Raw genomic sequence first — 53,698 nt, 5'->3', positions numbered from 1 at the left:
GGATGCGCGCCGGGGCTGCCGGGCGCACGTGTCCCATCGCCTGCCACAGATGGCGCGCGCGTCCTTCGACAGGCTCAGGACGAGCGGATTCAGATTATGCCGATCCATGAAAACAGACGCACTTGCGATGGGAAATCGAGTGGCCCCGCGCGGGGAGGGGCTTTTGGATGGCGCGTCATGCGCGGTCCTGGCGCCGTTTTTCCCACCATTCGAGGCGGCGGATGACTTCGCGTTCGAATCCGCGCTCGACCGGGCGGTAAAAGGTCTGGCGCGCCATGCCTTCGGGCCAATAGTCGGCACCGGAAAAGCCGTCGGGCGCGTCGTGATCGTAGGCGTAGTTCGCGCCATAGCCGATGTCCTTCATCAGCTTGGTCGGCGCGTTGAGGATGTTGGCCGGGGGGCTGAGTGATCCGGTTTCGCGCGCGCTGGCAAAGGCGGCCTTTTGCGCGAGATAGGCGGCATTCGATTTGGGCGCGGTCGCGCAATAGAGGCAGGCCTGCACGATCGCCAGTTCGCCTTCGGGGCTGCCGAGGAAATCATAGGCATCCTTGGCGGCAAGGCACTGGATCAGCGCTTGCGGATCGGCAAGGCCGATGTCTTCGCTGGCAAAGCGGACCAGGCGGCGCAGCACGAACATCGGGTCTTCGCCCGCCACCAGCATCCGCGCGAGATAATAGAGCGCGGCCTGGGCGTCCGATCCGCGCAAGGATTTGTGCAGCGCCGAGATCAGGTTGTAATGCCCGTCGCGGTCCTTGTCGTAGACCGCCATGCGCCGCATCAGGAATTTCGACAGGCCCGCCGGATCGAGCGGCGCGGGCAGCGACACGTCGAGCAGCGTTTCGGCCTGATTGATCAAAAAGCGCCCGTCGCCATCGGCTGATGCGACCAATGCCTCGCGCGCCGCCGGGGTCAGCGGCAGGGGGACGCCGGTTTCGTCCTCGACGCGGGCGAGCAGCCGGGGCAGCGCGGCGGCATCGAGCCGATGGAGGATCAGCACTTGCGCGCGGCTGAGCAGCGCGGCGTTGAGCGCGAAGCTGGGATTTTCGGTCGTCGCGCCGATCAGTGTCACCGTGCCGCGCTCCACATAGGGCAGGAATCCGTCCTGCTGCGCGCGGTTGAAACGATGAATTTCGTCGACGAACAACAGCGTGCGGCGGCCGAGCGAGGCCATGCTTTCGGCCTCGGCAAAGGCCTTGCGCAGATCGGCGACGCCCGAAAATACCGCGCTGATCGAGACATAGCGCATGCCCACGGCATCGGCGAGCAGGCGCGCGATACTGGTCTTGCCCGTGCCCGGCGGCCCCCACAGGATCATCGATGACAGCTTGCCCGCCGCAACCATGCGCCCGATCGCGCCATCGGGGCCGGTCAGATGATCCTGTCCGATGATATCGGCCAGCCGTTTTGGGCGCAGACGTTCGGCCAGCGGCTCCTGCTCGGGGCTGAGGGCGGCGCGGGCGCTGGGCTCGTCGGACGGGGATGGGGCAAACAGGTCGGACATGGTCTGAGGCCCGATATAGACTGCGAACGCAAATTTACCATCGGGGGCTTGTGGTATCGCCATAAAGATATATCTTAGACCCATCGAATCGAAAGGAGATTTATGCGTTTCGAAAAATGGCGGTCGCACGACGATCGCAAGACTTGCGCCGATGCGGCGCGGATGATGGTCCGGTCCGGACGGATGTTCGGCATGGGATTCATGCGTGGCGAAGGCCGTGGCGGTCCGTTTGGGCGGCACGGCGGCCCCGGCGATGACTTTGGCGGCGAAGGCCGGCATCGCGGGCATGGCGGCTTTGGCGGCGGTCGCGGCAGGAGGATGTTTGCCCAGGGCGAATTGCGCCTGCTGCTGCTCAGCCTGCTGACCCGCGAAAGCCGCCATGGCTATGACCTGATCAAGGCGGTCGAAGAGCTGACCGGCGGGGCCTATGCGCCCAGTCCGGGGGTGGTCTATCCGACGCTGTCGTTGCTCGTTGATGAAGGGCTGATTGCCGAGGCCCCGGGCGAGGGCGCGCGCAAGGCGTTTGTCGCGACCGACGCCGGTCGCGCCGAGGTCGAAGCGCGCGCCGGAGACATCGCCGCGATCATCGCCCGGTTGCAGGCGCTGGCCGATGCCACCAGCCGCGAGGCAAGCCCGCCGGTCATGCGCGCCATGGCCAATCTGAAACTGGCGCTCAGGGGCCGGGTCTTTGCCGCCGGGTTTGACGACAGCGTGGCGCACGCCATCGCCGACATCCTCGACGAAGCCGCGCGCCGCATCGAGCGCCTGTAGTCATGCTCCTCCCCCCGCAAATGGGGGAGGAGTCAGCGCGGCGCCTGTTTTTGGCGGATAAGCCGCAAATAGGTTTCGGCAACGGCCTGGTTGATGCGGTCCCAGCTGAAATCGAGGCTGCGCGCTTCGCCGGCGGCGCCGTGGCGCGCGCGCAAAGCGGGGTCGACGACATAGGCGCGCAGCGCTTCGGCAAAGGAATGGATCGCGCCGGGGCGGATCAGCCGTCCGTTGACGTGATTTTCAACCAGGCTTTCGCTGCCGGTGGCTTCGGCGGCGACAACGGGCAGGGCGCAAGCCATCGCCTCGAGCGTCACATTGCCAAAGGTTTCCGTGATCGACGGGTTGAACAGCACGTCCATCGAGGCGACCGCGCGGCCCAGATCGGCCCCGCCCTGAAACCCGACGAATACCGCGCCCGGCAGGCGCGCCTCAAACCAGGCGCGCGCCGGGCCTTCGCCGATGACCATGACTTTGTGCGCAAAGCCGCGCCGTGTCAGGTCATCGATCGCGTCGGCAAAGACATCGAGGCCTTTTTCCATCACCAGCCGGCCGAGAAAGCCGACCACGACGTCATCATCGCCGATGCCGAGGCTCCGGCGCCAGGCCATGTCGCGGCGGCCGGGGTGAAAGATGTCGCGATCGACCCCGCGCGACCATAGCGAGATGTCATAGTTCATCCGCTGATCGCGCAGGACTTGCGCCATCGATTCCGACGGCGCGACGAGCGCGTCGCAGCGGCGGTAAAACCGGCGCAGGATCGCGGTCAGTATCGGCTCGATCCAGGCGAGGTTGTAATAGCGCGGATACGTGTCGAAACGGGTGTGGACGCTCGCCAGCACCGACAGATGCCGCCGCCGCGCCCACGATACTGCGCGGTGGCCGGCGACATCGGGCGACGAGACATGCACGACATTGGGCGCAAAGGCGGCCAGATCGCGCCGCGCGCGCCGCCCCAGCGCAAAGGGGATGCGGTATTCGCTGCGGCCGGGCAAGGGCAGCGCGGGAATATCGATCAGATCGCCGGTCGGCTCGAACGCGGGGTTTTCCACCACCGGCGCATAGACACGCACCGCCGCGCCCTGACGCAGGAGATAGCCGACCAGCCGGTTGAGCGCCTGGTTCGCGCCATCGCGCACATAGTTGTAATTGCCGCTGAACAGCGCGACGCGCAGTGAAGACAGGTCAGGCCCTGTGGGCAACGGGGTTGTGCCGCTTGCCTGCGGCTGATCCGGAGTGGATGGTGTCAATTGCATGGCGCGCCCATAACCGGGTTGGTGCGGCTTGTCGCGCCCTGTCGACATTTTGGCCGCGCGGTCCGTCGTCTGCGGGGCTCGATACGCCGAAACCGGGCCGCTGTGGGGCGACCCGGTTCCGTTATACTGCGCGTATCGCGATCAGGTTTTGATCAGAAGCGCGCCTTGAAGGACGCCTGGAACGACCGTCGGGTCTGGAAGATATACAGCGGCAGCGCCGTTGATCCCCCGATCGAAGTCACTGGTTGATTGTTGAACACGTTGGTTACCGAAAGGCCGAGCGTGTAGTTTTTCCACTTCGCGCTGGCCGACAGGATGCCGTAATCATAGGCGGCAACCGGCACCTGGTTGGCCGAATCCGCATATTGCCGACCGGTGAATTTTTCGATGAAGCTGAAGTTGAAGATGCCGTTGTTATAGAGCAGGCCCAGCGTTTCCGTGTTGGTCGGCGAACTTGGCAGCCACAGATGGGTCGTTTCGTCCTTGGATGACATGATCGTGGCGTTGGCCAGCGCAGTCAGGTGCGGCAGAATGACATAGCTGATCTGGCCTTCGAGGCCTTCGTACCGCGCCGGGTTGGCGTTGAGCACCTGCACGTTCGGGTTTGTCGGGTCGACGGCGGTCGAGTTGCTGGCAAGGATGTAGTAGCCGTCGACGTCAACATTAATCCGGTTGCCGGCATAGACCATCCCCGTCTGCCAGTTCGTCGTCTTGGTCGGCACCGGAACGACGGGAACCAATGCGTTGTTCGCGCCCGAGGATTCCAGGCTGTTTGAAAGCGACGGGATGACGAAGCCCTTGGCGAACTGGCCATAGATCGACAGGTTTGGCTGGATCAGATAGTTGATCGTCGCATAGGGCAGTGTCGGCTTGTAGTTCTGATGGTCGTAGAGGCTGTGACGCGACGATTGTGCGGCAATCGGGGTGTCGATGAAGCGGGTAAACACCATGCTCTTTACGCCCGGCGTCAGCGTCAGCTTGTCATCAAGCAGCTTGAATGCCATTTCGCCAAAGAACTGGATCTGGTTCCAACCGCTATGCTCGTCGAAGTTGAGATAGGCGGGCAGCGGCGTGCCATTCGCTTCGACGAAGCCGGTGCTGGTCTTTTGGTCCCACGACCAGTTCGAACCGTTGTTCATGATCGAGGCGTTGAAATATTCGTCACCAAGCCCACCGGCAGCCGAGGCGCTGGTGAAGTCGTAGAAATAGCGGTAGCGCTTGGTTTCGGCGTGTTCGTACCACGCCCCCACCTTCAGGATGCCAAGCGAATTGGTCCAGGTGGTTTGCAGGATGTCGCCAAGCACGCGGTACTGGTTGAGCTTGCTGTAACCCGGGATGTCCCCCTTCAGCGTCGCGCCGCCTGATCCTTCAAGGCCGGTGCCTTGGGCCTTGGCGTTCTTGTACGCGCTGCCGCTGCACTGCGTGGCGGTTGACAGGATGTTGCACGGGTCAGTCGAATCCGTGGTCGAAATCGTGAAGTTCTTGTAGAAATACGTGTAGGCTTTGTTGTCGATCGCGATGTTGCTGGCCACATTCCATTGCAACCGGGCGATTTCAAAGTCGGTGGTCTTGATTTCCCAGTTCCAGTCGGTGCGGGCATTGGTATAGCCCGATCCTGCCGCCTGGCTCGGATCGACCCCGCCGAAATTCTGCCCGAACATGTTGATTTGCGCTTGTGTCGCACCGCCACCTGCGTCGGACTGATGGAACGGGCTGTGGTTGTACGCGGCGACGAAGGTGAATTTGGCGTTGTTCCCGATCGGCAGTTCGGCTTTGCCGAACAAGTTGGTCCAGTCGGCGCTTTCATGGGTAAGGGCGCCATTGGTGGTCTTGTATTCACCAACGCCCATCAGTTTCAGCCCGCCGAGCGCCTTGATTTCGCCGCTGTTGACGGTCAGGCGTTCCATCCAGGTGTCAAAGCTGCCGTAAACCGACTGGTTTTCGACGAAGAACTTGTTTTCCACTTCGCGGCTGATGAGGTGGACCTGGCCGCCATAGCTTGCCTGGCCCAGATCGGTCGCGCCGCCGGGGCCGCGATCGACGATGATGCGGTCATACGTGCCGTTGGGGAAATACGAGGTCGAATGGTGCGTCGGGTCGTTGGTGTCGCCAAACGGGACACCGTCGATGGTCATGTTGTACTGGCCGTCCTTGAACCCGCGCAGCACAATCTTGGCATCGCCAAGGCCGACGCCGTTGCCGCTGCTCGGCAGGAGCGAGGCGCTGGGCGTCAGCAAAATGACCTGGCTGTAGTCGGCGGTCGGGGCGATCGAGTTTTCGATGATCGAGCGCGACACGATCGCTTGCGGTTCAAAGGTATGGACCGACGCGGTGATCGGCGTGGCCTGGTTTACCTTGGTGCCGGTGACGATGATGTCGTCGGTGTTGCGGATGGTGTTGTCGGCGGCGTCGGCGGCCGGAGCGGGTGCATCTGCGGCAAAGGCGGGCGCTGCACCGAGGCACAGCGCGATCGCGGTTCCGTAAAGCGCCGCGCGGCGGATCATGTGGCTAGGCATGTCATTCCCCTGTTGTCTCGAAACTCTTCGAGAGGGGCCCTGACAAATGCCTGTGACAGTTATGTTGCCAAATGATTCAACTTGGCAATCTTGGTGCCTGGGCATGTCGAAAATACACGGAAAACGGGCTGATTTCGGACATCGGGAGGAATGTTGCGGCGCACCTTTGGCATCGCGTGTGGCGCGTTTGTGCAACAGGTCCATGCGCGCGGGTTAAACGCGGCGGACCGATACCGTTCTGATCCTTGCGGACCTGCCGGCGCAAAGGGACCGGGCACGGGCAGCCCGAAACCCAATGGAGCACGCCATGACTATCCAGAGCAGCACATCATCGGCATTCGGCACGACCAACTGGTCGACCATGCTGAGCACTGCGGTCCAAAAGGTCGAAACGGCCAATGCCGACAGCACCACGACCGCATCGAATGCGACGGCGGCCACCACCGCCACGTCCCCCGCCGCCGCCGCGAGCGGCACGAGCGCTACGCCATCGACGCATCACCATCACCACCACGGCGGATCGTCATCCAGCACCAATACGGCGCCGAGCGACAGCAGCCAGACCAGCGGCACCAGTGCCTCCGCCACGACGGGCGGCACGACGGGCGGCACGACGTTTGCGAGCCTGGCGAGCAGTTTTCTGTCTTCGCTCGGCCTGTCGAACGCGACGCAGGATGCGAGCAGCCTGGCAACCGATACCACCAGCCAGACGCAACAGGCGCCCGCCGGTTCGACAACCACGTTTTACGCATAGCCTGAAAGAGAAAGCCCGCCGTCCCGTAGGGGGCGGCGGGCTTGGAAAAGGTTCAGGCCACTTCCTTCTTGCGGCTGGCCTTTTTGCGTTCGTTGGGATCGAGGATCGCCTTGCGCAGACGGATCGACTGCGGCGTGACTTCGACCATTTCGTCGTCGTCGATATAGGCGATCGCCTGTTCGAGCGTCATGACCTTGGGCGGGGTCAGGCGGATCGCGTCGTCCTTGCCGGTCGAGCGGAAGTTGGTCAGTTGCTTCGACTTGAGCGGATTGACTTCCAGATCGTCGGGCTTGGCATTTTCGCCGATGATCATGCCTTCATAGACCTTTTCCTGCGGGCTGACGAACAGGATGCCGCGTTCTTCAAGGCTGTTGAGCGCATAGCCGACCGCTTCGCCGGTCGAATTGGAGATCAGCACGCCGTTCTGGCGCCCTTCGATCGCGCCCTTGTGGGGGCCGTACTTTTCGAACAGGCGGTTCATGATCCCGGTGCCGCGCGTGTCGGACAGGAATTCGCCGTGATAGCCGATCAGCCCGCGCGAGGGCGCCGAAAAGGTGATGCGCGTCTTGCCGGCGCCCGACGGACGCATGTCGGTCAGCTCGGCCTTGCGGCGCTGCATCTTTTCAACGACCGTGCCCGAATATTCGTCGTCGACATCGATCAGCACGGTTTCATACGGCTCGGTGCGGTTGCCCGCTTCGTCGGTGCCGAACAGCACGCGCGGGCGGCTGATGCCCAGTTCAAAGCCTTCGCGGCGCATCGTTTCGATCACCACGCCCAGCTGCAGTTCGCCACGACCGGCGACTTCGAAGCTGTCCTTGTCGGCGCTTTCGGTGACGCGGATGGCGACATTGGTTTCCGCTTCGCGCAGCAGGCGGTCGCGGATCATGCGGCTGGTGACCTTGTCGCCTTCGCGGCCCGCAAAGGGGCTGTCGTTGACGGCAAAACGCATCGCCAGAGTCGGCGGATCGATCGGCTGCGAGGCGATCGGCACCGACACGCTCGTATCGGCGATGGTGTTCGACACAGTCGCCTTTTCGAGGCCGGCAAGCGCGATGATGTCGCCCGCGCGCGCTTCGTCGACGGGCACGCGTTCGAGGCCCTGGAACGACATGAGCTTTGAAGCGCGGCCCACTTCGATCACTTTGCCGTCGCGGTCGAGCGCGTGGATCGGCTGGTTGACGCGGATCGTGCCCGACTGGACGCGACCGGTCAGCACGCGGCCCATGAAGTTGTCACGGTCGAGCAGCGTGGCAAGGAAGCTGAACGGCGCTTCGGCGTCGAGATTCGGCGCGGAGACGTGGCTGACGATCTTTTCGAACAGCGGGATCAGATCGCCTTCACGCGCTTCCTGGTCTTCGCTGGCATAGCCGTTGCGGCCCGAAGCATAGAGCACCGGGAATTCGAGCTGTTCGTCGTTGGCATCGAGCGCGACGAACAAGTCGAACACTTCGTCGAGCACTTCCTGCGGGCGACCATCGGCGCGGTCGATCTTGTTGACCACGACGATCGGCTTGAGCCCGAGCGCGAGCGCCTTGCCGGTGACGAACTTGGTCTGCGGCATCGCGCCTTCCGAGCTGTCGACCAGCAGGATGACGCCATCGACCATGCTCAGGATGCGTTCGACTTCGGCGCCGAAGTCGGCGTGGCCGGGGGTGTCGACGATGTTGATTCGCGTCAGGTCGCCGGTCGTCGGGTGTTCCCATTCGACCGAGGTGCACTTGGCGAGAATCGTGATCCCGCGCTCCTTTTCGAGATCGTTCGAATCCATCGCGCGTTCTTCGATCCGCTGGTTTTCGCGGAACGTACCCGACTGGCGGAACAACTGGTCGACGAGCGTGGTCTTGCCGTGGTCGACGTGGGCGATGATCGCGATATTGCGCAGGGCGCTGGACATCAAAAAGGCTTTCGCTGTTAGGGCGGCTGTTGGGGGCCGATAATTGAAAGGGCGTGGTCTGGCGCAAGCCCTGCTGGCAATGCTGTAGCCCGGCCTTCCATCACGGCGGGGCCATCGCGCATCACCGGCACGTACGCCCGGTTGGGCGGGCCCATACCGTTTTGTGTGCGCTGCGGCAAGTGGGCGTTTTGGGGCGCGCGATTCGATGGCGCGGCGGAAACGCTTGCGGCGGTTATGCGATCGTGGCCTAATTGCGTGCGGGTTTGCGATCACGACAGCCCAATCGGGGGAACAGTCATGGAATGGATGTTTTTGCCCTATCGCCGGTATGCCGAGTTTCAAGGGCGTTCCGGGCGGCAGGAATACTGGATGTTTTTCCTGTTCAACGTGATTGTCTATACCATTCTTGGCGGGTTCAGCTTCGCCAGTTTCGTGCAAAGCCGTGTTGCGGGCGGTTTGGGGACACCCGGCAACCCGTTGCCTGTCGGCGGTTCCATTGGTCTGGGTCTGCTCGGCCTGTTTGCGCTGGCTACATTCATTCCCTCGATCGCGGTTCAGGTTCGCCGGTTTCACGATCAGGACAAGTCCGGCTGGTTTATTCTTCTGGGCTTGATTCCCTATGTCGGGGGAATCGTCCTGCTGATCTTCATGTGCCTCGAAGGCACGCGCGGGCCCAACCGGTTTGGCCCAGATCCGCGCGATCCCTATAGTGCCAACGTATTTCGCTGATTGGAGGCGACGCTCATGCTGACCTGGATGCTTTTGCCCTATCGTCGCTATGCCGAATTTTCGGGGCGGTCGCGGCGGCGGGAATATTGGTCGTTCATGCTGTTCATCTGGCTGGTCTACGTGGCGCTGAATGTCCTGTTTGGCCGCCACGAAATGGTCAGCGGGCCGGGCGGCATGTTTGTGTCGAGCGGGCTGTTCGGCGGGGTCGGGATCGTCGGCGGGCTGTTCAGCCTGTTCAGTCTGATCCCGCATCTGGCCGTGACTGTGCGCCGTCTGCACGATCAGGACCGCAGCGGCTGGTTGCTGTTGCTGGGCCTGATCCCGTTTCTGGGCTGGTTTGCGTTGCTCGTGCTGATGTGTCTGGAAGGCACGCACGGGGCCAACAGCTATGGCCCCGACCCCAAGCAGATCCACGATGCGGACGTATTTTCGTGATTGCCCGCTATTCTTCCGGCAAAAGGAGCTTTCCGTAATCACGAGCGCCGTGGGCGATCAGCAGGATCAGCACGCGGTCGGGCTCAACGCGGTAAAAGATCAAATAAGCGTCATGAACGCGGCGGCGAATTCCGCTTCGCTCATAGCGGGGAACCAACGGGTAAGCATTGGGCAAGTCGCCAAGCCCCAGTGCTGCTTCGCGCAATTCGGCGATGAATGAAACTGCGCGCGCGGGGTTGTCCTGAGCGATATGGTCGCCGATCCGTTCAAGGCTTTGCACGGCTGCTTCGGTCAAAACGACCTTCACGGTTGCGCGCGCATCGCGGCATATTTCGTGGAGAGTCGATCAAAAACCGTCTCCGCCTCGGTAACTCGCCCCGCCTCTCCATCGGCCAGGCCACGCGCGATGGTCGCGTCCAGCGCTGCCAGCCACTGGCCCGGGTCGGTCGTTGTCTGGTCCTTGCGGATCAGATCGCGGACGTAGTCGCTGACGCTGGCATAACGCCCGCTGTCGATACGCGACTGAACCCAGGCGCGCATGGTGTCGGGCACGGAAACATTCATGGTAGCCATCGCGAACTCCTCCGTACCTTTATGGCATAAATTGCCATTCGAATCGACTTAAAGCTCGCGCAGGACTTTGGCCGGGCGGGTGCGCAGGATCGACAGCGATCCGCCAAGGGCCAGCGCCATGACGAGCGTCAGGCCGAGCGCGAGTACGCCGAGGATGCGGGTCCAGTCGGGCAGCCAGGCAAAGCCGAACAGCCAGACCACCACGCCCCACGCCGTCGCACTGCCGAGCGCCAGCGCGACAGCGCCGAGGATAGCGCAGAGCAGGCCATATTCGGCGAGCACCAGCGTCAGCAATTGTCGGCTGCTGGCGCCCAGTACGCGCAGGATGACCGTGTCGTATTGACGGCTGGCACGTTGCGCGGCGATCGCGCCCGCCAAAACGGCCAGCCCGGCGAGCACCGCGACCGAGCCCGCCGCGAGAACCGCCGTGCCGACTTCGGTCAGGATCGCGCGCGCTTGCCCAAGCACCGGGCCGACTTCGATGACAGAGCTTGACGGCAGCGCGCGGACCAGCCCCGACAGGATCGCGCGGCGGACCGGCGCGGTCTTGCTTGCCCCCGGCAGCTCGATCGTGCCGGCAAGGCTGTGCGGCGCATCGGCAATCGCGTTGGGGCTGAACACCAGCACATAGTTGAAGCCAAAGCTGTCCCAGTCGATGCGCCGGAACGAGGCGATCGTCGCGCTGCGTTCGACGCCGAGCAGGGAAATCGTCAGGCGGTCGCCCAGATGCAGCCCAAGGGTCTTTGCGAGGCCTTCATCGACCGAAACCAGCGGCGGGCCGGTATAACCGCGCGGCCACCACAGCCCGCCGGTCAGCACATTGCCCTGCGGCAGCGCATCGGCATAAGTCAGCCCGCGATCGCCGCGCAGCGCCCAGGCATCGTCGGGGATCGCCTTCAGATCGGCGACGCGGGTCATGCGCGCGGCCGGGCCATAGGCGAGGATCGCCCCGCGCATGGCGGGCACCGTGCGCACCGTGGCGCCGGGCGCAATCCCGCCGACGATCGTGCGGAACTGCGCCTCGGCGTCGCGCGGGATGTCGAGCACGAAATAATCGGGCGCGCGCGCGGGCACGCGGCGGGCGATATTGCCGTCGAGACTGGTTTCGACACCCGCCAGCACGACAAATGCGGCGAGCGCGAACCCCAGCGCGACGACCAGCGCCGGGGTCTGTGCGCCGGGGCGATGAAGATTGGCCAGCGCCATGCGCGCGATCGTCCCGCGCGGACGCGGCAGGCGCGCGGCGAGGCGGGTCAGGCCCCAGCCCAAGGCGCCGAGCAGCGCAAACAGCGCCGCCGCCCCGCCCAGAAAGCCCAGCGCCAGCACAGGCTGCGGCGCGGGGATCACCGCCAGCGCGACAATCCCGGCGAGGCCGCCGCCCACCGGCAGCAAGGCGCGCCGCCACGGCAGCGTCAGCGGCGACACCCGCGCCCGCAGCAGCGCCATCGCCGGGAAGGCCCGCGCGCGCAGCAAAGGCGGGGCAGCGAAGGTCAGCGCGATCAACAGGCCCTGCGCCGCCGCAGTGCCGAGCGCCCTGGCATCGAACACCAGCCCCGTCGCCACCGGCAGCACTCCGCGCAAGGCGAGCCCGATCAGCGGCGTCGCCACCAGTCCGAGCGCCAGCCCAATGGCAATTGCCAAGACGCTGGCGGCGGCAATCTGAAGCGCGAAAATGCGCGTGATGTCGCCGCTTGTGGCGCCAAGGATCTTGAGCGTGGCGATCGTGCCGCGTCGCGCTTCGAGAAACCCGGCGACGCCGTTGCCGATCCCGATTCCGGCAATCGCCAGCGCGGCCAGTGCGACGAGCAACAGGAATTGCCCCAGCCGCGAAACAAAGCGGTCGAGCCCCGGCGAGGCGCGGTCGCGCGTGCGGAATTCAAAGCCGGACGAGGGGAATGCCGCCTTGAACGCATCGATCGCCGCCTGAGGCGCAGCGCCGGTCTGCACGCGGTATTTCCATCGCGCCATCGCCCCTGTCGAAATCAGCCCGGTCTGTGTCAGCGCGGCGGTGCCGATGATCACGGTCGGGCCGAGCGCAAAACCTTCGCCCAGCCGGTCGGGCTCATCGCCGATCACCCCCCCGATCACGAGGTCCGCCGCGCCGATCAGCAGATGATCGCCGGGCCCGACGCCCAGCCGGTCGGCGACGCCGGGGGCGATCCACACGACAGCGCCCTGCGGCGCGCCCGCGCCGCGATCGGGTGCGGCCAGTGTGAACGTGCCATAGAGCGGCCAATGCGCATCGACGGCTTTCAATTCGATCGGCACGGCGGCGTCGCTGCCCGGCTTGCGCGCCATGGCCTGCATGCGCACCCCGGCGGACACCCGCCCGAAGCGCGCTATCGCGGCCTGTTCGCGCGCGCTCGCGGGGCGCGCGGCAACGGTGAATTCGACATCGCCGCCCAGCATGGTGCGCCCGCGTGTGGTCAGTTCATGATCGATCGCCCCGGTCAGCGTGCCGATCGCCGAAAGCGCCGCCGCGCCCAGCACGAGACACGCGACCAGCAGGCGCAGCCCGCGAAAGCGCCAGTCGAGCCCGCGCCGCGCCAGGCGCCAGGCCATCCGCCACGACATCGTCATGCCGTGACTTCGTCGCTGATCACGCGCCCGTCTTCCAGTCGCACGATGCGGCGGCAGCGATGCGCCAGCGCTTCGTCGTGCGTGACCATGATCAGCGTCGCGCCTGCCGCCGCCGCGCGCGCAAACAGCAAGTCGGCGACTGCCGTGCCGGTGGTGTGATCGAGATTGCCGGTCGGCTCGTCCGCAAACAGCAGCGCGGGCGCCGGGGCGAGCGCGCGGGCGATGGCGACGCGCTGTTGCTCGCCGCCCGACAATTGCGCCGGGTAATGGTTCACCCGATGGCCGAGCCCGACGGCGACGAGTTCCTCGTGCGCCCGCGCCATCGCGTTTTCGCGCCCGGCGAGTTCGAGCGGCGTCGCGACGTTTTCGAGCGCGGTCATCGTCGGCAGCAAGTGAAACGCCTGGAGGATGATGCCGATCCGCCCGCGCCGTGCCGTGGCAAGACCGTCTTCGTCGAGCGCCGAAAAATCCTGCCCGGCGACGTGCAGGCTGCCGCTGTCGGCGCGTTCAAGCCCCGAGAGGACCGACAGCAGCGACGATTTGCCCGAACCGGAGGGGCCCAGCAGCGCGACCATCTCGCCCGCTGCGACAGTCAGGTCGATCCCGTCGAGCACGATGACGCGGCCATCGCCTTCGCCCAGTGTCAGAGTGAGGGAATGGGCGCAAATGATGGGGGGGGTGCTTGTCACGCGCCCTGCGTGACATAGATAGGCGTTACCCTCAAGCTTCCCGAAAAGGGCGCCCATGCGATTTCCGGTTTCGTGCATCGCTGTCCTCGCTCTGGCCGGATGCGGCCCCGCGCCTGGCGCACAGGGGAATGATGCGCCCGATCCCGCGCTGATCGCCCCGACGGATATGGCGCCGATGCATGCGGCAGTGCCCGCCGGTGCGCCGGTGATCCTTGCCTTTGGCGACAGCCTCTATGCCGGATACCGGCTCGATCCCAACGACAGCTATCCCGTGCAGCTCGAAGCCGCGCTCAATGCGGCGGGCGTGCCCGCGCGGGTGATCAATGGCGCGGTTTCGGGCGATACCACGGCGGCGGCGCTGCAAAGGCTGGCCTTCACGCTCGACAATCAGCCGAAAAAGCCGGCGCTGGTGATGGTCGGGCTGGGCGGCAACGACATGCTGCGCGGCCTGCCGCCCGCCCAGACGCGCGCCAATATGGAAGCGATCGTCACCGGGATCGAGGCGCGGCATATTCCGGTCCTGCTGACCGGCATGCTGGCGGGGCACAATCTCGGCCCCGACTATGCCCAGGCGTTCAATCCGATCTGGCCGCAATTGGCGCGCGGCCATCATACCGCGCTGGTGCCGTTCTTCCTCCAGCCGGTGATCGGCAACAATGCCTTGCTGCTCGACGATCATATCCATCCCAATCGCGAGGGCGTTGCCGCGATCGTCAAGGCGACCGAGCCGGCGGTGGCAGCCGCATTGAAGCGCTAACGCCGCTCCACCCGTCCGTCGGCAACGTGCCAGAACGCTGCGGGCGCAGGCAGGTCGGCAAAAGGAGCGGGCTCGGTGCCTGTCATCCACACTTGCGCGCCCGATGCGGCGAGCCGGGCATAAAGCGCGGCGCGGCGCAGCGGATCGAGATGGGCGGCGATTTCGTCGAGCAGCAGGAGGCGCGGGCGCGATCCGTCCTCGGCGCCAAGCTCGGCATGGGCAAGCACGATGCTGATCAGCATGGCCTTTTGTTCGCCGGTCGAACACACCGCAGCGGGCGCATTCTTGGCGGCCATCGTCACCGCCAGATCGTCGCGGTGCGGGCCGGTCAGAGTCCGCCCGGCGGCGCGGTCGCGGCGGCGCGCGTCGCGCAAAAGCGCGGCAAGTGCGCTGGCGTCGTCCGGCGTTTCACCGGCATAGCCGAGCACGGGCCGGGCAAACGGGCCTGCGGGCTCGGCCGCAATGGCGGCATCGAGCTTTTGCACCAATGCGCGGCGCGCCGCCGCGATCGCCGCGCCGGTCTCGGCCAGTTGCGCCTCCAGCGCGTCGAGCCAGATCGGATCGGGCTCGGTCGGTTCGGACAGCAGTCGGTTGCGTTCGCGCAGCGCGGTTTCATAGCGTGTGGCAAGCCGGGCATGGCCGGGATCGACTGTCAGCACCAGCCGATCGAGAAACCGCCGTCGCGCGCCCGCGCCTTCGGCAAACAGGCGGTCCATCGCCGGGGTCAGCCAGGTGATCGCCAGCCATTCGGCCAGCCGCGTCGCAGGGCCCTCGGCGCCGTTGATCCGCACGCTGCGCCGGTTGGGCGTGGACGGGGCGGTCGCCGTGCCCAGCGCGAGCGCGCCATCTTCCAATTCCGCCGCAACGGCAAACCCGCCCGCGCCCTGACCTGAGCCTTGCGCCGCCGCCATGTCCGAGGGTTGCGCGCGGCGCAAACCCCGCCCGGGGGCAAACAGGCTGATCGCTTCGAGCACGTTGGTCTTGCCCGCGCCGTTTTCCCCGGTCAGCACGTTGAACGTGGCCATACCGTCCAGCCGGGTCGCGGCATGGTTGCGAAAATCGCGCAAAGTCAGCCGGGTGAGCGCCAAAGTTCAGGCCCGGTCGATCAGGCCATGGCGCCGCAGCGCATGGCGCAACTGATCATAGCTGAGGCCGAGCGCCTTGGCGGTCTGGCGCTGGTTGAAGCGGTTTTTGGTCAGATGATGGTCGATGATCGCGCGTTCGTGGGTATCGACCGCCGCGCGCAAGTCGGTCACGCCGTCGAGATCGCCGCGAACGGGCGGTGCCGGCTGCGCGATGGACGCGGGCTCGGGCGCCATGCCTTGCGGTTTCCACGGCGAATCGAACGGGTCGAACTGCACGTCGGCGATGGCGCGCGCCGGGCTGTCCCAGCGATAGACCGCGCGTTCGACGACATTGCGCAATTCGCGGACATTGCCCGGCCAGCGATGCGTTTCGAGCGCGGTGGAGACTTCGGGCGCAAATCCCGGCCAGGTATCCCAGGCCAGCTCGGCGGCCATGCGCCGTCCGAAATGCTCGGCGAGCACGGCAATGTCACCCTCGCGGACGCGCAAGGGGGGCAGGGTGATCACTTCAAAGCTCAGCCGGTCGAGCAAGTCGGGGCGAAACCGCCCGGTTGCAGCCATGCGCGGCAGATCTTCGTTGGTCGCCGCGACAATGCGCACGTCGACATGATTCGCCCGCGAGGCGCCGATCCGCGTGACTTCGCCATATTCGATGACGCGCAGCAGCCGCTCCTGCGCGGCCATCGACAATGTGCCCAGTTCGTCGAGGAACAGCGTGCCCCGGTCGGCCTCTTCGAAGCGGCCCGCGCGGGCGCGCGATGCGCCGGTAAAGGCGCCCGCTTCATGCCCGAACAATTCCGCCTCGATCAGCGTTTCGGGCAGCGCGGCGCAATTCATCGTCACCAGCGGCTCCTGCCAGCGCGAAGACAAGTGGTGCAGCCGTTCGGCAATCAGCTCCTTGCCGGTGCCGCGCTCGCCGACGACCAGCACCGGGCGGCGCAGCGGCGCGGCGCGGCTGGCCCGCTCGACCGCGTCGAGAAAGGGGCCCGCCTGGCCGATCAGGTGCGTCGCGCGTTCCATTCCCAACCAATAGCAAATTCCACCATGATTGGGCAAGAAATCCCATGTTCGGGAACGGCGCCTCTTGGGGAAAGTGGCGCGATTTCGACCGTTTTCGCGTTTGGCACGGCTCATGCAGATAGGGGGATGTGGCCCATCCGGGGCATTGAAGCCTTCAAGGAGACTGGTCGTGATCGATACTGCCCGCTTCATCACGTCGCCGTTCGGTCGTGCTGCCCTGGCCAGCGTTCTTGCGCTGGTGGCGCTGACGAGCCTGACGCTTTCGCATCATGGCCCGTTCGCTTTTCCCGGTGCGGCTCCGTTGATTGTTGCCAGCCCGGCGGCAATTACCGGCGAACTTGCATGAACCCGCTTCCCGCCCCGCTTTCGCGGCTTGATCGCGCCATCGCTGCAAGGCAGCGTGGCACGGACGATCAGGACACGCGCGCCGGGGACGGGGCTCAATCCCGCCCGACCCGCAACGGAGGTATGCCGATGGGTATCTTTTCCCGAACCCGCGATATTATTGCTGCCAATTTCAGCGACCTGCTCGAACGGGCCGAAGACCCTTCGAAGATGATCCGCATGATCATTCTCGAAATGGAGGAAACGCTGGTCGAAACGCGTGCATCGGCGGCGCGGAGCATTGCCGATCAGAAGGAGATGCAGCGCCATGTCGACCGGCTTTACCGGCTTCAGGCCGACTGGGCGGACAAGGCGCAGCTTGCGCTGTCGAAATCGCGCGAGGATCTCGCCCGGGCGGCGTTGATCGAAAAGAAAAAGGCCGCCGACATGGCCGATCAGCTGCGCAAGGAAATCGGCATTCTGGCCGAATCGCTCCATGCCTATGAAGTCGACATCGACAAGCTGCAGACTCGCCTGCGCGAAGCGCGCAGCCGCCAGAGCGCGATCGCCGCGCGGCTGGAAAGCGCGGAAAACCGCGTGCGGCTCAAACAACTGATGACCAGCGAACGCGTCGACGAGGCGCTTGCCCGGTTCGATCAGCTCGAACGCCGGGTCGACGATGCCGAAGGTCGCGCCGATGCGCTCGATCTTGCCGGGCCCAAGCCGACGCTGGCCGACGAGATCGCCGCGCTCGCCGCCGAAGATCGCATCGATGAAGAGCTGGCGGCGATGAAGCGCGCGCTGGGCCAAGTCGATACAGGGCCCGATGCCGGAAAGGAGGGCTGAGCCATGGAAACCGGAGACGTGATCGGGCTGGTTGCCGTCGTATCGCTGTTTATCTTTCTGCCCTGGATCATCATGCACTATGTCACGCGGTGGAAAACCGCCTCGACGCTGACATCGGGGGACGAGGCCTTGCTCGACGAGCTCTATCGTCTGGCGCGACGTCTCGAAGACCGCATGACCACGGTCGAACGGTTGGTCGCCGCCGATCATCCCGAATTTCGCCCGTTGGGACGCAGCGCCGCCGACGATGAACCGATGGGCGAGCTGGAACGCATGCTCGCCGAAAAGAAAGGGCCTCGCGCATGAGAACCGCCCACACAAAATTCTATCGCGACAAGATCAACGGCAAATGGATGGGGGTCTGCGCAGGGATCGCCGACTATACCGGGCTCGATGTCCTGTGGATCCGGCTCGCTTTCGTGGTGCTGACGGTGTGCGGCGTCGGGTTCATGCCGGTGATCTATTTCGCGCTCGGCTTTCTGTCGCAGCCCAAGCCCGGCGGCCTCTATGTCGATGCCGACGAGCAGAAATTCTGGCAGGGCGTGCGTCAGTCACCGGCGCGCACGGCACGCGAAGTGCGCGCGCAGTTTCGCGACATCGATCGCCGCCTCGCCGAAGTCGAAGCGTTCTATGTCTCGTCAAATCCGCGTCTTGCGGCGGAAATCGAACAATTGCGCTGAATTCGGCGCCTGCACAGTCGGGGGAATTTGATGACCATGGATTTCTGGATCGCCATTGTGGCCATCGTTGCGATCACGTCGTTCGCAAAAGTCATGCGCAGCCGCCACATCGCCATGGCGCGGATCGAGGCTGCGCGCGGCGACAACGCGGACCATGCCGCGCTAGCCCGCGAGGGGGCCGCGCTAGCCCGCGAGGTGGCCGCGCTCAATGCCCGCGTTGCGGTGCTCGAACGGATCATCACCGATAATCGCAGCAGTCTCACGCTCGCGCACGAGATCGACGCGCTGCGGGATCATTGAGGGGGTCAGCATTGAGAGGGGAGGCCTGCTCTGCTAGGGGCGGCCCCATGCGCACACTCGACGACATCTACGACGAATATGAATTCCTCGATGGCGACGATCGCTATCGTCTGCTGATCGAACTGGGGCGAGAGCTGGAGCCGATGCCCGACGCGCTCAAGACCGATGCGACGCTGGTGCGCGGCTGCTCGGCCAGCGTCTGGGTCTATCCGCTGGAAGGCGAAGGCGATCGCCTGCATTTTCTCGCCGACAGCAATGCCGCGATCACCAAGGGGATCGTCGCGCTGGTGCTCGCCGCCGTGCAGGATCGCCCCGCTGCCGAAGTCGCCGCGACCGATATTGCCGCGACGCTTGCGCGGTTTGATCTGAAGAACCAGCTTTCGTCAAACCGTACCCAGGGCGTGCCCAACATGATTGCCCTGGTGCGCGATCATGCCGCGCGGATCGCTGCAAGTTAGATCGAATCGCGCACTTTGGCGATGCCGGCTTCGCGTTGCGCTTTCAGTTCGCGTTTCAACACTTGGGGATCGCGGGCAAAAACGAAGCCGAAGCTGACCCCGCCTTCCTTGCCGGCCGTCGCATGGTGCAGCTTGTGCGCCTGAACCAGCCGCTTCGCATAGCCATCGCGCGGGACATAGTGAAACCAGCGCTGATGGATAAGCCCGTCGTGGATCAACGAATAGACGATCCCGTAGATCAGCACGCCGATCCCGATCCACGTCCCCGGCCACCATGCCGCCGCGCCCATGATCAGCGGGCTGCCCAGCGCAAAGAAGCTGATCGAGATCGCCGCGCCGACCAGCGCGTAGAGGTCGTTCTTTTCCAGCAGCCTGTCATGCCGTTCGTGATGATCGCGGTGCCAGCCCCAGCCGAAACCGTGCATCACATATTTGTGGCTGGACCAGGCGACGCATTCCATCGCGATGAAAGTCGCAAGAATGATGAGAGCAGGTATCATGATGCGCCCGGCTATACCCCCCGATCGACGCCTTGACCATGCGCTGGCGCAAATGCTTTTCTTGAAATATCGGCTGGGCGGGCTTAACCGGCTTGGCATGGCCACGACGAACCCACGCACGCTCTACCAGAAAATCTGGGACGCCCACGTTGTTGAACGCCGCGACGACGGCACTTGTCTGATCTATATCGACCGCCATCTGGTCCATGAAGTGACCAGCCCGCAGGCGTTCGAGGCGCTGCGGCTTGCCGGGCGCAAGGTCCGTCGGCCCGACCTGACGCTCGCGGTGCCCGATCACAACCTGCCGACGACGGCGCGCCGCGATGCACAGGGCGCGCGCATTCCCATCGCCGACCGCGAAAGCGCGCAGCAGCTCGCCGCGCTGGAACACAATGCGCCCGAATTCGGCATCCGCTACATCGGCGACGCCGACCGCGAACAGGGCATTGTCCATGTTGTCGGGCCGGAGCAGGGATTCTCGCTGCCCGGCGCGACGATTGTCTGCGGCGACAGCCATACCGCCTGTCACGGCGGGCTGGGCGCGCTGGCCTTTGGCATCGGCACGAGCGAAGTCGAACACGTGCTGGCGACCCAGACGCTGCTGCTCAAGCAGTCGAAGACGATGGAAGTGCGCGTCGAGGGTGAATTGACTCCGGGCGTTACCGCCAAGGACGTCGTCCTGCATATCACCGGCGTGCTCGGCGCGTCGGGCGGCACGGGCTATGTCATCGAATATACCGGCTCGGTGATCCGTGGGCTTTCGGTCGAAGGGCGCCTGACCGTGTCCAACATGGCGATCGAACATGGCGCGCGCGCCGGGCTGATCGCGCCCGATGACAAGACCATCGCCTATGTCAAGGGTCGCCCCTATGCGCCCAAAGGCGATGACTGGGACAAGGCTGTCGCCTGGTGGAAGAGCCTCGCCACCGATCCGGGCGCGACGTATGACAAAGTCGTGGTGATCGATGCGGCGGACATCGCGCCGAGCGTGACCTGGGGCACCAGCCCCGAAGATGTCGTGCCGATCACCGGCACGGTGCCCGCGCCCGACAGCTTTGCCGATGCGTCAAAGCGCGATGCGGCGGCCAAGTCGCTGGCCTATATGGGCCTCGAACCGGGCCAGCCGATGGCTTCGGTCGAAATCCAGAACGTCTTCATCGGCAGCTGCACCAACAGCCGCATCGAGGATTTGCGCGCCGCTGCCGCCGTGCTGAAAGGGCGGCGCAAGGCGGATACCGTCAAATGGGCGATCGTCGTGCCCGGCTCGGGGCTGGTCAAGGCCATGGCCGAGGCCGAAGGGCTTGATCGTGTCTTTGTCGACGCCGGTTTTGAATGGCGCGAACCGGGATGTTCGGCGTGCCTTGGCATGAACCCCGACAAAGTCCCGGCGGGCGAACGCTGCGCTTCGACCAGCAACCGCAATTTCGTCGGGCGGCAGGGGCCGGGCGCGCGCACGCACCTTGTCAGCCCGGCCATGGCCGCCGCCGCCGCCGTGGCGGGGCATCTGACCGATGTGCGCGACCTGATCTGAACCTGTTCAAGTGCGGGCAAGCTGCCGGCGCTAGGATGGGGCCATTGGCAAGACAGCAAGGAGTACCGTTCGTGAGCAAAAAGGACGAGACACCCGAATCGACCGCTTCGGGAACCGGTTCGTGGACCAGCAAGGCGGCGCTGGCCGGGGCGGCGATCGGCTCGGCGGCGGTGGCGGCCGGACTGCTCTATGCCTCGCGGCGCAAGGAGCGCGCGGAAAAGGCCAAGACGGCGGCGCTTCCGGCGACGCCCCCAGAGACCGATTGAGCGACAGGATTTGCGCTGATGGAACCCGTGAAAGAGATTACTGGCCGCGCCTATCCGTTTGGGCAGAAAAACGTCGATACCGACGTGATCATCCCCTCGCATTGGCTCAAGACGATTACGCGCGACGGGTTGGGGCGGGGTGCCTTTGAAACGCTGCGCGCCGATCCCGACAATCTGTTCGACAGCGCGGAATTCAAGGGCTCGCCGATTCTCGTCGCGGGGGACAATTTCGGCTGTGGGTCGAGCCGCGAACATGCCGCCTGGGCGCTGTTCGACCTTGGCGTGCGTGCGGTGATCGCGCCGTCGTTTTCAGACATCTTTTCGGGCAATGCGTTCAAGAACGGCATCCTGACCGTGGTTCTGCCGCAAGAGGCGGTCGATCGGCTGGTCGAAGTGGCAAAGACCGATCCGATCCACATCGATCTCGAAAGCCAGACGGTGACCACACCGTTTCAGGACCGCTTTACGTTCGAGATCGATCCGTTCCGCAAGCATTGCTTGCTTCACGGACTCGATGAAGTGGGCCTGACTTTGGCGCGCGGCGATGCGATCGGTGCGTTCGAAGGCACGGTCCGCACCGACCGTCCGTTTCTGGCCAAGGGTACGGATGTCGGTGTGGCGGCTTAAACGATCGCTTAAAAGGCTTTTCAAGTCTGAAAATTCTTGGCACGTGAAGGGCGCCTGCATGCGGGCGCCCTTTTTCGTGGCGCCCGCATGCCACACAAGCTCTTGAGCGGGAGAATGCCATGAAAGCCTTGCGCAGCCACGCCACCGGCGGTCCGGAAACGCTGGTCCTGGACGAATTGCCCGATCCGGTGCCCGGCCCGGGCCAGGTGGTCGTTGCGGTCAAGGCCTGCTCGATCAACTTTCCCGACACGCTGATCATCCGCGATCTCTATCAGTTCAAGCCCGCGCGGCCGTTTGCGCCGGGCGGCGAAATCGCCGGGGTGATTGCCGTGATCGGCGAAGGCGTGGCTGGTTGGCAGGTCGGCGACCGGGTGATCGGCATGGTCGGCAATGGCGGGCTGGCAACGCATGCGGTGGTCGATCAGGGGCGGCTGTTCGCCTTGCCCGATGGCGTCGATTACGCCACCGGGGCCTCGCTGCTGATGACTTATGGCACCAATTACCACGGTCTGGTCGATCGCGGGCATATCAAGCCGGGTGATGTCGTGCTGGTCCTGGGTGCGGCGGGCGGCGTCGGGCTGTCGGCGATCGAATTGGCCAAGGCCTTTGGCGCGCGCGTCGTTGCCGGGGTCTCGTCGGAGGAAAAGGCCGCGCTCGCCCGCGAAGCCGGGGCCGATGACGTGGTGATCTATGGCCGGGCGCCGTTCGACAAGGCGCAATCGAAGGAACTGGCCGAAGCGTTCAAGGCGGCTTGCGGCCCGGACGGGGCCAATATCGTCTATGACATCGTCGGCGGCGATTATTCCGAGCCGGCGTTGCGCGCGATCGCCTGGGAAGGGCGCTTTCTGGTGGTCGGCTTCCCCGCCGGGATTGCCCGCCTGCCGCTCAATCTCACCTTGCTCAAATCCTGCGATGTCTGCGGCGTGTTCTGGGGCGCATTTACCGCGCGCGACCCTGCGCGGTTCAAGGCCGAAGTCGCGGACTTGTTCGTCATGTTGAACGACGGGCGGATCGCGCCGCGCATCTCGGCGCGCTATCCGCTCGAACGCGGCGGTGACGCCATCGCCAGCCTCGAAAACCGGCAGGCCGTGGGCAAAGTCGTGGTCGAGATCGGCTGACCGACGAAGGGCCACCCGGTTGCCCCGGGTGGCCCGATCCCTGCCGTGGATGGGGGGAGGGAAAATCGATCAACGTCGTCCGATGATGCCCCGGCTCGGCGCGTCACCGGTTTTCGTGTCCCATTATAGGACGTGTTATGCGATTGTCACGTAACCCAAAACCGGACACTCGTCGCGGCAAAAATCGCGAAAATCAGTCAAAACGAACTGAAATGATGCAAGAATGGGGGCGAAACTTGCGTTTCGCCCCCATTCATTTGAAAGTATCAATCTGCTGAAAGCGTTTGCAATCAGATGTGGATCGGCTTTCCGGTCACTGCCATCGCCGCTTCCTTGATCGCCTCGGAATGAGTCGGGTGCGCGTGGCAGGTATAGGCGATGTCTTCGCTGGTTGCGCCAAATTCCATCGCGAGTGCGGCTTCGGCGATCATCGTGCCGGCAACGCTGGCAATCGCCCAGACGCCCAGCACGCGGTCGGTCTTGGCATCGGCGATGACTTTGACGAAGCCTTCGGGCTCGCGATTGGTCTTGGCGCGGCTGTTGGCGAGCATCGGGAACTTGCCGACCTTGATGTCACCAAGCGCTTTGGCGGCTTCTTCGGTCAGGCCGACACCGGCGATTTCGGGGTTGGTGTAGACCACGCCGGGGATCACCGCATGGTTGACGATGCCGGTCAGCCCGGCAATGTTTTCAGCAACCGCAATGCCTTCGTCTTCGGCCTTGTGCGCCAGCATCGGGCCGGGGATCACGTCGCCGATTGCCCAGACGCCGTCGACCGCGGTGCGGAAATCATGATCGGTTTCGATCTGGCCGCGTGCGTTGACCGCCAGGCCGATTGTGTCGAGTCCGAGCCCGTCGGTATGCGGGCGGCGACCGATCGCGACAAGCACGACATCGGCTTCGAGCGTTTCGGCGGCACCACCGGCAGCCGGTTCGAGCGTCAGCGTTGCCTTGCCGTCCTTGACGCTCGCGCCGGTGACCTTGGTCGACAGCTTGAGGTCAAAGCCCTGCTTCTTGAAGATCCGCGCGGCTTCCTTGCGGACATCGCCGTCCATGCCGGGCAGCAATTGGTCGAGATATTCGATCACGGTGACTTTGGCGCCGAGGCGGCCCCAGACCGAGCCGAGCTCCAGCCCGATCACCCCGCCGCCGATCACGGCGAGATGTCCGGGAACCTTGCCCAGGGCAAGCGCGCCGGTCGAATCGACGATCACGCCGGCATCGTTGTCGACCGCAACACCGGGCAGCGGCGTGACCGACGAGCCGGTGGCGATGACGATGTGCTTGGCCGAGACTTTGGCGCCGGCGACTTCGACAGTGTGGGCATCGGCAAATGTGGCGAGGCCCTTGAGCCAGGTGACCTTGTTCTTCTTGAACAGGAATTCGATCCCGCCGGTCAGTTCCTTGACCGTCGTCGCCTTTTCAGCCTGAAGCACGTCGAGGTCGAGCTCGACCCCGCTGGTCTTGACGCCGAACTTGGCCATCGTGCCGCCGGCGGCTTCGTGAAAGAGTTCCGAGCCATGGAGGAGAGCCTTTGACGGGATGCAGCCGACATTGAGACAGGTGCCGCCGAGTGTGGCGCGCCCTTCGGCGCAAGCGGTCTTCAAGCCAAGCTGCGCAGCGCGGATTGCCGCCACATAGCCGCCGGGGCCGGCGCCGATCACCAGCACGTCGTAGTCGTATTCTGCCATTGCCTTGGTCCTTTGCGATGCCGCCCGTTCGGGGGGACGGGGGAGGGCCCGAAGCGCTGCTCGGGCCCTTCGCCAGATTTTACAGGTCGATCAACAGACGCGTGGGTTCTTCGATCGCTTCCTTGATGGTCTTGAGTGCGGTTACCGCCTCGCGTCCGTCAATCAGGCGATGGTCGTAGCTGAGCGCGATATACATCATCGGGCGGATGACGATCTGGCCATTGCGCACGACCGGACGGTCCTCGATGCGGTGCAGCCCGAGCACGGCGGACTGCGGCGGGTTGATGATCGGGGTCGACATCAGGCCGCCGAAGACACCGCCGTTCGAGATGGTGAACGTGCCGCCCTTCATGTCGTCCATGGTCAGCGTGCCTTCGCGCGCCTTTTTCCCGAAACCGGCAATCGCCTTTTCGATCCCGGCAAACGACAGCTTGTCGCAATCGCGGACCACCGGCACGACCAGCCCGTTGGGCGCCGAAACCGCGACCGAGATGTCGACATAGTCATGATAGACGATTTCATCGCCTTCGATGCGGGCGTTGACCGACGGGATGTCCTTGAGCGCGAGGCACGAAGCCTTGGCAAAGAACGACATGAAGCCAAGCTTGATGCCGTGCTTCTTTTCAAAGCTGTCCTTGAACTTGTCGCGCGCGGCCATCACCGCCGACATGTCGACGTCGTTGAACGTGGTCAGCAGCGCGGCATTTTCCTGCGCGCTTTTCAGCCGCTTGGCGATGGTCTGGCGAAGCCGCGTCATCTTGACGCGTTCTTCGTTGCGACCCGGCGCGGCAACCGTGGCGGGCACGGCCGCAACCGCTGCCGGGGCGGGGGAAGCGGCCTTGGCTTGCGCTGCGGCCAGCACGTCTTCCTTGGTCAGACGACCGCCGGCGCCGGTGCCTTTCACCGTCGCGGGATCGATGCCGTATTCGAGCACGGCGCGACGCACCGCCGGAGACAGCGCAGCGGCATCCGCATCGGATTCCGCCTTCGCCAGGGCGGGGGCGGCAACTGCGATCGGAGCCGCCGGAGCCGGTGCAGCAGCCGGGGCGGGGGCCGCCGCAGCGCTGCCGGCGGCTTCGATCAGCGCGATCAGCGCGCCGACCGAGACGGTGTCGCCTTCCTTGACGAGCAGTTCGCCAAGAATGCCGGCCGCAGGCGCGGGCACATCGACCGCGACTTTGTCGGTTTCAAGGCTGACGATCGGTTCGTCGAGCGCGACGGCTTCACCCGGCTTCTTCAGCCACTGGCCGACGGTCGCCTCGCTGACGCTTTCGCCGAGCGTCGGCACTTTGACTTCGATGGACATAACCTGGGTTCCTTGGGCCGGAAATCACATGAAGATAAGGACGTTAAAACGGAAATGGCAGAAAATCGGAAATTCGGGCGATCGGAAATTCGGCCTGATCAGAGCTTTTTCTTGCGGCGGATCTCGTCACGCACCGACAGCGCCAGGGCATTGGCCACAAGAGCCGCCTGTTCGCTGGCATGGCGCTTGGCGATCCCCGTTGCCGGCGAGGCCCCGCCGGCACGGCCGGCATAGCGGGCGCGCGTGACTTTGGCTCCGGCAGACTTGAGCGAGTCTTCGATCAGCGGCTCGACAAAGAACCACGAACCGTTGTTCTTGGGTTCTTCCTGGCACCAGACCACTTCTTCGAGGTTGGGCATGTTCGAAAGACGCAGAGCCAGCGGTTCGCCCGGGAAGGGGTAGAGCTGTTCGAGGCGGATGATCTGCGTATCGGTGATGCCCTGCTGTTCGCGTGCCTCGAACAAGTCGTAGGCGACTTTGCCGCTGCACAGGATGACCTTGCGGGTATCCTTGTCCGCAGGCGCCGCGATGTCGGACAGGATGCGCTGGAAATGCCCTTCGCCGATGAAGTCCGAAGCTTCCGACTTGGCCATCGGATGGCGCAGCAGGCTCTTGGGCGTCATGATGATCAGCGGCTTGCGGAACGGACGGTGCATCTGGCGACGCAGGACGTGGAAGTAATTCGCCGGCGTGGTGATGTTGCACACCTGCAGGTTGTCTTCCGCGCAAAGCTGCAGATAGCGTTCGAGGCGCGCCGAGGAATGTTCCGGGCCCTGACCTTCATAGCCGTGGGGCAGCAGCATGACGAGACCATTGGCACGCAGCCACTTCGCTTCCGAGGCGGCGATATACTGGTCGATCACGATCTGCGCGCCGTTGGCAAAGTCGCCAAACTGCGCTTCCCACAGCACCAGCGTCTTCGGATCGGCGCTGGCATAGCCATATTCGAAGCCGAGCACGCCATATTCCGACAGCGGGCTGTCATGCACTTCAAAGCGGCCGTGGGGCAGCGTCGCGAGGGGCACATATTTGTGCTCGTCGTTCTGATCGACCCACACCGCATGACGCTGGCTGAACGTACCGCGGCCCGAATCCTGCCCCGACAGGCGGATGTTGAAGCCTTCGGTGGCCAGGCTGCCATAAGCCAGCGCTTCGCCGGTTGCCCAGTCGAAGCCCTTGCCGGTCTTGAACATCTCGCGCTTGGCATCGATCACGCGGCTCAGCGTCTTGTGGACGGTCAGCCCTTCGGGAACGGTGGTCAACACGCGGCCAAGGCTGTCGAACAGTTTGGCATCGATGCCGGTCGGCACGTTGCGGCGCGCGGTGACGGGGTCGGCCGGCTTGTTGAGCCCGCTCCAGCGCCCGCCGAACCAGTCGGCTTCGTTGGCCTTGTAGCTCTTGGCCGCTTCGAATTCGTTTTCGAGCGTGGCGACAAAGCTTTCCTCGGTCTGGGCCTTCCAGCCCGCGTCGATCACGCCCTGTGCCACCAGACGATCGGCATAGACTGCGCTGATCGCCGGGTGCTGGCGGATTTTCGCATACATCAGCGGCTGGGTGAAGCTGGGTTCGTCGCCTTCGTTGTGGCCGAAGCGACGATAGCACCACATGTCGACGACGACATCGCGACCGAACTTCTGGCGATAGTCGATCGCGAGCTTGCACGCGAACGTCACCGCTTCGGGATCATCGCCGTTGACATGGATGATCGGCGCCTGGACACCCTTGGCAACGTCCGAGGGATACGGCGATCCGCGCGAAAACTGCGGGCTGGTGGTAAAGCCGATCTGGTTGTTGATCACGAAATGGATGCAACCGCCGGTGTTGTAGCCGCGCACCCCGGAAAAGCCGAAGCATTCCCAGACAATGCCCTGGCCGGCAAAGGCGGCGTCACCGTGAATCAGGATCGGCAGCACCTGCTTGTGCTTGCCCGGGCCGATGTCATCGCGGAACACTTGCTGCGCGCGGGCCTTGCCCAATACCACCGGATCGACCGTTTCGAGGTGCGACGGGTTGGGCTGCAGGCTCATGTGAACCTTGATGCCGTCGAATTCGCGGTCGGTCGACGTGCCGAGGTGATACTTCACGTCGCCCGAGCCGCCGACGTCTTCGGGATTGGCGGTGCCGCCCGAAAATTCGTGGAAGATCACGCGATAGGGCTTGGCCATGACATTGGCGAGCACGTTCAAACGGCCGCGATGCGCCATGCCGGTGATGATTTCGCGCACGCCGAGCTGGCCGCCGTACTTGATCACCGCTTCGAGCGCTGGGATCATCGATTCGCCGCCGTCGAGGCCAAAGCGCTTGGTGCCGACGTATTTGCGTCCGAGGAACTTTTCGTACTGTTCGCCGCGAATGACCGCCGCCAGGATCGCCTTCTTCCCGTTGGGGGTGAAGTCGATCGCCTTGTCGCCGCCTTCGATCCGGTCCTGGATGAACCGGCGTTCTTCCACATCGGCGATGTGCATGTATTCAAAGCCGATCTTGCCGCAATAATTGCGACGCAAGATCGCCACGATCTCGCGCGGCGTGGCCCAATCGATTCCGAGAATGCCGCCAAGATAGGTCTTGCGGTCAAGCGCGGCGCCGACGATGCCGTGATATTCGGGCGAAAGATCGGCGGGCAGGTTCTGTCGCGCGAGACCCAGCGGATCGAGATCGGCGGTCAGATGGCCGCGCACGCGATAGGTGCGGATCAAAAGCATGGCGCGGATCGAATCCGCCGCAGCCTGTTCCAGCGCCGCATCGTCGAGCTTGGGCGCGTCCTTTTTCTGCGCCTTGGCGATTTCGAGCTTCAGCGCCATCGGATCGAGCGCGCGGGTCAGCTCATCGCCTGCCGCAGCATCGGTGACGGGCCAGCGCTTCGAGGCCCAGCTTGGCCCCGGTTGCGGCCCTTCCTGGGCGGGATCCAGATCGAACTCGTGCAACTCCTGACCCATCGTCAAACTCCTTTGCCCCGGGGAGGCGGGGGCTTCGGAAACCCTCTGCGCATCGCGCCGGGGGTCACTTTCCTTCCCGTGAGGATCACGGGCCAAATTCCGGTCCCGCGCAGATCGCGGGAATACTGGGCGGCATCAGGTGTCACAAAATCAGGAACGATTGCCTTTGCCGTGGGCTCAGGGCGAATACCCGCTCTGTGATCAAGGTTTTGCCGCCTCGCAGTCTTGTCATCGCGCATGCCTGTCGGCGGGCCCCGATGCGAGGCCCGCCGGGTTTGCATGTCAGGCCAGTTCGGGCGCGATGCCCTTGCAGGCAACCAGCAGTTCGTTGACAGCGTCGATCGAGACCTGAAGGTTGGCCTTGGCGCTGTCGTCGAGTGCGATCTCGATGACCTTTTCCACGCCGCCCGCGCCGATCACCACCGGCACGCCGACATAGAAACCGTCGACGCCATATTCACCCGCGACATAAGCCGCACAGGGCAGAACGCGCTTCTGGTCCTTGAGATAGGCTTCGGCCATGGCGATGCCCGAGGCGGCCGGGGCATAGAATGCCGAGCCGGTCTTGAGCAGGCCGACGATTTCGCCGCCGCCGCCGCGCGTGCGCTTGACGATGTCGTCGATGCGTTCCTGCGTCGACAGACCCATCTTGATCAGGTCGGTCACCGGGATACCGGCAACGGTCGAATATTCGACCACCGGAACCATGGTGTCGCCATGACCGCCGAGCACGAACGAATTCACGTCGCGCACCGACACGCCGAATTCCCAGGCGAGGAACGTCGTGAAGCGCGCCGAGTCGAGCACGCCCGCCATGCCGACCACCTTGTTGTGCGGCAGGCCGGAGAATTCGCGCAGCGCCCAGACCATTGCGTCGAGCGGGTTGGTGATGCAGATCACGAACGCATCGGGGGCGTTGTCCCGGATGCCTTCGCCGACGGCCTTCATCACCTTGAGGTTGATGCCGAGCAGGTCGTCGCGGCTCATGCCGGGCTTGCGCGGCACGCCTGCGGTGACGATGATCACGTCTGCGCCGGCGATGTCCTTGTAATCGTTGGTGCCGGTGATCGAGGCGTCAAAACCTTCGACCGGACCGCACTGCGACAGGTCGAGCGCCTTGCCCTGGGGCACGCCTTCTGCGACGTCGAACAGGACGATGTCGCCCAATTCCTTTTGTGCAGCGAGATGGGCGAGGGTGCCGCCGATGTTGCCGGCGCCGATCAGCGCAATTTTCTTGCGAGCCATGCTTTTACGGTCCTTTCCCGTAGCTGCGGGACTGAACAAAGATCAGATTTGCCACCGTCTAGGAGCCGGCCCATGTCCCGCGTGACAGGAAGGCGCCTGGTGGGGTGGAGAGGTCCGTAGGCCCGTGGAAAACGGATTGCAAGGCAGTAAAACGTCGAATTTCCGGGTTTTTATGATAACGGTTCGCAATATCAAGCGGCCTCGGTCGAAGTCGCCGACGTTACGTCGGAGCCGCAGTCACGCAGGCCCGGCGCCGGGTGTGGATACCCGATCTTCTTCGAGAACCGTTCATGCCATCGGGACATGAACGCACCATGACCGTCGCCCTGAGACGACGGATCGGGGTTGTTCCTTATCGGATCATGTCAAAACGGAAAGCCGGGGCATAACCGGGGTGCGCGCGATCCTGGCGCCACCGGTCGGAGCGTTGCGAATTCAGCGGCGCTGACCGAGCATGCGGCTGATTTCATTCCACCACTGCGCATCGCTTTCATCGCCGCGCGCGTTGGCGTTGGCTGCGGCGAGGCGCGCACGCTCCGCCGCCGACAGGCCATGCGCGGCAAACAGGCGCAGCGCGGCCTGAACCCTGGCATCGACAATCGCGGCGGGTTTGCGGGGCGGCGTGGTCCCGGCGGCAATCGCATTGTCATTGACTGCAAAGCGCTGACGAAGGCGCGAAGGACGGATCAGCGCCGGCGATACGATACCATATCGAGGGACAAATCGCAGCATCCGGGTCTCTCCTCGCACAAACCGCACAATGCGTGCCGTTCGCCAGCGATTTAGCCCCGGACGCGTGAACAGCTCATGAGGCGACACAGTAAAGGAGACGCAAACCTTTTTCCCGGATCGCGCGCACAGTGAGATTTGAAACCGGGAGATTTGAAACCGGGAGATTTGAAACCGGGAGATTTGAAACCGGGAGATTTGAAACCGGGAGATTTGAAACCGGGAGATTTGAATCCGCGCGCCTTGAATCCGGGTGGTTCAGATCCGGCAAAGTGCGTCTGGCAGGGGCTGTTCCGGCCGGGCGCGAATTCTGGAGCCGCCTCAGGCTCCCGGTTGATGGATCCAGTGCGCGGCGCTGTCGTATTGCTGTTCCGCTTCGGGGCGAACGGCGCCCGATCCCGGCAGGAGGCGGCTGCGCGTATCGCCGACCGGGGCGCCGACCGGCGCGCTGGCGGCGGGCTGGGGCGGCTGATCAAAGGCGACCGGCGTCTGGCCGCGGCCGGATCCGGGCTCTGCCATCGGCGCGACTGCGCTGCGCAAGGCCGCAAGCCGGCCTGCCTCGAACGCTTTTTCGAGCACGAGCGGATCGGCCAGGTCGGCGCCGGTCGAGGCCCATGTATGCGGGTGCGGCGCGGCGACCGGCTCGCCGCCGGCATAGACGGCGTCAAACGCGCGCGGCTGACCCGCGCTGCTGCTCCAGCGATAGAAGCGGTGTGCGCCGATCGTGCCGAGAAAGGCCATGCTGTCGGCCCAGGCGGGATGGACCGCGCTGGTATGGTAATGCGTGGCAAGCCCGACAGGCGCAAAGACAGCGCCCGCCAGGGCGGCCTCGGCCACGCGCCGCGCCCGTTCCCAATAGATGGCCATCGGCCGCCGCGCCAGAGACCCGTCGCAGGCAAAGCTGAACTGGCAGCCCGGGCGTTCCGACCCCTGGTAAACGACGCCGCAGACGGTCTTGGGAAAAGCGGGATGCGCCACGCGGTTGAGCACGACCTGGGCCACCGCGCGTTGCCCCGCGTCGGGTTCGCGCGCGGCTTCGTAATAGATCGCCGCGGTCAGGCATTGTTGCGCCCGCCAATGATCGAGCCCGGTGCCGACCGAGAGCAAAGGGCGCGCCGTTGCGCCGTCGGCGTCTGAGTGGTCGCCGGCCAATGTCCGGTCCCATGCGGCAGAGGCGACCGCCGGGGTCAGCAGGCCGTCGCTTGCAGAGACCGCGTTCCTGCCGTGCCAGGGGGAAAGCCGTTCCTGCGCAAGGGCGCCGCCGATTCCATGCGGATTGCCCCAGCCCACTGCGGCAAGCAGCGCCGGCACCAATCCGACCAACGCCACGCCCGCGATCCGTTGGCGCAGCCGCGCGGGCCGGTGCAGCGCACGCCGCAGCGAAACCATGTCGCAGCGACGGATGCGCGCCGCAAAATCGCGCGGGCGCAGTTCCGGCGAACAGCGAACCGCCGCGGATGGCGCGGCGCACGCTTCACCCACGACCGGCCCACCCGTCTTGCGCAGGGCCGCAGCGGGGGGCAGGACAACCGGTCGGTAGGCGATTTCCAGCGGCATTGGCCCTGCGGCACCTCATGCGGAGTGAATGGCGGGAACGTCCGGCTTTCGCGCGGGAGTGAGCGGCACGCGGGCGTAACCGGATTTTCCGCTATCCGATTCCCGCTATCCGATTTCCGGGCGCTTCGCACCTGTTCATCGGGCGATGTACCGTTATGCGACGATCCCTTGCCGTGTCCTTAACTGCGCTATGCCCTTAACCGCGCCATGCGGCCGGTTCGCAGCCGGGATGGTCTCGGCCAGGGTTGTTCTCTTCGCCGGGCCCGGCTATGCGCCGGTCGCCGTTGTCTTTCGTGCGACCGCGCGGGCAGTTACGGTCCGTAAGGAGTGATGGATGACCGGGTTGATCCGCAGCGCCGCCGGCCAAGCGGCGGTGACCGAGATCGTGATGGCGACGGTTCTGGTGGCGTCGGGTCTGGTTTCCGGTCCGGCGCTGGCGCAAGACGTTCCGCCCGCGAATTCTCCGACGGGCAGTGCCGCGTCGGCTGCCGACGATTATCCCCCGCCCGAAGAAGCGCAGGCCGCGCCCGATATTGCGCCGATTCCGATCACCACGATCGCCACCGGCGGAAAACTGCCGCTCGACAACGTGGCGCAGTCGGTCACTGTGCTGACCTCGGACGATCTCGAACGCATCGGCGGGGCCGACTTCACCCGCGCACTGGCGTTGATTCCGGGGGTGACCTGGACGCGCGACGGGGCACAGGGGACCGATACCCAGGTCCATATGCGCGGCTCCGAGGCCAGCGACGTGCTCGTCACGATCGATGGCGTGCGGATGAACGATGTCGCAGGGATGAGCGGCGGATATGATTTCGGCACGCTGACGATGGCGGGAATCGAGCGCATCGATGTCTTGCGCGGCTCCAATTCGCTGATCTGGGGCGGCGGAGCGATCGGCGGGGTCATCGCGCTGACGACCCCGGAAACAAAAGGCGTGCTCGCCTCGATCGAAACCGGCAGCCGCGACAACGTTGCCGAAAACCTCGCCGTCGGCCTGAAAAAAGACCGCTATGCGCTTGCATTCAATATCGGATATGTCGCCAATGACGATATTCCCGCGCCGCGGATCGAAGGCTCCGGCGGGTTTCATCAATGGCATCTGGCAGGACGCGGTCGCTATACCCTGACCGATACGCTGTCGTTCGTTGCGACCGCGCGCTATGCCGATGGCAAGCAAAGCGGCAATGGCTTTCCCCTGCCGCTCGAACTCTCGGGCGATGCGGCCGCAGCGTTGGAAACCGAGCAGTTTTCCGGTCGCGCGGGTGCGCATTTCGAAAAGGGCGGCGTCGCGCTCGATGCCGGCTATGCGCTGGCGACGACCAGGCGCGTCTATGTCGCGCAAAACGAACCGGGCGACGTCACGGCGATCTGGCTGGGCCGATCGGAACGCGTCGACCTGACCGGATCGGTCAAGTTGCCCGCCGGGTTTCTGGCCAATTTCGGCGCCGACGACGAATGGACCGGCTATTCGGGCAGCTATGACAGCGAACACCGCGCGCGGATCGACAGCGGCCATCTGTTGCTCGGCTGGTACGGCCCGGTGGCGACACTGGCGGCGGGCTTGCGCGTCGACGATCACAGCCAGTTTGGCAGCCATGACAGTTTCAGCGCCAACGGCAGCCTGAAATTGCTCGAAGGCGTGCGCTTGCGCGGCAGCTATGCCGATGGCTTCAAGGCGCCGACGCTGTACCAGTTGTGGTCGGCATACGGCAATGCGGGCCTGGCTCCCGAAACCGCCGAGAGCTATGACGCGGGGGTGGAATATTCGGGCGATGACGGGCGGGTGCGGCTGACGGCATCGGTCTATCGCCGTGACAGCCGCAATCTGATCGCTTTCGTGGGGTGCGCCGGGGTGACGACGTCGGTCTGCAGCGATCGACCGAACGGTACGTTCGCCAATGTCGGGGTCGCCCGTGCCGATGGGGTCGAGCTCGAAGCCACGCTGGTTCCGACGTCAAAGCTGCGCATTGCCGCGCTTTACAGCTATGATCATGCCACCGACCGCACGCCCGGCGCGGTCAATCGGGGCAAGCTGCTCGCGCGGCGACCGCAGGACGCGGTGACCGCCTCGATCGACTGGACTTCGCCGTTCAAGGGGGTGGTCCTGGGCCTTGATACGCGCGTGCAGACGGCCAGCTGGGACGATGCGGCCAATACGGTGCGGCTGGGGCCGAGCGAACTGACCACCTTGCGCGCCAGCCTGCCGTTTGGCCGCTTCATCGACTTCTATGGCCGGATCGAAAATCTGTTCAACGACCATACGCCGACGGTCGCTGGCTACGGCGCGGTCGGGCGCGGGGTCTTTGCCGGTATCCGGGTTCGCTATTGATCGGCCCGGTTTGGCGTTGCGGGGCGGGCCTTGTGGCCATGCTTGCCGCCCTGTCGCCGACCGTTGCGGCGGCGCGGGTCATGCCGCGCGCGGCATCGCTTCCGCGTATCGTCTCGCTTAATCCGTGCAGCGATGCGATCCTTGCCGAAGTTGCCGATCCGGCGCAGATTCTCGCCTATTCCGCTTATAGCCGCGATCCGGCGAGCAGCTCGCTGCCGATCGCCAAAGTCCGGCGTCACGCCACGACGCATGGCACGATCGAAGAAGTGGTCGCCTTGCAGCCCGACGTGGTGATCGATGGCGAGTTTGTCGCCCCGGCGACGCGCGCGGCCTATCGTCGGCTCGGGCTGCGGCTGGAAACGCTCCGCACGCAACACAACGTCGCCGATTCGCTCGGCGATGTACGCCGGCTGGCGGCGATCGTCGGGCATCCCGAACGCGGCGAGGCGCTCGTTCGCCGGATCGAGGCCGCGCTGGCGGCGGCCGCGCCACCGCCGGGCGCCGTGCCGGTCGATGCGGTGCTGTGGGAATGGGGCGGCATGGTCGCGGGGCAGGGCACGCTGATCGACGATCTGCTCGGACGCACCGGTTTTGCCAATCTGCCCGCGCGCGAGGGCTATGGCCAGGCCGATATCTATCCGCTCGAACGCATGCTGGCGCATCCGCCGCGCGTGATCCTGACGGTCGGGCATGACCGCATGCTGCGTCACCCGGCGCTGGGCGTGCTGACCGGCACCATGCGGGCCGAATTTCCCGCCGGGCTGCTCTATTGCGGCGGGCCGACGATCATCCGTGCGGCGGCGCGCCTTGCCGCCTTGCGTCGTTCGCTGAACGGAGGACGCGGCTGATGGCCTTGCGCTGGTGGATCGTGCTCGCCGGGTTGTTGGCGCTGGCTTTGCCGTTGTCGTTGCTGGCCGGGCAAGTGTGGATCAATCCGCTGGGGTCGCCGGTGCGCAATGCGGTGCCGATCCTGGTCGAACTGCGCGCGCCGCGCGCGGTGTTGGCGCTGATCATCGGCGGTGGGCTGGGCGCGGCGGGTGCGGCGATGCAGGGCTATTTGCGCAATCCGCTGGCCGATCCGGGGTTGTTCGGCATTGCGCCGCTGGCTGCGCTGGGCGCGGTCCTGGCGATTTCGACCGGGATCGCGGCGCAAGGCTGGGCTCTGCCGCTGTTTGCGCTGGCGGGCGCCGCGCTGGCGATGGCGCTGCTGGTCCTGATTGCGGGCGCTGGTGCGACCGGCGGGATCGGGCGCGCGGTGACGCTGTTTACGCTCGCGGGGATGATGATCGCCAGCCTTGCCGGTGCGCTGACCAGTCTGGTCATCAGCCTGTCGCCCAATCCCTTTGCGCTGAGCGAAATCGTCACCTGGCTGATGGGGGCGCTCGAAAACCGCAGCTGGCACGATGTCGCGCTTGCCGGGCCGCCGACGCTGCTCGGCGTGGTTCTGCTGGCGCGGACCGGGCGCTCGCTCGATGCCCTGACGCTGGGCGATGCGGCGGCGCGCTCGCTCGGGGTCGATCCGGCGCGGCTTCAGGCGCGGATGGTGCTGGGGATCGGGCTGGTGGTCGGCGCCGGGGTGGCGGTGGCGGGAATCGTCGGCTTTGTCGGGCTGATGGTGCCGCATCTGTTGCGCCCGTTGACCGATCAAAGGCCGGGTTCGCTGATCGTGCCGAGCGCGCTTGCCGGGGCCTTGCTGGTGCTCGTGGCCGACAGCGCGTGTCGGTTGTTTCCGCTGGCCGGGGGCGAATTGCGGCTGGGCATTGCGCTCAGCCTGATCGGCGCGCCGTTTTTCCTGATGCTGCTGGTGCGGCTGCGGCGGGAATGGGCGTGATGCTGCGCGCACAATCGCTTGTCGTTCCGGGGCGGCTCGAGGGGGTTTCGGTGGATCTGTCACCGGGCCGGGTCACTGCGATCGTCGGGCCCAACGGCGCGGGCAAATCGACGCTGCTTTCCGCGCTGGCCGGGCTGATCGCGGGCGAAGTTTCCCTGGATGGCGGCCCTCTTGGCGCGATGACCCCGCGCGAACGCGCGCTGGCGATCGGCTATCTGCCGCAAGGCGGCGAAGTCGCATGGAACCCGTCGGTCGAAACGCTCGTGCGGCTGGGCCGCTTGCCGCATCGCACGGCGCGCGACGAGGACGATCGCGCCGTCGCCGAAGCCCTGGCCGGAGTCGATCTGTCCGCTTATGCCGGGCGTCCGGTCGGCACGCTGTCGGGCGGCGAGCGCGCGCGGGCGCTGCTGGCGCGGGTCCTGGCGGGTGATCCCGGCTGGGTACTGGCCGACGAACCGCTGGCCAGCCTCGATCTGGCGCAGGCGCGCGCGCTGCTGCTGCATTTCCGGCGGCTGGCGCAGGCGGGCAAGGGGGTGGCACTGGTGCTCCATGATCTGGCGCAGGCGGCCAACCATGCCGACCATGTCGTCGTGCTCGATCGGGGGCGTGTGGCTGCAGCGGGTGCACCCGAAGCGGCGCTCGATCCGGCGGTAATCGCCCGCGTCTGGGGCGTAGAGGCGCGTTGGCTGGGTGAACCGGGGGCACGCGCGCTGGTCTGGTAGGTGCTCGAAATTAGGGTGTTTGTTTGAGCTTGTCGTATTTTCGAGAGCCTAGGCCACCCTAGTTATTTCCAAAAAGGCGTATCTGCTGAATGGAGCCATATTTTATTTTAATGTACCCTATGTCAGTTGGCTTCCCTCCATCTATATTGAAAGAAACAACCTTCCATGAAGAAGATGGTACACCATTACTTATACTTGTAGAAAAATCGTGCTCATCTGCAGTGTTTATTGTTCCGTTTTTGTCTAAAGCTCCCCAAGCGCCGGACAATTTCAAATCAGTTATATTGGCTGAAGTAGGGTTTCCGATTACAAGCCTTACGAGCGTTCCACTGCCATTCGCCTCCAAATTCTTCAGTTGAACTGTCAGCGTACCCACGTCCGTTTGCAACGGAGTGAATCCGGCATCTGAAAGTTTGAGGACGACTTCCTTTGAGTTTTGCCATTCAAGCGCCGCAACCCGGCTCTGTAGATCACTTATTTGCGAAGCGGAGTCGTCAGTAGCTGCAGTTGAGGTGCTGTCGGGCGGGGTGCTAGTGGTCCGATTCTGACATTTGTTACCGCTCTCGGCTAGGTAGTGCGCAAATGTCAGAATCTTTTCGGACCACTAGAAACTTTTGATTCTAGTGGATTTTCCGTTTTTGACATTTGCGACCGTGCTATCCGGATGGCGGGATGCAAATGTCAAAAACAATCCACTAGCCTGATTTGTGCAGGCAGATAAAGCGATGAGAGTTGCGCTCGCCATGCATGAACCGCTAAATTGGCTAAGACGCATGGGCCACTCTCTTTTCCGTTGGGGGCAACCGATTCAGAATGCTTGATGGAAAGCACGATGTTGTGCAAGTTGTTTCAGAATTTCCGAACGGGTTGCGAAAACCCCGAAATAGCGCCAGATGCGAGACCTTCGCGATGCGCATCTGGAGACGGTACGCAGCGATGATCCGGCGCTGGCGTCAGCGCAGTAGTTCGCTCACCAGTGAGGGCTTCTTGGCAATCATGGCAAGCAGCACCTGGGCGGGGCCGGTGGGGTGCCTGCGGCCATGCTCCCAGTTCAGAAGCGTGCCCTTGGCAACGCCGATGCTGCGCGCGAAGGCACCCTGCGACAGGCCGGTGCTGGCGCGGATCGCAGCGACATCGACGGTGGGCACCTCGATCTGGTGGACGATGACATTGGTCTTCTCGCCCCGCGCGAAAGCCACTGCTTCGTTCAGCCCTTCCATCAGGCTATCGTAAACTTCGCTCATGCACGATCTCCATAAGTTGTGAGCAACTGCTTGCTCAACGCGACTGCCGCAGCCTGTTCGGGTGGGGACAGATTACCCTTCTCATTCTTGGCGAACACCGTCAGCAGGAACAGCGGCATCGAATTGCCTCCGAACACATAAATGGTCCGGTAGCCACCGCTCTTGCCGCTACCCTCGCGGGCGATGCGGACCTTGCGCAGGCCACCGCCCAGCGAAACACCCGACTCCGGATTGGCCGCCAGAAACGACACGATGGCAAGTCGCTCGTCATCGGACATGATCGCCCGCGCGCGCTTGAGGAAGGACTCCATCTCGACGACGGTCTGCAAGGTGGTCATGGGGCTATTTTATATGCCAATGACACATAGGTCAACGGCGTATGGACGGTATGCTTGAGAGTTTCGGGGCCAGAAAAACAGGGGCGCTCCGGTCGTTGAAATCGGCCCATCCCGAATGGATCAATCGCGCGGTGGTGTGTCACCACCATTTTCCACCTTGCCCCTTCGGTCATGCGTGCAAAATGCCGGTCGACACGTCTTGCGTGAATCGAACAAATATGGAACACGCAGCGGCCATGGCTCTCAGCTTCATTTCCGTGCGCGGCGCGCGCGAGCACAATCTCAAGGGGTTCGACATCGATCTCCCGCGCGACTCGCTGATCGTGATCACCGGGTTGTCGGGGTCGGGCAAATCGAGCCTCGCGTTCGACACGATCTATGCCGAAGGGCAGCGGCGCTATGTCGAAAGCCTGTCGGCCTATGCGCGGCAGTTTCTGGAAATGATGCAGAAGCCCGATGTCGAACATATCGACGGGCTGTCGCCGGCCATCTCGATCGAGCAAAAGACGACCAGCCGCAACCCGCGCTCGACGGTCGCCACGGTGACCGAGATCTATGACTATATGCGCCTGCTCTGGGCGCGAGTCGGAATCCCCTATTCGCCCGCCACCGGCCTGCCGATCACCGCGCAGACGGTCAGCCAGATGGTCGACCGCGTGATGCTGTTGCCCGAAGGCACGCGCGCCTATCTGCTGGCGCCGGTGGTGCGCGGTCGCAAGGGCGAATACCGCAAGGAATTGGCCGAGTGGCAAAAGGCGGGCTATACCCGCGTGCGCATCGACGGCGAATTCCACGCCATCGAAGACGCTCCCGCGCTCGACAAGAAGCTCAAGCACGATCTCGAAGTCGTGGTCGACCGCATCGCCGTGCGCGAAGGCATCGAAAGCCGACTGGCCGACAGCTTCGAACAGGCGCTCAAGCTGGCCGACGGCCTTGCCTTTATCGACCTTGCCGACGGCGTCGTGCCGGGGCGCGAGGAAGAGGCAAAGATCAAGGGCCGGGCCAAGACGCTCAAAGGCACCGGACTGCCGCCCAACCGCATCGTCTTTTCGGAAAAGTTCGCCTGCCCGGTCAGCGGTTTCACGATCGAGAGCATCGAGCCGAGGCTGTTTTCGTTCAACGCACCGCAAGGGGCGTGCCCGGCTTGCGACGGTCTGGGCGAAAAGCTGCTGTTCGATCCGCAACTGGTCGTACCCAATGAAAACCTGTCGCTCAAACAGGGCGCGATCATGCCCTGGGCCAAGTCAAACCCGCCGAGCCCTTATTACATGCAGGTGCTGGCCAGCCTTGCCGACCATTTCGGATTCAGCCTCGATACGGCGTGGGACAAGCTGCCGGGCGAAATCAAGCTGGTCATCCTTTATGGCACGGGGGGCAAGCCGGTCCCGCTGACATTTGTCGACGGGCGCAAGTCCTATACCGTGTCCAAGGCATTCGAAGGGGTGATCGGCAATCTCAACCGCCGCATGCTTCAGACCGAAAGCGCCTGGACGCGCGAGGAACTGGGCAAGTTTCAGACCGCGCAACCCTGCGAGACATGCGGTGGCGCGCGGCTGAAGCCCGAAGCGCTGGCAGTCAAAGTCGCGGGCGAAGACATTTCGAGCATTACCCATTTGTCGGTCGCGGCCGCGGCGGACTGGTTCGGGCGGCTGGACGAACACCTGACCCCGCAAAAGCGGCAGATCGCGCGCTCGATTCTCAAGGAAATCAACGAGCGGGTCGGCTTTCTCAACAATGTCGGGCTCGATTATCTCAATCTCGACCGGACCTCGGGCACGCTGTCGGGCGGCGAGAGCCAGCGCATCCGTCTGGCCAGCCAGATCGGGTCAGGGCTGTCGGGCGTGCTCTATGTGCTCGACGAACCGTCGATCGGGCTGCATCAGCGCGACAACGACCGCCTGCTCGAAACGCTGAAGCGGCTGCGCGATCTCGGCAACACGGTGATCGTCGTCGAACACGACGAAGACGCGATCCGCACGGCCGACCATATCGTTGACCTGGGCCCCGGTGCTGGCGTCCATGGCGGCGAAATCGTTGCGCAGGGCACGCTGGCCGACATTCTGGCGAGCGAGGCCAGCCTGACCGGGCAATACCTCAACGGCACGCGGCGGATCGAAGTGCCGCGCGTCCGGCGCAAGGGCAATGGGCTGGACATCACGGTCAAGGGCGCGCGCGCCAACAACTTGCGCGATGTGACGGTGCGCATTCCGCTGGGCACGTTCACTTGCGTCACCGGGGTTTCCGGATCGGGCAAGTCATCGCTGATCATCGACACTCTGCAGGCGGGCGCGGCGCGCGTGCTCAACGGCGCACGGGTGATTGCCGGGGCGCATGACGCCATTCTCGGCCTCGAACATTGCGACAAGGTGATCGAGATCGACCAGTCGCCGATCGGGCGCACCCCGCGTTCGAATCCGGCGACCTACACCGGCTCGTTCACGTTGATCCGGGACTGGTTCGCCGGTCTGCCCGAATCCGAGGCGCGCGGCTACAAGGCCGGGCGGTTCAGCTTCAACGTCAAGGGCGGGCGCTGCGAGGCGTGCCATGGCGACGGGCTGATCAAGATCGAGATGCACTTCCTGCCCGATGTCTATGTCACGTGCGAGGAATGCGGCGGCAAGCGCTACAACCGCGAAACGCTCGACGTGAAATTCAAGGGGCTTTCGATCGCCGACGTGCTCGACATGACGATCGAGGATGCGGTCGAATTCTTCAAGGCGGTTCCGCCGATCCGCGACCGCATGCAGATGCTCGCCGAAGTCGGGCTCGGCTATGTCAAAGTCGGGCAACAGGCGACCACGTTGTCAGGCGGCGAGGCGCAACGGGTCAAGCTGGCCAAGGAACTGGCGCGCCGCTCGACCGGGCAGACGCTCTATATCCTCGACGAGCCGACCACCGGCCTTCATTTCGAAGACGTGCGCAAGCTGCTCGAAGTGCTGCACAGGCTGGTCGAACAGGGTAATTCGGTGGTGGTGATCGAACACAACCTCGATGTGATCAAGACCGCCGACTGGATCATCGACATGGGCCCCGAAGGCGGTGTGCGCGGCGGTGAAGTGGTGGCCGAGGGCACCCCCGAGGACATCGCGGGCAATCCCGCCAGCCATACGGGATTTTACCTCAAGCCTTTGCTGGAGCAGCAGAAACAGTGAAATTCTGCGCCGGTTGCGGGTGACGCTACAACGCGAAACTGGCGATCGTCACTTTGTCGAGAACGCCGGTCGGCTTCAGCCCGACACCCGCCTGAAACCCTCTGATTGCCTCGGCGGCTCTCGCAGGGTCTTGCGCTTCGGCAGGACTGGCCAGCAAGTGCAATTGTACCAGTCGCGCCACGATCAGCTGCGCGATCACCGGGTCGAGCGGCGCGTCGCGCCCGGGCTGCACGAAAGCGGGCGGCGGGATGCTTGCGTCGAAGCCGGGAGTGGCCTGGCCCAGATCGTCATCGATCGCCCCCGAAGGCGCAAGTCCGGAAGGCGCGGGATCGGGTGGCGCGGCCAGCGCGGGCTGCGCGATCAGAAGCGCGGCGAGTGCTGCCTCGCACAGGAGCGCGTCAATGCGTCGCGCCACCGGGCACACCTTGCGCGTCATGGCCCCCGCTCGGGGCCTGATCGGGATGATCGTCGACTTGTCCCAGGAGGCGTATCGCGTTTTGCATGTCCTCTTCGCCGATCGCGCCCGAAACCATGATCGTGTGGCCGAAACGATTGTCGCGCACCGCGATCGCCGGTGTACCTTCGATCCCCGCAATGTCGCCGGCCTTCATCTCGGCGGCAAGCCGTTGGCCGGTCCGGCTCGACGTGGTGCAGCCGGCCAGGGCATTGCGGTCGCGCGCGCCAGAGGCCGCAGCGAGGTCGGCCACCGGATCGCCCTGGCCCAAAGGCTCGCCGATGCCCCGGCCATTGCTGCCCGTCCGCGCCATCCATCCGTCGAGAAAGCGGTAATAGCCTGCAACGCCTGCCTGATCCGCCACACACAGCGCGGTGGTCGAGGCGATCACGGCATTGGGACCATGGAACGGCAAGGGATAGAGGCGCACGGCAAGATTGACGCGCCCGCCCGAGCCATCGACGACATGCTGCGGCTGTTGGCCAAGCACTTTGCAATAAGGGCATTCCGGGTCGAGCCAGATGATCAGGCTGAAACGCGCATCGGCTTTGCCATAGACGCGGTCCTGTTTGGCGATCGGCGCCACGCCGGGTGCTTCCTGCCAGCCGCCCTGATCCCCGCCGCCCTGATCATCATCGTTTTGGGCCAGCGCGGGCGCCGCGATCAGCATCGCGACGGCAGCCAGGCCCGAAATTACCATGCTGGGCATCATCGCGTGTGTCCTCTTGCGGGGGGAAAGTCGCTTGGGCATTCCATGTTTGCCGCCAAAGCGCAATGATGGTGCCGATACAACGGCGCGTACAACGGCGGGGCTTTGCGCAAGCGGTGACGCCCTCTATACGGCGGGATATGGGACGCTATTTTCTCCTTTTGCGACGGGTCTCGGGGGTGCTCGCCCTGCTGCTTGCGCTTGGTGCCTGCATTCCACCGGTTTTCGCCGCGCCGAAAGCGCCGCTGGTGCTTGCCGCCGCCAGCCTGCAGGAATCGATGACGGCCGCTGCCGAGGCGTGGAGGCGGCACGGACATCCCCGACCGGTGCTGTCATTCGCCGCGTCGTCTGCGCTGGCGCGGCAGATTTCGGGCGGGGGGCAGGCGGATCTGTTCGTTTCGGCCGATGAAGACTGGATGGACGCTCTGGCAAAGGCGGGGCTGATCGTGCCCGAAACGCGCAAGTCGTTCCTCGTCGGCGCGCTGGTCATCGTCGCTCCGGCAGACAGCCGTTTGCGCCTGCGTCCTGCGCCCGGCTTTGCGCTGCTTCGCGCGCTGGGCGGGGGCAAACTCGCCATGGCCGATCCCGACAGCGTGCCGGCGGGGCGCTATGGGCGCGAGGCCTTGCAGCATTTTGGCGTATGGGATCAGGTTTCGGGGCAGGTCGTGCGCGCCGAAAATGTCCGCGCCGCGCTCGGTCTGGTCGCGCATGGCGCCGCGCCGCTCGGCATCGTCTATGCGACCGATGCCCTGGCCGAACCGCACGTGCGCATGGTCGGCGTGTTTCCGCCGGGCAGTCATGCGCCGATCACTTATCCGCTGGCGCGGCTCAGGACATCGACCAATCCCGAGGGGGAGGCGTTTCGCCGTTTCCTGCTGTCGGGCGAGGGCAAGGCGATCTTTCGCCGCTATGGCTTTGTGGCGCCCTGATGCTGTTGTCGGGCGATGAATGGGCGATCGTGGGCCTGTCGTTGCAGGTCAGCCTGGTGGCGATCATCGGCGTGCTGCCGGCTGCCTTTGCATTGGCCTACCTTTTGGCGCGCGGACGCTTTCCGGGCAAAGTCGTGGTCGATGCGCTGGTGCATTTGCCGCTGGTGCTGCCGCCGGTGGTGATCGGCTGGATGCTGCTGATCGCGTTTGCGCCGCATGGCGTTATCGGGGCGCCGCTGGCGCGCTGGCTGGGGATCACGCTGATGTTTCGCTGGACCGGCGCGGCGCTCGCGGCGGGAATCATGGCGATGCCGCTGATGGTGCGTTCGATCCGCCTCTCGCTCGAAGCGATCGATCCCCGGCTTGAAGCGGCGGCGCGGACATTGGGAGCGGGGCGCCTCGACAGCTTTGTCACGATTACCTTGCCGTTGGCTCGCCCCGGCGTGCTGGCTGCGCTGGTGCTGGGATTTGCCCGCTCGCTCGGCGAATTTGGCGCGACGATCACGTTCGTTTCGAACGTGCCCGGCGAAACCGCGACTTTGCCGCTGGCGATCTATGCCGCCCTGCAAGTGCCGGGACAGGAAATGGCGGTATGGCGGCTGGCGCTGGTTTCGGTGCTGCTTTCGCTTTGCGCGCTGATCGCGTCGGAAATGCTGTTGCGGCGCGGCAGGGGCCGGGATCGCGAAACGACGGGGCCTTCGCCGCATGTCCTTTGACATTGCGCTTTCCTTCGCCCGGGGGCGCCGCCGGATCGAAACGACTTTCGTGGCCGGAGGCGGCATAACCGCGCTGTGCGGTCCTTCGGGGGTAGGCAAATCGAGCGTCCTGGCGGCGATCGCGGGGCTGCTCGATCCCGATGTCGGGCATGTCGTGGTTGGCGGCGAAACCCTGTTCGACAGCACGCGCGGCATTGCCGTGGCGCCCGAACGACGTGCCTGCGGCATGGTGTTTCAGGATCTGCGGCTGTTTCCGCACCTCTCGATCGAGGCCAATTTGCGCTATGGCGAACGCCGCGCACCGCCCGAACGGCGGATTGTCGATTTTGCCGAAACCGTGCGCTTTCTCGGCATTGCGCCTTTGCTGGCCCGTCGCCCCGATACGGTGTCGGGCGGCGAGGCGCAGCGCGTGGCGATCGGTCGCGCCTTGCTGTCGGGCCCGCGTTTCCTCCTGCTCGATGAACCGCTTGCCGCGCTCGATGCGGGTCTGCGCGACGGGATCATGGCGGTGATCGAACGCATCCGTGCCGAGTTTGCGCTTCCGATGATCCTGGTCAGCCATTCGCCCGACGATGTTGCGCGGCTGGCCGATCAGGTCGTCCGGATGGCGCCGGAACCGACCAGCGCCTGATCGGCGCCGAGATCGGGCACCGCCAGCGAGGGGCGCGCCGGTTCGTGCTGAAACCGGATCGGCGGACCAAGGTGACGCCGCCCTCGTTCATCGGCAAGGATGAAGCCGCGCGCGATGATCTGTTCGTCATCCAGCGCTTGCGGATAAGTGTTGACCCGGCCCCAGCAGACATCGAGCCGATCGAGCAAGGCGCCTGCTTGCACCAGCGTTTGCCCGGCGAAAAACCCGCGCAACGTGTCGATCACCGGCTGTTGCTGCGGCCCCGGTTCGCGGCACAGCGCGACCAGATCGTCGCGGCCCAGGTGCCCCAGCAGCGCGGCGATGAATTTGGGTTCCTGTCCCGCCAGTGCCAGCCGCCCGTCGGCGCAGTCATACCAGCGATAAAAGGCGCTGCCGCCGGTGGTGCGTTCGTGCGCGACAATCGGCTGGCGCGCTTCGGCCATGGTCGGCCCCATGACATTGGCCGTGGCCGACAGCAGCGCTTCCTGCATCGAAATGTCGATCCGGTCGCCGCGCCCGCTGCGTTCGCGCGCGTAAAGCGCCATCAGCACGCCCGACAGACCCTGCAGCGCGGACAGATAGTCGGACAAGGGGAGCGCGGGCATCGCCGGGGCTCCGTCGGCGCCGCAATTGGCGCCGAGCACGCCGGTCAGCGCTTCGAGCGCGAGATCGTGTGCGGCGCGACCGGCGCGGGGGCCGTCCTGACCAAACGCGCTGATCGAACACATGATCAGGCGCGGATTGCGCTGCGACAGCGTGTCGTAATCGATGCCCAGCCGCCGGGCGACGCCGGGACGATTGGATTCGACCACGACATCGGCGCTGTCGGCCAGACGCAGAAACGCCGCGCGATCGGCCTCCTGCTTGAGATCGAGCACGAGGCTTTTCTTGCCGCGATTGAAATTGCGGAAATAGACGGTATCCGGCCCGTCTTTCAGCCCGATGTGGCGGGTATGATCGCCGCCCGGCGCCTCGATCTTGATGACCTCGGCGCCATGGTCGGCCATGGCCATGGTCAGATAGGGGCCGGGGATATAGCTCGTCAGGTCGAGCACCCGGATACCGGCCAGTTTCATGCGTGTCTCCCTTCCGCCGAGGCACCATGGCGCCCGGACGGACGGGATTCAAGCGCTCGATTAAATTTCCAGCTGACTGCCGAGTTCGATGACGCGGTTGGTCGGCAGGCGGAAGAACTGCATCGCGCTTTCGGCGTTGCGGATCATCCAGGCGAACAGCTTTTCGCGCCACAACGCCATGCCCGGCCGCTTCGACGCGATCAGCGTCTGACGGGCAAGGAAATAGCTGGTCTCCATCGGCTTGAACGCACCGCCGGCGCGGTTTTCAAGCGCGAGTTCGGCGGGAATGTCGGCTTCGTCCATGAACCCGATGCGGATGATCATGCGGTAAAAGCCATGGCCGATGTCTTCGACCACACGCCGCGCTTCCGACGGGACATGCGGCACGCCTTCGGTCACCACGGTCAGGATCACCACGCGTTCGTGCAGGATGTGGTTGTGCTTGAGATTGTGGAGCAGCGCGGGCGGAATGCCCTCTGCGGTCGAGGACAGGAATACCGAGGTGCCGGGCACGCGGCGCACTTTGTCGCAGACCGAGTTGAGGAACAGGTCGAACGGCATCGAATCTTCGGCCAGCCGTTCGCGCAGGATGCGCCGCCCGGTCGACCAGGTGGTCAGCACGACGAACACGATCGCCGCGATCATCAGCGGGAACCAGCCGCCATCGGGGATCTTGGTCACGTTCGAGGCGAAATAGGCACCATCGACGATCAGGAACACGCTGGTCATCGCAGCGGCCAGTACCGGCGGCCATTTCCACACGGCAAAGGTCAGGATGCCAAGCATGCAGGCGGTGATGAACATCGTGCCGGTGACGGCAATGCCATAAGCCGAAGCCAGATTGTTCGAAGATTTGAAACCGACCACGAGCAGCAGAACCAGCGCCAGCAAGAGCCAGTTGACCAGCGGCACATAGATCTGTCCGGCGGCTTTGGCGCTGGTGTGCAAAATGCGGATGCGCGGCAGAAAGCCGAGCTGAATCGCCTGTTGCGAGATCGAATAGGCGCCGGAAATGACGGCCTGGCTGGCGATGATCGTGGCCAATGTCGCCAGAATGACCAGCGGCAGCCGGGCCCAGTCGGGCGCCATCAGGAAGAACGGGTTTTCCACCAGCTTCGGATTGCGCAACAGCAGCGCCGATTGGCCCATGTAATTGATCAGCAGGCAGGGGAATGCGACCCACAGCCAGGCCAGCATGATCGCCTTGCGCCCGAAATGGCCCATGTCGGCATAAAGCGCCTCGGCCCCCGTAACGGCCAGGATCACCGAGCCGAGCGCGAGGAAAGACAGCATCGGGTCGATCGCAAAGAAGCGCACCGCATAGAGAGGATTGATCGACCACAGGATTTCCGGCGCCTGCATGATGCCCATGATGCCGAGCACCGCGATCACCGCGAAATAGACCAGCATGACCGGGCCAAACAGCTTGCCCACCGCCGCCGTGCCGCGCGACTGGATCGCAAACAGGCCGATCAGGATGGCGATGGAGATCGGCAGAACCAGCTTGGCAAAGGCGGGCTGAACCACTTCGAGCCCTTCGACCGCCGACAGCACCGACATTGCGGGCGTGATGATCGCATCGCCATAGAACAGCGCCGTGGCGATAATGCCCAGCAACACGGTCAGCGATGTCCATCGGTTCTGCCCCAGTCGCCGCCCGATCAGCGCGAGCAGGGCAAGGCTTCCGCCTTCGCCCTTGTTGTCGGCATGGAGGATGACAAAGACGTATTTGACCGTGACGATCAGCGTCATCGTCCAGAAAATCAGTGACAACACGCCGAAGATATGGGCCGGATCGACCGCCAGCGGATGCGCGCCGATAAAGCTTTCGCGCAGCGAATAGAGCGGGCTGGTGCCGATGTCGCCAAACACCACGCCGATCGCGCCGACGGCGAGCGTGCTCAGGCTTTCCTTGTGGTGGTCATTGCTGGCGAGGTCGGCCAGCGTTGATTCGGACAACGCGGAATCGGTCAGATTGGGTTCGGTCATGGTCGGGCCGCTACGCCTGCTTCACGCGCGGCACGAGAATATTTATACGTTCTTTATGCACTCGACTTCGCCGGTCGGCGCGCGCAATCGATAGAACGTGTCATCGCCCCCGAATCCTGCGCCAAAATCCGCCCAAAAGGCAGCCCTGTCCAGACGGGGCAATGACCCGCTGATGGCCGCGTTCGAGCCGGTCGATACGCGCACTCCGGCGCTTGGCTGGGTCTTGTCGCTGGTGTTGATCGCATGCGTGACGCTGGCCGGGGAAACGCTGGCGGCGCATGGCAACGATGCCGACATCAGCATGCTCTATCTGATCCCGGTAATCTATGCCGGGACGCGCCATGGACTCGGTACGGGGCTGACGACCGGGCTGTTTGCCGCGCTCGCCTATGATTTCCTGTTTGTCGCCCCGCTTTACAGCTTTGCCATCGCCGATCCGTCGCATGTCGTGTCGATGGTCATCCTGATCGGCACGGCGGTGGTGTGCAGCCATCTGGGCGGACAAGTCCGGCGGCAGGCGCGGCTGGCGCAGGCCAATGCCGATCGCAACGGGGCGCTGGCCGGGTTTGCGCGCATGCTGATGGGGATCAACCGGCGCGCCGATTTGTGGCCCTTGCTCGCGCGCGAGATTGCCCGCCTGCTCGATGTGCGCACGGTCGTGCTCGCGCCCGATCCGCCGGATGAGGGCGGGCGGCGTCTGGTGGTCAAGGCGGCGGTGCCAATGCGCGCCGGGCTTGACCTGATCGACGGGGTCGCCGCGCGCTGGGCCTTTGATACCGCGCGTCCGACGGGGCCCGGCAGCGACAGCATGGCGGTATCGGAATGGTATTTTCAGCCGGTCTGCGGCGGCAATGTTGCGCATGCGGTGCTGGGTGTTGCGCGCGAGGATGCGGGCATGCCGCTCGGCGGCGAACAGATGCCGCTGCTGGCCAGCCTGCTCGATCAGGCGGGCCTCGCGCTGGCGCGGATCGCGGCAGAAGAAGACATGGTCGCGCTGGGCAAAGTGCAGGAACGCGATCGGCTGCGCGCGGCGCTGCTGTCATCGATCGGGCATGATTTGCGCACGCCGCTGACCACGGTGCTGGGCATGTTGCGCGCGATCCGCCCCGAAACCGATGCGCAGCGCGCTCAGCTCGACATCGCTCGGGGCGAAGCGGAGCGGCTCGACCGCTTTGTCGCCAATCTGATCGACATGGTGCGCATCGAAACCGGCGGGCTCGAACGCGCGCTCGAACCGGTCGACCTCAACGAAGCGGTGACGGCGGCGCTCGACGATCTGCGCCGCGTGCTCGGCGGGCATCGGCTGGTCGTCGAAGTGGCGCGCGATCTGCCGCTGGTGCTGGCCGATCCGGTGCTGTTGCATCATTGCCTGATCAATCTGGTCGACAATGCGGCCAAATATGGCGGCGCGGAGGGCACGGTGACCGTGCGCGCGCGACCGGCGGGCGAGGGGCTGGCGCTGGCGGTGATCGACGAAGGCCCCGGCATCCGTCCCGGCGAGGAATTGCGCGTGTTCGGCATGTTTACCCGGCTCGAAGGCTCGGACCGGAGCGGCGGGACGGGGCTGGGGCTGGCCATCGTCAAGGGCTTTGCCCAGGCGATGGGCATGGAAGTCGCCGCCGCCAATCGATCATCGTCCAATCAGGCACAAGGAAGCCGGGGCGCGGTGTTTACGCTGTTGATCCCGCCGGAAAACCTGCGCCGGGTCGACAGCGCGACATGAAGGGATGGCAGAGAGCATGATGCGTGAAGTGGTGCGCGTTCTGGTGATCGATGACGAAGCGCCGATCCGCGCGATCTTGCGCGATGCGCTGGAACCGGCGGGTTATCGCGTGATCGAGGCGGGCGACGCGGCTGCCGCGCTGGCCGCCGCGCATGAGGAAACGCCGCAAGTCGTGCTGCTCGATCTCGGGCTGCCCGATCGCGACGGGCTCGACCTGATCGCGCCCTTGCGCAAGGCCGGGGCGACAGTGCTGGTCGTGTCGGCGCGCGATGCCACCGCGCAAAAGGTCGCCGCGCTCGATCGCGGCGCCGACGATTACGTGACCAAGCCGTTCGACACCGACGAAGTGCTGGCACGCGTGCGCACCGCCTTGCGCCACCGCGCCAGCCCGGACATGCTCGCCGCCGCGCTGCGCTTTGACGATGTCGAAATCGACCTTGCCGCCCGTGTGGTGCGCAAGGGCGGCGCCGAAGTTCACCTCGCCCCCAAGGAATTCGCGCTGCTCGCCGAACTGGCCGCCAACGCCGGAAAAGTCGTCACCCACGCCCATTTGTTGCGCACGATCTGGGGCCCGGGCCACGAAACCGACGTCGAATACTTGCGCGTCGCCGCGCGCGGCATCCGCCGCAAACTCGAAGGCGAAACCGACACCCCTTCACGCATCCGCAACGAACCCGGCGTCGGCTATCGGCTGGCAGTGGCGATCGGCGGGTGAGGGGACTTGCGTGACAAGCGAGACTTGACGCGATGGGGCGTGTCATGTGTGGCTCGACGCATGAAGGTCGAGAGCGTCCGCCACAAGGCGCTTGAAATGCATCCCTCGCTTGCCGTGCATGTCGGTGAATGGCTCAAGACCGAAGTGGTCGAGCCTCATGGCGTAGCCATGAAGGCACTGGCACAGCATTTTGGCGTGTCTCGTCAGGCGCTAAGCACATTGCTTAACGGTCGGGCAAACCTGTCCGCCGACATGACGATCCGCTTCGAAAAAGCCTTCGGCATTCGCGCCGAAACGCTGCTGCGCATGCAGACCGCCTACGATCTCGCCCAAGCGCGCAGGCACGCGGATGATATCAAGGTCGAACCGTTCCCCCGCGCGGCCTGATGACCGCGGATTGGTACGGACCGAAAATGCCGGTTTCGAACAAGGCGGGCATGGGGCGGCTGTCCATAAGTCACCGCCGCGCATATGAGGGGGAAAGCCGGGGTGCTTGCGCGACCATGCGAGCCTCTTGCCTACCCGCGAAAACCGCGCCACACCTTCTATCATGGCCGGCGCACCCCGCATCATCCCATTTGAGCCGCTTGGGCTTTCTTCGCCAAAAACCGCGTCAGACGTTAAAATCCGGGCGCGTAGGTTCGCGCCTGAGAAAACTGCCCGTAACCAGCTGTATGGCCTAAGGAAAACCTGTCTATGCAGGTATGACCGTGTGGGGCAACATATACTTGGCAATACCATCGGTAATGCCGTCGCGGGCGGGATCGAGGGTGGGCAGGATACGAGCGCACAAGGTCAAGGCGGTGGCGGTGGCAGTTCGTTTAGTGGCCCGATCTCCAACATGGGGAATTTCAGTCTGCCCGGGGGGATTACATCATTCGATTTGGTCCCGCCTGAAACCCAAATTCAGGGGGCGGTCGATGGTGGTGTAATTTCGTCGGACGTAGGCGCATCGGCGCTTGCAGCCGTTGAGCAGATCAAGACCAATCTGCGTGATAGCTATGCGGCAAGCCAGTCGCCGGGTGCCTCTGGCTATCAAACCTTGACTGATGGTGGTTACGTCATCGATCATGCTACTCTCGACGCACGACAAGCTGCTGTTAACGGCTTTTTGGCAAGCAATCCCAATGCTAATGACCACTCTCTTTCGAACGCCGGCTTTGCCAACAACAGTGCGCTGATCGATCAATGGGATGGCATCGCCGGTCAGCAGGTCAACATGTTGTTTGGCGGTTTCCTTGGCATAACAGCCGGGGGGGCACTTTTGGCCGCGTCAGCACCTGCTTTGCTTTCTGGTATTGGTTATGTAGGCTCAGGGTCTACGGTGGGCGGGTCTTTGGCAGTCAAGGCTGCTATCGGCCTTGGCTCTGAGTGGGGGGCGAATGCCCTTACCGGCCAAGAAATGACGTTTGCAAAGGGGGCGGGCGCTGTAGCGGGCAGCGTGATCTTCGCGCCAGGGGTTGGAAAGCTAGCCGAAGCAGCGCCATTATTTGTTAACCTCACGGCCTCGGGGGCAGCCGCTGGCTTCGGTGGCAACGTTATAGAGCAAGGTATTGACCGTTATACGTCAGGTACTCAATTCAATACTGGTTCGTTGATTTGGTCTACGGGTTTTGGTGCGTTGGGTGGTGTCTTGGGCTGGGCCAACATGCAGATACTTCCTGCACCGACGTATCTAGCCCTAAACCCCATTGCGAACAGCTTGCACGATGATGTTGTGAAGCTGCCCGCCGCTGCCGGAGCGGTGCCAGCACTTGTTGCTCAGAAGGTCATTCCCATACCCGGTTGGGTGCCCCGGTGGTGACTGATCACTATCTCCAGCGCCGCCCGACATGGTATCGCTACGCGGTTATAATGGGTGTGATAGTATTCTTGTACGTGGCTAATTACTACCATGATTACCAACTGGGACGGCGGGAAGGTGGAATGCCATTTTGGGTTATCCCGGTTGGCGCAGTTCTTTTCTCATTCGCGGCTTTGACCGAAATGTGCGCTACCGTCAGGTGGAATGAAAAATCGGTCCAGATGTTCGCGCGCTGGGGGTTTAACTATCTCGGGGGGAAGACTTTCACAGTCCAGATCGGTGACATCACGTCTATCAGCGATGGCTACATGTCGGTTGAGAACACAAAGGGTCTGCCTTTCACAACAATCGAGATCACCGATGGTTACGACGCGGTACGTATCAGGACGGACAACTTCTACCGCGAGGGCATGCAGGCACTGGTCGCGGACATTGCGAGGCTGCGCCCCGATCTTGAATTGACGGACAATCTCAAAGCCTACGTCCGGGGGGACTTTGACGGCGATTGGCTCAAATGACCCCTGCCTTCTGCCTGGGGATTACGGTGACACGTCCGAAAACCCCCAAACTTTGTCGTCAAGACACGTCATCCGGTGCCGGGGCACCTGAACGCCCCAACGTGAGTTCCGGGGACGCTGAGTTCCGGGGACGCAATATCG

52 protein-coding genes are annotated in these 53,698 nt (G+C 64.4%); 28 read left to right on the top strand and 24 right to left on the bottom strand.

Going from position 1 to position 53,698, the window contains the following annotated elements; translation table 11 throughout:
• Window positions 1-175: 175 nt before the first annotated feature.
• The gene (locus AQZ50_RS18535) at window positions 176-1,501 is read right to left on the bottom strand and encodes a replication-associated recombination protein A (protein ID WP_067748669.1); all 1,326 of its coding nucleotides are present in this window, start codon (window positions 1,499-1,501) and stop codon (window positions 176-178) included.
• 102 nt (window positions 1,502-1,603) lie between these two features.
• Here AQZ50_RS18535 and AQZ50_RS18530 point away from each other — a divergent pair, with 102 nt between their 5' ends.
• Window positions 1,604-2,272, top strand: coding sequence for a PadR family transcriptional regulator (locus tag AQZ50_RS18530; RefSeq protein WP_082703790.1), 669 nt, complete (start codon window positions 1,604-1,606; stop codon window positions 2,270-2,272).
• A gap of 32 nt (window positions 2,273-2,304) precedes the next feature.
• Here AQZ50_RS18530 and AQZ50_RS18525 read toward each other — a convergent pair whose 3' ends face one another.
• Window positions 2,305-3,525 (bottom strand): glycosyltransferase family 4 protein, encoded by a 1,221-nt coding sequence (locus tag AQZ50_RS18525; protein WP_082703792.1) that lies wholly within the window; start codon window positions 3,523-3,525, stop codon window positions 2,305-2,307.
• 152 nt (window positions 3,526-3,677) lie between these two features.
• Window positions 3,678-6,041: a TonB-dependent receptor gene (locus AQZ50_RS18520; RefSeq protein WP_197412553.1), complete on the bottom strand. Its 2,364-nt coding sequence runs from the start codon at window positions 6,039-6,041 to the stop codon at window positions 3,678-3,680.
• Between the two features lie 307 nt (window positions 6,042-6,348).
• On the opposite strand from AQZ50_RS18520, the gene AQZ50_RS18515 reads away from it, so the two are divergent.
• Window positions 6,349-6,795: a hypothetical protein gene (locus AQZ50_RS18515; protein WP_156427434.1), complete on the top strand. Its 447-nt coding sequence runs from the start codon at window positions 6,349-6,351 to the stop codon at window positions 6,793-6,795.
• 52 nt (window positions 6,796-6,847) lie between these two features.
• Here AQZ50_RS18515 and typA read toward each other — a convergent pair whose 3' ends face one another.
• Window positions 6,848-8,692, bottom strand: a complete 1,845-nt coding sequence (gene typA / locus AQZ50_RS18510; protein ID WP_067748664.1) for a translational GTPase TypA — start codon at window positions 8,690-8,692, stop codon at window positions 6,848-6,850.
• Between the two features lie 297 nt (window positions 8,693-8,989).
• Here typA and AQZ50_RS18505 point away from each other — a divergent pair, with 297 nt between their 5' ends.
• Window positions 8,990-9,421, top strand: coding sequence for a DUF805 domain-containing protein (locus AQZ50_RS18505; RefSeq protein WP_067748660.1), 432 nt, complete (start codon window positions 8,990-8,992; stop codon window positions 9,419-9,421).
• A 15-nt stretch (window positions 9,422-9,436) separates the two neighbouring features.
• Window positions 9,437-9,856, top strand: a complete 420-nt coding sequence (locus tag AQZ50_RS18500) for a DUF805 domain-containing protein (protein WP_197412552.1) — start codon at window positions 9,437-9,439, stop codon at window positions 9,854-9,856.
• Window positions 9,857-9,863: 7 nt separating this feature from the next.
• On the opposite strand, the gene AQZ50_RS18495 is transcribed toward AQZ50_RS18500, so the two are convergent.
• The 4 genes from AQZ50_RS18495 to AQZ50_RS18480 are packed head-to-tail and all read right to left on the bottom strand — an operon-like array spanning window position 9,864 to window position 13,698.
• A complete protein-coding gene (locus AQZ50_RS18495) occupies window positions 9,864-10,151 on the bottom strand; it encodes a type II toxin-antitoxin system RelE/ParE family toxin (protein ID WP_231730409.1) in 288 nt (95 codons plus the stop codon).
• Window positions 10,152-10,159: 8 nt separating this feature from the next.
• Window positions 10,160-10,429 carry a type II toxin-antitoxin system ParD family antitoxin gene (locus AQZ50_RS18490; protein WP_067748654.1) on the bottom strand — a complete coding sequence of 90 codons (270 nt, stop codon included), beginning with the start codon at window positions 10,427-10,429 and terminating at the stop codon, window positions 10,160-10,162.
• 48 nt (window positions 10,430-10,477) lie between these two features.
• The gene (locus AQZ50_RS18485; protein ID WP_231730408.1) at window positions 10,478-13,009 is read right to left on the bottom strand and encodes an ABC transporter permease; all 2,532 of its coding nucleotides are present in this window, start codon (window positions 13,007-13,009) and stop codon (window positions 10,478-10,480) included.
• Window positions 13,006-13,698: an ABC transporter ATP-binding protein gene (locus AQZ50_RS18480; protein WP_067748652.1), complete on the bottom strand. Its 693-nt coding sequence runs from the start codon at window positions 13,696-13,698 to the stop codon at window positions 13,006-13,008. Before AQZ50_RS18480 ends, AQZ50_RS18485 begins: the two co-directional genes overlap by 4 nt.
• A 55-nt stretch (window positions 13,699-13,753) precedes the next feature.
• Here AQZ50_RS18480 and AQZ50_RS18475 point away from each other — a divergent pair, with 55 nt between their 5' ends.
• Window positions 13,754-14,455 (top strand): GDSL-type esterase/lipase family protein, encoded by a 702-nt coding sequence (locus AQZ50_RS18475; protein ID WP_067748649.1) that lies wholly within the window; start codon window positions 13,754-13,756, stop codon window positions 14,453-14,455.
• Here AQZ50_RS18475 and recF read toward each other — a convergent pair.
• Together recF and pspF are read right to left on the bottom strand one after the other, a co-directional pair.
• Window positions 14,452-15,543, bottom strand: coding sequence for a DNA replication/repair protein RecF (recF, locus tag AQZ50_RS18470; protein ID WP_067748646.1), 1,092 nt, complete (start codon window positions 15,541-15,543; stop codon window positions 14,452-14,454). The two genes, AQZ50_RS18475 and recF, sit on opposite strands and share 4 nt — an antisense overlap.
• Window positions 15,544-15,546: 3 nt before the next feature.
• Complete coding sequence (pspF, locus tag AQZ50_RS18465) at window positions 15,547-16,560, bottom strand: phage shock protein operon transcriptional activator (RefSeq protein ID WP_067748643.1); 1,014 nt, start codon at window positions 16,558-16,560, stop codon at window positions 15,547-15,549.
• Between the two features lie 169 nt (window positions 16,561-16,729).
• On the opposite strand from pspF, the gene AQZ50_RS20620 reads away from it, so the two are divergent.
• Genes AQZ50_RS20620 through AQZ50_RS18440 form a run of 6 tightly spaced genes read left to right on the top strand, consistent with a single transcriptional unit; the run spans window position 16,730 to window position 19,168 of the window.
• A complete protein-coding gene (locus tag AQZ50_RS20620; protein ID WP_156427433.1) occupies window positions 16,730-16,906 on the top strand; it encodes a hypothetical protein in 177 nt (58 codons plus the stop codon).
• Window positions 16,903-17,730: a phage shock protein PspA gene (pspA, locus tag AQZ50_RS18460; RefSeq protein WP_067748633.1), complete on the top strand. Its 828-nt coding sequence runs from the start codon at window positions 16,903-16,905 to the stop codon at window positions 17,728-17,730. The genes AQZ50_RS20620 and pspA overlap by 4 nt, the downstream gene beginning before the upstream one ends.
• A gap of 3 nt (window positions 17,731-17,733) precedes the next feature.
• A complete protein-coding gene (gene pspB / locus AQZ50_RS18455; RefSeq protein WP_067748632.1) occupies window positions 17,734-18,036 on the top strand; it encodes an envelope stress response membrane protein PspB in 303 nt (100 codons plus the stop codon).
• The gene (pspC, locus tag AQZ50_RS18450) at window positions 18,033-18,410 is read left to right on the top strand and encodes an envelope stress response membrane protein PspC (RefSeq protein ID WP_067748629.1); all 378 of its coding nucleotides are present in this window, start codon (window positions 18,033-18,035) and stop codon (window positions 18,408-18,410) included. The genes pspB and pspC overlap by 4 nt, the downstream gene beginning before the upstream one ends.
• A 30-nt stretch (window positions 18,411-18,440) precedes the next feature.
• The gene (locus AQZ50_RS18445; RefSeq protein WP_067748626.1) at window positions 18,441-18,710 is read left to right on the top strand and encodes a hypothetical protein; all 270 of its coding nucleotides are present in this window, start codon (window positions 18,441-18,443) and stop codon (window positions 18,708-18,710) included.
• A gap of 47 nt (window positions 18,711-18,757) precedes the next feature.
• Window positions 18,758-19,168 (top strand): SufE family protein, encoded by a 411-nt coding sequence (locus AQZ50_RS18440; RefSeq protein WP_067748620.1) that lies wholly within the window; start codon window positions 18,758-18,760, stop codon window positions 19,166-19,168.
• Here the strand turns inward: AQZ50_RS18440 and AQZ50_RS18435 are convergent.
• Entirely contained in the window at window positions 19,165-19,668 is a 504-nt protein-coding gene (locus tag AQZ50_RS18435; RefSeq protein WP_067748615.1) for a sterol desaturase family protein, read from the bottom strand. The genes AQZ50_RS18440 and AQZ50_RS18435 overlap by 4 nt on opposite strands.
• A gap of 97 nt (window positions 19,669-19,765) precedes the next feature.
• Between AQZ50_RS18435 and leuC the strand changes: the two genes are divergently transcribed.
• The 4 genes from leuC to AQZ50_RS18415 all read left to right on the top strand — a co-directional run bounded on the left by leuC (window position 19,766) and on the right by AQZ50_RS18415 (window position 23,210).
• Window positions 19,766-21,199, top strand: coding sequence for a 3-isopropylmalate dehydratase large subunit (gene leuC, locus AQZ50_RS18430; protein WP_067748697.1), 1,434 nt, complete (start codon window positions 19,766-19,768; stop codon window positions 21,197-21,199).
• Window positions 21,200-21,270: 71 nt separating this feature from the next.
• A complete protein-coding gene (locus AQZ50_RS18425) occupies window positions 21,271-21,465 on the top strand; it encodes a hypothetical protein (RefSeq protein ID WP_067748613.1) in 195 nt (64 codons plus the stop codon).
• Window positions 21,466-21,483: 18 nt separating this feature from the next.
• A complete protein-coding gene (leuD, locus tag AQZ50_RS18420; RefSeq protein ID WP_067748612.1) occupies window positions 21,484-22,092 on the top strand; it encodes a 3-isopropylmalate dehydratase small subunit in 609 nt (202 codons plus the stop codon).
• Window positions 22,093-22,211: 119 nt separating this feature from the next.
• Window positions 22,212-23,210, top strand: a complete 999-nt coding sequence (locus AQZ50_RS18415; protein WP_067748609.1) for an NADPH:quinone oxidoreductase family protein — start codon at window positions 22,212-22,214, stop codon at window positions 23,208-23,210.
• 290 nt (window positions 23,211-23,500) lie between these two features.
• On the opposite strand, the gene lpdA is transcribed toward AQZ50_RS18415, so the two are convergent.
• The 6 genes from lpdA to AQZ50_RS18385 form a co-directional block, all read right to left on the bottom strand.
• Entirely contained in the window at window positions 23,501-24,901 is a 1,401-nt protein-coding gene (gene lpdA / locus AQZ50_RS18410; protein ID WP_067748607.1) for a dihydrolipoyl dehydrogenase, read from the bottom strand.
• 79 nt (window positions 24,902-24,980) lie between these two features.
• Window positions 24,981-26,207 carry a 2-oxoglutarate dehydrogenase complex dihydrolipoyllysine-residue succinyltransferase gene (gene odhB, locus AQZ50_RS18405; protein ID WP_067748604.1) on the bottom strand — a complete coding sequence of 409 codons (1,227 nt, stop codon included), beginning with the start codon at window positions 26,205-26,207 and terminating at the stop codon, window positions 24,981-24,983.
• A gap of 98 nt (window positions 26,208-26,305) precedes the next feature.
• Window positions 26,306-29,143 carry a 2-oxoglutarate dehydrogenase E1 component gene (locus AQZ50_RS18400; RefSeq protein ID WP_067748602.1) on the bottom strand — a complete coding sequence of 946 codons (2,838 nt, stop codon included), beginning with the start codon at window positions 29,141-29,143 and terminating at the stop codon, window positions 26,306-26,308.
• Window positions 29,144-29,425: 282 nt separating this feature from the next.
• Window positions 29,426-30,388 (bottom strand): malate dehydrogenase, encoded by a 963-nt coding sequence (mdh, locus tag AQZ50_RS18395; protein WP_067748600.1) that lies wholly within the window; start codon window positions 30,386-30,388, stop codon window positions 29,426-29,428.
• A gap of 435 nt (window positions 30,389-30,823) precedes the next feature.
• Entirely contained in the window at window positions 30,824-31,120 is a 297-nt protein-coding gene (locus AQZ50_RS18390; protein ID WP_067748598.1) for a hypothetical protein, read from the bottom strand.
• Window positions 31,121-31,438: 318 nt separating this feature from the next.
• Window positions 31,439-32,674, bottom strand: coding sequence for a cell wall hydrolase (locus tag AQZ50_RS18385; RefSeq protein ID WP_067748596.1), 1,236 nt, complete (start codon window positions 32,672-32,674; stop codon window positions 31,439-31,441).
• Between the two features lie 334 nt (window positions 32,675-33,008).
• On the opposite strand from AQZ50_RS18385, the gene AQZ50_RS18380 reads away from it, so the two are divergent.
• Genes AQZ50_RS18380 through AQZ50_RS18365 form a run of 4 tightly spaced genes read left to right on the top strand, consistent with a single transcriptional unit; the run spans window position 33,009 to window position 37,559 of the window.
• On the top strand, window positions 33,009-35,006 hold the full coding sequence (locus AQZ50_RS18380) for a TonB-dependent receptor plug domain-containing protein (RefSeq protein ID WP_067748594.1): 1,998 nt from the start codon (window positions 33,009-33,011) through the stop codon (window positions 35,004-35,006).
• A gap of 38 nt (window positions 35,007-35,044) precedes the next feature.
• The gene (locus tag AQZ50_RS18375) at window positions 35,045-35,854 is read left to right on the top strand and encodes an ABC transporter substrate-binding protein (RefSeq protein WP_082703791.1); all 810 of its coding nucleotides are present in this window, start codon (window positions 35,045-35,047) and stop codon (window positions 35,852-35,854) included.
• Window positions 35,854-36,837 (top strand): FecCD family ABC transporter permease, encoded by a 984-nt coding sequence (locus tag AQZ50_RS18370; RefSeq protein WP_067748591.1) that lies wholly within the window; start codon window positions 35,854-35,856, stop codon window positions 36,835-36,837. The genes AQZ50_RS18375 and AQZ50_RS18370 overlap by 1 nt, the downstream gene beginning before the upstream one ends.
• The gene (locus AQZ50_RS18365) at window positions 36,837-37,559 is read left to right on the top strand and encodes an ABC transporter ATP-binding protein (RefSeq protein ID WP_067748691.1); all 723 of its coding nucleotides are present in this window, start codon (window positions 36,837-36,839) and stop codon (window positions 37,557-37,559) included. The genes AQZ50_RS18370 and AQZ50_RS18365 overlap by 1 nt, the downstream gene beginning before the upstream one ends.
• A gap of 58 nt (window positions 37,560-37,617) precedes the next feature.
• On the opposite strand, the gene AQZ50_RS20210 is transcribed toward AQZ50_RS18365, so the two are convergent.
• The 3 genes from AQZ50_RS20210 to AQZ50_RS18355 all read right to left on the bottom strand — a co-directional run bounded on the left by AQZ50_RS20210 (window position 37,618) and on the right by AQZ50_RS18355 (window position 39,141).
• On the bottom strand, window positions 37,618-37,935 hold the full coding sequence (locus AQZ50_RS20210; RefSeq protein WP_369801440.1) for a SadB/YajI family lipoprotein: 318 nt from the start codon (window positions 37,933-37,935) through the stop codon (window positions 37,618-37,620).
• Window positions 37,936-38,512: 577 nt separating this feature from the next.
• The gene (locus AQZ50_RS18360; protein ID WP_067748588.1) at window positions 38,513-38,803 is read right to left on the bottom strand and encodes a helix-turn-helix domain-containing protein; all 291 of its coding nucleotides are present in this window, start codon (window positions 38,801-38,803) and stop codon (window positions 38,513-38,515) included.
• Complete coding sequence (locus AQZ50_RS18355) at window positions 38,800-39,141, bottom strand: type II toxin-antitoxin system RelE/ParE family toxin (protein ID WP_067748586.1); 342 nt, start codon at window positions 39,139-39,141, stop codon at window positions 38,800-38,802. The genes AQZ50_RS18360 and AQZ50_RS18355 overlap by 4 nt, the downstream gene beginning before the upstream one ends.
• A 236-nt stretch (window positions 39,142-39,377) precedes the next feature.
• Between AQZ50_RS18355 and uvrA the strand changes: the two genes are divergently transcribed.
• Window positions 39,378-42,293, top strand: coding sequence for an excinuclease ABC subunit UvrA (gene uvrA / locus AQZ50_RS18350; protein ID WP_067748688.1), 2,916 nt, complete (start codon window positions 39,378-39,380; stop codon window positions 42,291-42,293).
• Between the two features lie 25 nt (window positions 42,294-42,318).
• Here the strand turns inward: uvrA and AQZ50_RS18345 are convergent, their stop codons facing one another.
• The gene (locus tag AQZ50_RS18345; protein ID WP_197412550.1) at window positions 42,319-42,708 is read right to left on the bottom strand and encodes a hypothetical protein; all 390 of its coding nucleotides are present in this window, start codon (window positions 42,706-42,708) and stop codon (window positions 42,319-42,321) included.
• Window positions 42,692-43,456, bottom strand: coding sequence for a DsbA family protein (locus AQZ50_RS18340; protein WP_231730406.1), 765 nt, complete (start codon window positions 43,454-43,456; stop codon window positions 42,692-42,694). The genes AQZ50_RS18345 and AQZ50_RS18340 overlap by 17 nt, the downstream gene beginning before the upstream one ends.
• 140 nt (window positions 43,457-43,596) lie before the next feature.
• Between AQZ50_RS18340 and modA the strand changes: the two genes are divergently transcribed.
• From modA to AQZ50_RS18325, 3 genes are read left to right on the top strand one after another with little or no spacing between them, the layout of a single operon-like run.
• Complete coding sequence (modA, locus tag AQZ50_RS18335) at window positions 43,597-44,385, top strand: molybdate ABC transporter substrate-binding protein (RefSeq protein ID WP_067748581.1); 789 nt, start codon at window positions 43,597-43,599, stop codon at window positions 44,383-44,385.
• Complete coding sequence (modB, locus tag AQZ50_RS18330; protein ID WP_067748579.1) at window positions 44,385-45,101, top strand: molybdate ABC transporter permease subunit; 717 nt, start codon at window positions 44,385-44,387, stop codon at window positions 45,099-45,101. The genes modA and modB overlap by 1 nt, the downstream gene beginning before the upstream one ends.
• On the top strand, window positions 45,091-45,732 hold the full coding sequence (locus AQZ50_RS18325) for an ATP-binding cassette domain-containing protein (protein ID WP_067748577.1): 642 nt from the start codon (window positions 45,091-45,093) through the stop codon (window positions 45,730-45,732). The genes modB and AQZ50_RS18325 overlap by 11 nt, the downstream gene beginning before the upstream one ends.
• Here AQZ50_RS18325 and AQZ50_RS18320 read toward each other — a convergent pair.
• Both AQZ50_RS18320 and AQZ50_RS18315 read right to left on the bottom strand, forming a co-directional pair.
• Window positions 45,693-46,808: a CaiB/BaiF CoA transferase family protein gene (locus tag AQZ50_RS18320; protein ID WP_067748574.1), complete on the bottom strand. Its 1,116-nt coding sequence runs from the start codon at window positions 46,806-46,808 to the stop codon at window positions 45,693-45,695. The genes AQZ50_RS18325 and AQZ50_RS18320 overlap by 40 nt on opposite strands.
• Window positions 46,809-46,868: 60 nt before the next feature.
• Complete coding sequence (locus tag AQZ50_RS18315) at window positions 46,869-48,797, bottom strand: potassium transporter Kup (protein WP_082703786.1); 1,929 nt, start codon at window positions 48,795-48,797, stop codon at window positions 46,869-46,871.
• A gap of 172 nt (window positions 48,798-48,969) precedes the next feature.
• Here AQZ50_RS18315 and AQZ50_RS18310 point away from each other — a divergent pair, with 172 nt between their 5' ends.
• The 5 genes from AQZ50_RS18310 (at window position 48,970) to AQZ50_RS18290 (ending at window position 53,557) form a co-directional block, all read left to right on the top strand.
• Complete coding sequence (locus AQZ50_RS18310; RefSeq protein WP_082703785.1) at window positions 48,970-50,520, top strand: DUF4118 domain-containing protein; 1,551 nt, start codon at window positions 48,970-48,972, stop codon at window positions 50,518-50,520.
• A 19-nt stretch (window positions 50,521-50,539) separates the two neighbouring features.
• Window positions 50,540-51,235, top strand: a complete 696-nt coding sequence (locus tag AQZ50_RS18305) for a response regulator (protein ID WP_067748676.1) — start codon at window positions 50,540-50,542, stop codon at window positions 51,233-51,235.
• Window positions 51,236-51,331: 96 nt separating this feature from the next.
• Entirely contained in the window at window positions 51,332-51,622 is a 291-nt protein-coding gene (locus tag AQZ50_RS18300; RefSeq protein ID WP_067748672.1) for a HigA family addiction module antitoxin, read from the top strand.
• Window positions 51,623-51,728: 106 nt separating this feature from the next.
• Window positions 51,729-53,039: a hypothetical protein gene (locus AQZ50_RS18295; RefSeq protein WP_156427432.1), complete on the top strand. Its 1,311-nt coding sequence runs from the start codon at window positions 51,729-51,731 to the stop codon at window positions 53,037-53,039.
• A 122-nt stretch (window positions 53,040-53,161) separates the two neighbouring features.
• A complete protein-coding gene (locus AQZ50_RS18290; RefSeq protein WP_156427431.1) occupies window positions 53,162-53,557 on the top strand; it encodes a hypothetical protein in 396 nt (131 codons plus the stop codon).
• Window positions 53,558-53,698: the final 141 nt, after the last annotated feature.

The organism is Novosphingobium sp. Fuku2-ISO-50, from assembly GCF_001519055.1.
Taxonomy (GTDB): domain Bacteria; phylum Pseudomonadota; class Alphaproteobacteria; order Sphingomonadales; family Sphingomonadaceae; genus Novosphingobium.
This window is presented reverse-complemented; position numbering and strand designations above follow the sequence as displayed.

Bases quoted from the DNA above. Each gene is read 5' to 3' on its own strand.
- AQZ50_RS18535 (WP_067748669.1), bottom strand. From the start codon at position 1,501: ATGTCCGACCTGTTTGCCCCATCCCCGTCCGACGAGCCCAGCGCCCGC.
- AQZ50_RS18530 (WP_082703790.1), top strand. From the start codon at position 1,604: ATGCGTTTCGAAAAATGGCGGTCGCACGACGATCGCAAGACTTGCGCC.
- AQZ50_RS18525 (WP_082703792.1), bottom strand. From the start codon at position 3,525: ATGCAATTGACACCATCCACTCCGGATCAGCCGCAGGCAAGCGGCACA.
- AQZ50_RS18520 (WP_197412553.1), bottom strand. From the start codon at position 6,041: ATGCCTAGCCACATGATCCGCCGCGCGGCGCTTTACGGAACCGCGATC.
- AQZ50_RS18515 (WP_156427434.1), top strand. From the start codon at position 6,349: ATGACTATCCAGAGCAGCACATCATCGGCATTCGGCACGACCAACTGG.
- typA (WP_067748664.1), bottom strand. From the start codon at position 8,692: ATGTCCAGCGCCCTGCGCAATATCGCGATCATCGCCCACGTCGACCAC.
- AQZ50_RS18505 (WP_067748660.1), top strand. From the start codon at position 8,990: ATGGAATGGATGTTTTTGCCCTATCGCCGGTATGCCGAGTTTCAAGGG.
- AQZ50_RS18500 (WP_197412552.1), top strand. From the start codon at position 9,437: ATGCTGACCTGGATGCTTTTGCCCTATCGTCGCTATGCCGAATTTTCG.
- AQZ50_RS18490 (WP_067748654.1), bottom strand. From the start codon at position 10,429: ATGGCTACCATGAATGTTTCCGTGCCCGACACCATGCGCGCCTGGGTT.
- AQZ50_RS18485 (WP_231730408.1), bottom strand. From the start codon at position 13,009: ATGACGATGTCGTGGCGGATGGCCTGGCGCCTGGCGCGGCGCGGGCTC.
- AQZ50_RS18475 (WP_067748649.1), top strand. From the start codon at position 13,754: ATGCGATTTCCGGTTTCGTGCATCGCTGTCCTCGCTCTGGCCGGATGC.
- pspF (WP_067748643.1), bottom strand. From the start codon at position 16,560: ATGGAACGCGCGACGCACCTGATCGGCCAGGCGGGCCCCTTTCTCGAC.
- pspA (WP_067748633.1), top strand. From the start codon at position 16,903: ATGAACCCGCTTCCCGCCCCGCTTTCGCGGCTTGATCGCGCCATCGCT.
- pspB (WP_067748632.1), top strand. From the start codon at position 17,734: ATGGAAACCGGAGACGTGATCGGGCTGGTTGCCGTCGTATCGCTGTTT.
- pspC (WP_067748629.1), top strand. From the start codon at position 18,033: ATGAGAACCGCCCACACAAAATTCTATCGCGACAAGATCAACGGCAAA.
- AQZ50_RS18445 (WP_067748626.1), top strand. From the start codon at position 18,441: ATGACCATGGATTTCTGGATCGCCATTGTGGCCATCGTTGCGATCACG.
- AQZ50_RS18440 (WP_067748620.1), top strand. From the start codon at position 18,758: ATGCGCACACTCGACGACATCTACGACGAATATGAATTCCTCGATGGC.
- AQZ50_RS18435 (WP_067748615.1), bottom strand. From the start codon at position 19,668: ATGATACCTGCTCTCATCATTCTTGCGACTTTCATCGCGATGGAATGC.
- leuC (WP_067748697.1), top strand. From the start codon at position 19,766: ATGGCCACGACGAACCCACGCACGCTCTACCAGAAAATCTGGGACGCC.
- leuD (WP_067748612.1), top strand. From the start codon at position 21,484: ATGGAACCCGTGAAAGAGATTACTGGCCGCGCCTATCCGTTTGGGCAG.
- AQZ50_RS18415 (WP_067748609.1), top strand. From the start codon at position 22,212: ATGAAAGCCTTGCGCAGCCACGCCACCGGCGGTCCGGAAACGCTGGTC.
- lpdA (WP_067748607.1), bottom strand. From the start codon at position 24,901: ATGGCAGAATACGACTACGACGTGCTGGTGATCGGCGCCGGCCCCGGC.
- odhB (WP_067748604.1), bottom strand. From the start codon at position 26,207: ATGTCCATCGAAGTCAAAGTGCCGACGCTCGGCGAAAGCGTCAGCGAG.
- AQZ50_RS18400 (WP_067748602.1), bottom strand. From the start codon at position 29,143: ATGGGTCAGGAGTTGCACGAGTTCGATCTGGATCCCGCCCAGGAAGGG.
- mdh (WP_067748600.1), bottom strand. From the start codon at position 30,388: ATGGCTCGCAAGAAAATTGCGCTGATCGGCGCCGGCAACATCGGCGGC.
- AQZ50_RS18390 (WP_067748598.1), bottom strand. From the start codon at position 31,120: ATGCTGCGATTTGTCCCTCGATATGGTATCGTATCGCCGGCGCTGATC.
- AQZ50_RS18385 (WP_067748596.1), bottom strand. From the start codon at position 32,674: ATGCCGCTGGAAATCGCCTACCGACCGGTTGTCCTGCCCCCCGCTGCG.
- AQZ50_RS18380 (WP_067748594.1), top strand. From the start codon at position 33,009: ATGACCGGGTTGATCCGCAGCGCCGCCGGCCAAGCGGCGGTGACCGAG.
- AQZ50_RS18375 (WP_082703791.1), top strand. From the start codon at position 35,045: ATGCTTGCCGCCCTGTCGCCGACCGTTGCGGCGGCGCGGGTCATGCCG.
- AQZ50_RS18370 (WP_067748591.1), top strand. From the start codon at position 35,854: ATGGCCTTGCGCTGGTGGATCGTGCTCGCCGGGTTGTTGGCGCTGGCT.
- AQZ50_RS18365 (WP_067748691.1), top strand. From the start codon at position 36,837: ATGCTGCGCGCACAATCGCTTGTCGTTCCGGGGCGGCTCGAGGGGGTT.
- AQZ50_RS18360 (WP_067748588.1), bottom strand. From the start codon at position 38,803: ATGAGCGAAGTTTACGATAGCCTGATGGAAGGGCTGAACGAAGCAGTG.
- AQZ50_RS18355 (WP_067748586.1), bottom strand. From the start codon at position 39,141: ATGACCACCTTGCAGACCGTCGTCGAGATGGAGTCCTTCCTCAAGCGC.
- uvrA (WP_067748688.1), top strand. From the start codon at position 39,378: ATGGCTCTCAGCTTCATTTCCGTGCGCGGCGCGCGCGAGCACAATCTC.
- AQZ50_RS18340 (WP_231730406.1), bottom strand. From the start codon at position 43,456: ATGCCCAGCATGGTAATTTCGGGCCTGGCTGCCGTCGCGATGCTGATC.
- modA (WP_067748581.1), top strand. From the start codon at position 43,597: ATGGGACGCTATTTTCTCCTTTTGCGACGGGTCTCGGGGGTGCTCGCC.
- modB (WP_067748579.1), top strand. From the start codon at position 44,385: ATGCTGTTGTCGGGCGATGAATGGGCGATCGTGGGCCTGTCGTTGCAG.
- AQZ50_RS18325 (WP_067748577.1), top strand. From the start codon at position 45,091: ATGTCCTTTGACATTGCGCTTTCCTTCGCCCGGGGGCGCCGCCGGATC.
- AQZ50_RS18320 (WP_067748574.1), bottom strand. From the start codon at position 46,808: ATGAAACTGGCCGGTATCCGGGTGCTCGACCTGACGAGCTATATCCCC.
- AQZ50_RS18315 (WP_082703786.1), bottom strand. From the start codon at position 48,797: ATGACCGAACCCAATCTGACCGATTCCGCGTTGTCCGAATCAACGCTG.
- AQZ50_RS18310 (WP_082703785.1), top strand. From the start codon at position 48,970: ATGGCCGCGTTCGAGCCGGTCGATACGCGCACTCCGGCGCTTGGCTGG.
- AQZ50_RS18305 (WP_067748676.1), top strand. From the start codon at position 50,540: ATGCGTGAAGTGGTGCGCGTTCTGGTGATCGATGACGAAGCGCCGATC.
- AQZ50_RS18300 (WP_067748672.1), top strand. From the start codon at position 51,332: ATGCATCCCTCGCTTGCCGTGCATGTCGGTGAATGGCTCAAGACCGAA.
- AQZ50_RS18290 (WP_156427431.1), top strand. From the start codon at position 53,162: ATGCCATTTTGGGTTATCCCGGTTGGCGCAGTTCTTTTCTCATTCGCG.